Here is a 56,167-nt window from a genome sequence, read left to right on the forward strand (position 1 = left end):
GTCGACCGCGAAGCCATGTTCGTACTTGTCATCCAGCATCGTCTCGTACCGGTTCGCCATCTGCCAGCTGCCGGCGGCGCCCTGGCTGATCACCTCGACCACCGCGCGACCGTCCAGGCCGGCCTTGTCGGCGAAGTGCAGCGCCTCGGACAGGCCCTGCACAAGCCCCGCGATGGCGATCTGGTTGCACATCTTGGTGACCTGCCCCGCGCCCGGACCGCCGATGCGGCGGCACATCTTGGCGTAGGCGGCCATCACCGGTTCGGCCGCGTCGTATTGCGCTTCCTCCCCACCGCACATGATCGAGAGCGCGCCGTTTTCGGCCCCCGCCTGCCCGCCCGAGACCGGCGCGTCCACGAAGCCGATGCCGCTTTCGGCGGCCAGCGCGTGCATTTCGCGTGTAACCTTGGCCGAGACGGTGGTGTGATCGACGAAGATGCTGCCCGGCCCCATGCCGGCGAGTGCGCCGTCGTCCCCGGTGCAGACGCTGCGCAGGTCATCATCGTTGCCGACGCAGGCCATGACGAAATCGGCGCCGGCCGCGGCTTCGCGCGGGGTCGGCGCCGCGGCACCGCCATGTTCGGCCGCCCAGGCGTCTGCCTTGGCAGTGGTGCGGTTGTAGACAGTCACCGTGTGACCCGCCTTCACCAGGTGCCCTGCCATGGGGTAACCCATCACGCCAAGGCCCAGAAACGCCAGTTTCGCCATCGTCATTCTCCCGGATACGGTTTATCACTCGGGCCACTTCTAGCGGACGGATCGGACCGCTCCAAGCCCGACCGCCCGCCACCGTGACGACGAAGGGAGATCGCCATGCCCGCCCTCTTTCGCTGGCTTCTGCGCATAGCCACCGCACTTGTCGCGGTGGCACTCGTGGCGGTGTTCTTCGTATATTACTTCGCCTCCCGCTCGCTGCCCGACTACGACAAGGTGCTGGACGTGGCCGAGCTGACCGCGCCGGTCGAGATCGTGCGCGACAATGCCAACGTGCCCCATGTCTTTGCCGACGCCGACCGCGACGTGTTCTTCGGCCTGGGCTACGCCCACGCGCAGGACCGGCTGTGGCAGATGACGACGCTGCGCCGTGTATCGCAGGGCCGCATGTCCGAGGTCTTCGGCACCGCGACGCTGGACCTGGACAAGCTCCTGCGGCGGCTGGATCTGCATCGGCTGGCGCAGCAATCGGTCGCCGATCAGGACGCGCGCACGATGGAGGCGCTGGAGGGCTATGCCGCCGGCGTCAACGCACGGCTGGCCGAGATCAACAGCAGTGCCCTGGGCCGCGGCGCGCCGGAGATGTTCCTGTTCAACGCCCCGGTCGCCCCCTGGCGCCCGGCGGATTCGCTGGCGATCCTGAAGGTCATGGCACTGCAATTGTCCGGCCACCTGGAGGACGAGGTCCTGCGCGCGCGCACCGCGCTGGTGCTGGACGATCCCGCGCGGTTGCAGGATATCCTGCCCGATGCGCCGGGCCCCGGCACCGCGGCGCTTCCGGAATATTCGCAACTCTTCCAGCAGATGTTCCCCGATCTGCCCCGCTATGCCGAGGGCACCGACCTGTCGGACGGTCTTTACTCCCCGTTCCCGCGCCGGGGTCTCGCCGGGGCCTCGAACGCATGGTCTGCCGGGCCGTCGCGGTCGGCCACCGGGTCGACCCTGCTGGCCAACGACCCGCACCTGGGCTTTTCGGCGCCGACGATCTGGTACCTTGCCCGGCTGGAGCTTGAGGCCGGCGGCGTCATCGGCGGCACGATCCCGGGCATTCCGACCGTCCTTGCCGGCCGGTCGGCCAGGCTGGGCTGGGCAATCACGTCGTCCTACCTGGACGATCAGGACGTCTATATCGAAAAGCTGAACCCCGACGACCCGGAAGAATACCTGACCCCCGACGGCTACAAGCGGTTCCGCACCCGCGCGGAAACAGTGCGCATCAAGGGGGCCGAGCCGATCGAGATGACCCTGCGCTGGACCGATAACGGCCCGGTCCTGCCCGGCACGCATTACAAGCTGGGCACGATCACGCCATCGGGCCATGTGACGTCGGTCGCGTGGACGGCGCTGAGCCCCGACGACACGACGATGACCGCCGCCGTGGGCATCATGAAGGCCGCCACAGTGGCCGAGGCGCTGGACGCTGCCGAAGCCTTCGTTGCCCCCAGCCAGGTGCTGACTGTGGTGGACCGCGAGCATACCGGCATGAAGCTGATCGGCAGCGTTCCCCGCCGCGATCCCCGCCATCAAAGTCAGGGGCGCCTGCCGACCCCGGGCTGGCGGGCCGAGAACCGCTGGCAGGGCGAGATGCCGTTTGCATCGAACCCCGGCTTCGTCGATCCGGTCGGCGGTATCCTTGGCCACACCAACAACAAGATGGTCGAACGGCCGTTCCCCAACCATATCTCGTTCGTTTACGGCGACACCCAGCGCATCAACCGCTGGCGCCGCCTGATGCAGGCGCGCGAGGTGCATACCCGCGAAAGCTTCATCGAGGCGCAGCTGGACACCGTCAGCTACACCGCGCGGTCGCTGTTGCGGCTGGTCGCGGGCGACCTGTGGTACAATCAGGAGGCCGCGGCCGCGGGCACGCCCGAACGGCAGCGTCAGGATGCGCTGAAGATGCTGGCGGACTGGAACGGCGAGATGAACGAACATCTGCCCGAGCCGCTGATCTATGCCGCGTGGATGCGCGCGCTGCAGGAACGCCTGATCCGCGACGATCTGGGCGGGCTGGCGGACGACTACAAGCATGTCGATCCGGTGTTCATAGAACGCGTCTTCCGCGACATCGACGGCGCGGGCATCTGGTGCGACGTGGCGCAATCGACGGCGGTCGAAACCTGCCCGGACATGGCGCGCCTTGCGCTGGACGATGCGCTCTACTGGATCGGCGAGACCTATGGGCAGGCGCTCGAATCCCTGCGCTGGGGCGATGCGCACCAGGCCACCCACGATCACGAGGTGCTGGGCGATGTGCCCTTGCTCCGGAACTTCGTGAACATCCGGCAGTCGACGTCGGGCGGGGACAACACGCTGATGCGCGGCCGCACGTCGGGCGAAGGGCCGAACCCGTTCCTGAACGTCCACGGTGCAGGCTATCGCGGGGTCTACGATTTCGCCGATCCCGACAGCTCGGTCTTCATCACGGCGACCGGGCAGTCGGGGCACTTCCTGTCGCGCCATTACGACGATCTGGGGCAATTGTGGCGGCGCGGCGAATACATCCCGATGTCGCTGGACCAGGATCTTGCCCGCGCGGCGTCTGTCGGGGTGACGGTGCTGCAACCCGCGAAGTGACGGCGCCGTCAGCCGGCGTCAGACTTTTCCTCTAGCGCCAGCCATTCCTCTTCCGAGGCGGCCAGTTTTTCCTGCCGCTGCACCAGCGCTTCGGTCGCCTTCTTGAACTTCACCGGCTCGCGCGAGAACAGCTCCGGATCGCTCAGCAGCTCTTCCAGTTTCCCGATCTCCGCCTCCAGCCGCTCGATTTCGGCCGGGAGCGTATCCAGGCGGTGCTTTTCGGTGAAGGACAGGCCCGGTTTCGCGGCGGGCTTCGCAGGTGCCGCCTTGCCCTGTTTCTGCTTCGTGGCCTGCTGCTTCTCCATCGGCGCTTCCTCCTCGCGCCGCTGGGCCAGCATGTCGGTCCAGCCGCCGGCATAGACAACGGCCCGGCCGCGGCCTTCCAGGGCCACGGTCAGCGTCGCGATGCGGTCAAGGAAATCGCGGTCGTGGCTGACGAGCAGCACCGTGCCGTCGAAGCCGTCGATCAGTTCCTGCAACAGGTCCAGCGTCTCGACATCCAGATCGTTGGTCGGCTCGTCCAGCACCAGCAGGTTCGACGGCTGTGCCATCAGCCGCGCCAGCAACAGCCGCGCCTTTTCGCCGCCGGACAGCGACCGCACCGGCGCGCGCGCCTGCCGTTCGTCGAACAGGAAATCCCTCAGGTAGCTCACCACGTGGCGTGGCGTGCCGCGGACCATCACCTGGTCCGACTGGCCGGAAACCCGCATGCCCGGAATGTCGGTCAGCGAATCCCACAGCGTCGCGTCCGGGTCCAGCTGCGCGCGCGCCTGGTCGAACACCGCGATCTCGAGGTTGGTACCCAGCTTCACGGTTCCGGTATCGGGCGTTTCCTCGCCCAGCAGCAGCTTCAGCAGCGTCGTCTTGCCTGCGCCGTTGGGACCCACGAAGGCCACCCGGTCGCCACGTTCGATGTTGATCGAAAAATCCTGCACGATCGGGGTGTTACCGAAGCTCTTTGACAGATCCCGCGCCTCGATCACCTTCTTGCCGGACTTGGTGCCCGCATCCAGCGCCATCGCCGCCGTGCCCTGCCGCTTGATCTGCGATGCGCGTTCCTCGCGCAGGTCGCCAAGCGCCCGCACCCGGCCCATGTTGCGCTTGCGCCGGGCGGAAATGCCTTCCACGGCCCACCGCGCCTCGGCCTTGATCTTGCGGTCCAGCTTGTGGCGCTGCTGGTCCTCTTCATCCCAGATCCTGTCGCGCCACGCTTCGAAATCGGTAAACCCGCGCTCCTGCCGGCGCACCTGCCCGCGGTCGATCCACAGCGTCGCCCGCGTCAGCGCCCGCAGGAACGCCCGGTCGTGCGAGATCAGGACATAGGCCGCCCGGGTCGCCTTCAGCTCGCCCTCCAGCCAGGCAATGGCCTCGATATCCAGGTGGTTGGTGGGTTCGTCCAGCAACATCAGATCGGGCCCGTCGGCCAGCATTTTTGCCAGCGCCGCACGCCGCCGTTCGCCGCCGGATGCCGTTTCGACAGGGCGCGACAGGTCCAGCTTCAGCCCCTCGCCCGCGCGTTCGATCAGGTATTCCTCGCCCGGGCCCAGGCCGGCCGAGGCGAAATCGCCCAGCGTGGCAAAGCCCGACAGGTCGGGGTCCTGCTCCATGTAGCCGACGGACGTTCCCGCCGGCACGACGCGCCCGCCGCGGTCGGGTTCGACAAGGTTCGCCATGACCTTCATCAGGGTCGACTTGCCCGATCCGTTGCGCCCGACAAGCGCCACGCGGTCGCCCGCCTGCACCACGAGGTCCAGGTCATGAAAGACAGGGTCACCGCCGAAGGTCAGCGAAATGTCGGAAAGTTGCAGAAGGGGAATCTGAGCCATGCAAGCGCCGTATCCCCGGAAAATCCGGGCGTCAACGCCCCCTCTTCTTCTCTTTCCAAATACTCAGATACGGCCGGCCACCGCACGCAGCAAACGCTTCCGTGCCGGGGGAATCGCGCCGATTTCCAGCCCCGTGAACACGTGCAGCGTGTTCATCGCCCGGTCGACGACGGCGTGGTCGCTGACCCAGCCGCCCATGGCCAGGTACGTCTTCAGAAGCGGCGGCATGCGCAGCATGGCCTTCTTCGCGTCGGGCTTCTGCCGCAGACGCGCGGCAAAGCGGAACACGTCGGGGGCCTTGATCCGGGGCAGGAAGCGTTTCGGCGCCAGGTGGCGGTGTTTCAGCATCGCGAAGGCATCCAGGTAATCCTCCGTCTCGATCCCCGCGAAGGAGGAACAGCCGAACAGCATCTCGATCCCGTTTGCATCGACATAGCTCGTCATCGCGCCCCAGGCGACGCGCAGGATGTCGGGATCGGTCCAGTCGGGGTGCATGCAGAAGCGCCCCATCTCGACCATCGGGCCGGCATAGTCTTCCAGCCCCGACAGGTCGTAGTACTGCGCCGAATAGCTTTGCCCGATCTCGGCACCGCCCGACAATGTCAGGAGCCGGAAACAGCAGACAAGCGTGCCGGACCGCGTCTCGCGCACCAGCACATGGGCGCATTTCGTGTCGAACGCGTCGATGTCGGGGCGGTCGGTCCGAAAGGCAAGCCGGCGGAGCGCCTGGGCTTCGGCCAGGTCCTCCGGGCTTTCGGCCAGCGCCGCCCGGTACCGGCCGCGCGTCAGCGTGGGCATGGACTTCGACCCGATCAGCGGCATCCGGACCCTCACCAGAACGACAATTAATACTGGTTATCTAGGGAAGCCGGGGACGTCGGGCAAGCCCGGGGACCGACAGGCGCATGCATTTTGCCGGCGACCACCGAAGGCCGGCGCCGTGTCCCGGGCGGCCGACCCGGCATCCAGAGCGCCCTTAACGCGGCGGTTCAGGCGGATTTCTGGCGGGAGCGCGGCAGCGCGGGAGGCGCCTCCCCGTCTTCGAGAGCGTCCAGCAGCCAATCGACTTCGTCGCCGGAAATCGCGCCGTTGAAGAAGAATCCCTGACCGTACTCGCAGGCCATGCTGCTGACGAATTCAAGATCGCTTTCCGACTCGATGCCTTCGGCCGTGACGCCGATCTTCAGCCCGCGCGCGAGCGAAAGGATGCCTTCGACGATGCGCTGGTTGCTGGGATCGTCCGAAATGTTGGTGATGAAACTGCGATCGATCTTCAGGCGGTCGAACGGCAGGCGGCGCAGGTTCGACAGGCTGGAAAAGCCGGTGCCGAAATCATCCAGCGCAATCGTGACCCCCATGGCCTGCAGGTCCCGGATCGCACATTCGGCAAATTCCATGTCCGGGATCACGGCGCTTTCGGTGATCTCGAATTCCAGAAAGGCGGGGTTGAAGCCCACATCTTCCAGGATGTCCGCGGTTTTCTGAACCAGCGCCCCGTCCAGGAACTGCTTGGGCGATATGTTGACCGCCAGCTTCAGCCCCGCGGGCCAGCCCACGGCGCGACGGCAGGCCTGTCGCAGGATGCTCCAGCCCAGTTCGCTGATCAGGCCGATATCCTCGGCGATCTCGATGAAGATTTCGGGCGAGATATCGCCGCGTTTGACGTGTTTCCAGCGGGCCAGAACCTCGAACCCGGTCAGCTCGCCCGTGCCCAGCCCGAAGATCGGCTGGAAGTAGGGAAACACTTCCTCCCGCCGCAGGGCCAGTCGCAGGTCGGCTTCCAGCTCCGCGCGCTCACGCGAGCGTTGGCCCAGTTCGTCATCGTACCACGCAAGGCGCCCCCGCCCGGACCGCTTGGCGGAATAAAGCGCCTTGTCCGCGTGTTGCAGCCCTTCGGATGCCAGCGCATCGGGCGCGGTGCGGGCCAGGCCGATGCTGGTCCCGATCATGATCGACAGGCCCTGCACGTCGAACGGCGTCTCGATCGCGGTGATGATCCGGCGGGCGATGCGCTCGGCGTCGTCCGGTTTGACATCGCGGCTGAAGATGATGGCGAATTCGTCGCCGCCAAGGCGGGCCAGGGTGCTGTCTTCGTCCAGTTCGCCCTGCACCCGCTTGGCCACGTCCTTCAGCACCGCATCGCCCACGGCATGGCCGTGCAGGTCGTTGACGGGTTTGAATCGGTCCAGGTCGATGATGGCGACGACCCGGTTCTGCGCATCCCCGGCCGAGGCGATCGAATCCAGCTGAATCTGAAAGTAACGCCGGTTGGCGAGGCCAGTTAGCGGGTCGTACCAGGCATGACGTTCGGCCTGTCTCTGCGCCTCGTCCCGTTCCGTCAGCGCGCTGAGAAGCTGGTTCCAGCGAACGTAAAGCCCCCCGCCCATGACAAAGGCGCTGACAAGGATCAGCATCGCGATCTCGTCCAGTTGCCAATGTTCATGGTTCCGGCTGAACTCGTGAAACTGTTCGTAGGCATCGAAATGCGACAGGATCTGCCAGGCGATCACGACAAGCACGACCGTTATCGCCTGTTCCAGAACCAGTTTGCGTGTGTGCGGCGACCGCTTGGACATTCCAGGATTCCCGGGTTTCGGACGCCTCAGGAATATCCCCCGTGATCTTCACAGGCGGTTAATCGGAAACGCTTTTCCCGCGAACAGAACGTCACCCGGTCCCACAAGCGGCAGGCCCGCCCCGGATCAGTTACTAAGCGCCGAGCTGGGGTCGAAGTTGCCCAGGTTGCCAAGAAGCTGACGGATGAAGCCGTTGTCGGTCACGCCCGAGCTGGTCACGCGGCGCGACAGCGGCACGACGCGGCCGTCTTCCAGGCTGAACCGTTCGATATTGCTGACGACGCCCCGGCTGTCGAAGGAAATCGCCAGCACCTGCCGCGACACCAGCTTGGGTGCCAGCGCGCCGTAATAGCGGAACTGCGACTGGACGTAATAGAAGCTGCCATCGTCCAGCAGCCCCGTCGATACCGGCGGCCCGACGGCCTCGGTAACGCTGTCGCGGGTGTCGGCGCCGACCGTGATTTCGGCCAGATCCTCGTCCGTGGGCACGTAGCCGTGGTTCTGGTAGCGCGCGACGCAGCCCGCCGTTCCCAGACTTGCCGTGGCCACAAGCCCCAGCATGACCGCCCGCCGGCCCATCCGGGCCCCGCCCGAAAGCGCATTCTGCACGGCTGCGGCGCCTTTCGGCAGACGAGATCGCGTCGCTGTCATGACATGGTCCTGTAATTGCCTTTGGTTCGGCTTTGGGAGTCCTTACCGAATGCGCCGGACCGGTTCAAGAAACAAGCCGGGCCCGCGGTGAACTGCTGCCCCTTCTCTGTGCCCGGATTTGTCCCTAGATAGGGTAGGAATGCGAATACTCCGCCAAACCCTGCAGACAGGGATGCCAGACATGCCCCAGACAACCGCCCTCCGCGTCGCCGATCTTCCCCAGCGCAAGGCGACCTCGTTCGCGCTGAAGCCCGACGCGGCCGAATGCGCCGCGCTTGCGTCCGAGCTGGGCCTCGACGGCCTGTCCAAGCTGCGTTTCACGGGCCAGGTCGCACCCAACGGATCGCGCGACTGGCAGCTGGACGGCGAATTGGGCGCGACGGTGGTCCAGCCCTGCGTCGTCACGCTGGAACCCGTGACCACCCGCATCGATATCGAGGTGACCCGGCTGTACTCTGCCGACTTCGTCGAGCCTGACGCCGAAGAGGTGGAACTGACCGAGGACGAGACCCTGGAGCCGCTGCGCGAAGTGATCGACCCGGCCGTCGTCATGGCCGAGGCGCTGGCCCTTGCGCTGCCGCTCTATCCCCGAAAGGATGGTGCATCGCTGGGTGAAGCGGTCTTTGCCGCGCCCGGGGTGGACCCGTTGCGGGACACCGATCTGAAACCATTTGCCGGGCTGAAGGATCTGCGTGACAAGCTTTCTGGCGACGAATGACGGCCCCCGATCCGGCGGGTCAGCAGAATCGGGTTGCGAAGCCGGGAAATTTACGTATTTTTGCGCGCTCACGGAGTTTTGGGTTGGACATCTCCGCCGCTCCGGCCTAAAGGCTCGACAAATCTCCCGCGACGCCCGTCCGACCGACAGATGCCGACTGACCGACACTTGGCAGCAGGCTGGCCCGTCGGACGCGCAGGGAACAAGAGACATCGTGGCGGCCCTGGATGCCGCAATACAGACGCAAGACCAAGGATCAAGGGTTCAGACATGGCCGTCCATCAGAACAAAGTTTCGAAATCGCGCCGCAACAACCGTCGCGCGCATGACGCGCTGGTTGCGGCCAACCCCAACGAGTGCGGGAATTGTGGCGAACTGCGGCGCCCGCACCACGTGTGCCCGTCCTGCGGTCATTACGATGCCCGCGAAGTCGTGGCCATGGTCGACGAGATCGACCTGGACGAAGACGCCGCATAAGCCGAACCGCGCCTGCCGGTCCCGCCCCGTTCCGGAGCGGTCCGGACCGGCGCAACAGGGCCCGGACCGTTTCAGGTTCAGGGCAAGGGCGAGCGCATGACGGCCGCGGCTGATGACCGTTCGAAATCCATGACCAAGGACGCTCGACTGCAAATCGCGGACGAGACCCTGAAGCGCGTGGTTATTTCGATAGACGCGATGGGCGGTGACCAGGGCCCGGGGGCCGTGGTCGCGGGTATCGCCAAGGCCGCGAAGAAGCAGCCCGAAATGGGCTTCATCCTGCACGGCCCCGAGAATCAGCTGACCAAACTCGTCGCCGCCAAGCGGCGCTACCTCGATGGCCGGGTCGAAATCCGCGATGCCACCGATGTCGTGACGATGGAGGACAAGCCCTCCCACGTCATGCGCCATGGCAAGGGGACCTCGATGTGGTCGACGCTGGAAGCGGTCCGCAATGGCGAGGCGACGGTGGCCGTGTCCTGCGGGAACACCGGCGCGCTGATGGCGCTGTCGATGGTGCGGCTGAAGAAGCAGCCGGGTGTCGGCCGGCCGGCGATCGCCGTCTTGTGGCCGTCGCGCAATCCGCAGGGCTTCAACGTGATGCTCGACGTGGGCGCCGATATCCGCGCCGATGCAGACGACCTTCTGCGCTTTGCCGTGATGGGATCGTCCTATGCCCGCAACGGGCTGGACCTGAAGCGCCCCCGCGTGGGCCTGCTGAATGTCGGCACCGAGGAACACAAGGGCCGCCCCGAACTGCACCAGGCGCACGAACTGATCGAACGCTTCGCCGAAGACGGCGGCTATGATTACGTGGGGTATGTGGAAGGCGGCGACATTCCCGGCGACACGGCCGACGTGATCGTCACCGACGGGTTTTCCGGCAATGTCGCGCTGAAGACCGGCGAAGGCACCGCCCACCTGATCGGAGAGCTCCTGCGCGAGGCGTTCAAGTACTCTCCCCTCTCCCGCATCGCATCGGTTCTGGCTCTCACGTCGCTCCGCCGCCTGCAAAAGCGGATCGACCCGCGGCGGGTCAATGGCGGGGTGTTCCTGGGGCTGAACGGCACCGTCGTGAAAAGCCACGGCAGCGCCGATGCCACGGGCGTCGCCGCGGCCGTGCGGCTGGCGTTCCAGCTGGCGCAATCGGGCTTTACCGAAAGACTGGCCGCACGGGTTGCATCCGCCGCCACGCTTTCCCAAGATGGCGCGAATCCGGGCGCCGATGGTCCGGAGACGGACAGGAAACAGGCATGACTTTAAGCAAGGCGGTGGCACAGCCATGGTAACTCGTGCAGTGGTCACCGGTACTGGACACTATCTCCCGGAACGTGTCGTCGAGAATGCCGAATTCGAAAAATCGCTGGATACCACCGATGAATGGATTCGCGCGCGCTCCGGCATCGAACGCCGCCATTTCGCGGCCGAGGGCGAGACGACCTCGCAGATGGCCGCCAACGCCGCCCGTGCCGCGCTGGACGATGCCGGGCTGACGCCTGCGGACATCGACACGATCATCGTCGCCACCTCGACCGCCGATCTGACCTTCCCGTCCGCCGCCACCATGGTTCAGGCCGAACTGGGAATGCAGAACGGGTTTGCCTTCGACGTGCAGGCCGTCTGCGCGGGCTTCGCCTTTGCGCTGGCCAATGCCAATGCCCTTATCATCTCGGGCCAGGCGAACCGGGTGATGGTCATCGGGGCCGAGACGTTCTCGCGCATCATGGACTGGACCGACCGGTCCACCTGCGTGCTGTTCGGCGATGGCGCCGGCGCGCTGGTGCTGGAAGGCCAGGAGGGCGCGGGCACATCCGCGGATCGCGGCATCCTGTCGACCGATCTGAATTCCGACGGGCGCTACAAGGATCTGCTCTATGTCGATGGCGGCGTGTCGACCCAGTCGACCGGCCATCTGCGCATGCAGGGCAACAAGGTCTTCCGTCACGCGGTGGAAAAGCTGGCCAAGACGGCGCACACCGCGCTGGACAAGGCCGGGCTGACCGCCGACGACGTCGACTGGATCGTGCCGCACCAGGCGAATATCCGGATTATCCAGGGCACGGCGCAGAAGATGGGTCTGCCGATGGACAAGGTGGTCGTCACCGTGCAGGACCATGGCAACACCTCGGCCGCGTCGATCCCGCTGGCGCTGTCGGTCGGTCGCGCGCGCGGCCAGATCAAGGAAGGCGACGTGGTCGTGACCGAAGCCATCGGCGGCGGGCTGGCCTGGGGGGCGGTCGTGCTGCGCTGGTAGGCGCGATCCGGCACAACCAAACAAAAGATCACCCTTGCAGCACCTTTCGGGCCGATTCCCGCCCCGTGCTGCAATTCATTGATATTGACACTTAAATTCCCGCGCCCCTATGTTCGGTAAAACGGATGGGGGACGGTATGGGTGAAAAAACTGTAACGCGAATGGATCTTAGCGAGGCCGTGTTCCGCGAGGTCGGTCTTTCCCGCAACGAAAGCGCGCAGCTTGTCGAAAGCATGCTGGACCACATGTCCGACGCGCTTGTCCGGGGGGAACAGGTCAAGATATCCTCGTTCGGGACCTTCAGCGTGCGCGATAAGTCGGCCCGCATCGGCCGCAACCCCAAGACCGGCCAGGAAGTCCCGATCCAGCCGCGCCGGGTTCTGACCTTCCGGCCATCGCACCTGATGAAGGACCGCGTCGCCGCCGGCAACCGCAAGGGATAGGACGTACACATGGCCAAATCGCCGGATGCTTTCCGCACCATCAGTGAAGTGGCGGAATGGCTGGGCGTTCAGGCCCACGTGCTGCGATTCTGGGAAGGCAAGTTCCCGCAGATCCGCCCCGTGAAGCGCGCGGGCGGACGCCGCTACTACCGTCCGGCCGACATGGCGCTGCTGGGTGGCATCAAGGTCCTGCTGCACGACGACGGGCAGACCATCAAGGACGTCCAGAAGATGCTCCGCGAGGATGGCGTGGACGCGGTAACCGCCAAGTCACCGCCCGTCGACGCACCGGCGGCGACGACAAGCATCAAGACCGACGCGGACGAGACGCCCTCTAAGGCCACCGCTGCGCCGACGAAGGACGATCCGCAGATCTCCTTCGATCTGGGTCCGTCGGACATGGAGGTCCGGCCCCCGGACACCGAGGCGCCGAACAAGGACCTGCCCCCGCCCATCGCAAGCACCGAGCGGCCCGCAGGCGAACAGGACGACATGGAAGCCGAGGCCAAGGTGCCCGCAGCGCCTGCCCGCAAGGCCACCAAGGCAACGGACAAAGAGGCGGACACCCCTGCCCCGGAGGACCTGGCCGCTACGCCGGAGACCTCGGAGCCTGAACCGGCGGATATGCCTGAGCCAGAAGCCCAGCCGCTGGAAGCTGCCGAAACAGCGTCGGACGACGCGCCCCAGCCCGACCCGGACCTTCAGGACATGGCCGAGACGGAATCGCCGGAAACGGTGCCCGAACCTCTGGACACCGCCAAAGCGGCGATGCCGGATGCGGATGCCGCCCCCGCGGCCCGGGACGTGGACGAGCCCGAAACCCCGGATGCCGTGCCAGAACATCTGGACACGGCCTATGGCGGGATGCCGGATGCGGAGCCTTCGGCCGAACCCCGGGACACAGCCGAAGCGGACCCGTCGGAACCCGCAGATCGGGACTTGGACCCGTTGGAATCACCGGAATTCATGCCCGAACCCCTGGACACCGCCGACGCGGGGATGCCGGATATCGATGCGCCGGATCCAGCGGAACCGGTCGCACCGGAGGCGGACGACACCACAAAAGACGCAATGCCGGCGGAAGATCTGCCGACCGAGGATGCGACGGAACAGGACCTCGACGATGTGGAAGGTGGCGAACCGCCTGCCCCCGAGACTGACGAGGCCAAGCCCGAAGCGTCCGAAGACGCTACGGACGACGAGAACCCGGCGCCACTCCCCCTGGCCGCCCGCACCAGGGATCCCGTGGATCTTGACGCCATCGAGGCCCCGCCGGGTGACGCCGAACCGGAGGTGCCGGAAGAGCTTCTGAGCGACGAACCGGGCGAAGTGGACCTGGAAGAAGCCCTCTCCGCCGAACCAGCCGATGCGGCGCAGGATGACGAGGAGATCGACGTCCCCCCCAGTGACGCGGAGCCGGACATGCCCGAGGAGCTTCTGAGCGACGATCTGGGCGAGGTCGATCCGGAGGAGACCCTCTCCGCCGAACCAGCCGATACCGCGCAGGACGGCGAAGAGATCGACGTACCGCCCGGTGACGCCGAACCGGACGTGCCCGACGAGCTTCTGAGCGACGATCTGGGCGAAGTGGACCCGGCAGAGGCCCTTGCCGCCGACACGCTCGACCAGGCGCCCGCAGCCAGCACACCTGCCGCCCGCACGCCGGCGGGCCCGGACAGTGCAGACCTTCTTGCCGCTCTTCTGAACGAGCTCCAGCCCTCGCCCGGCGCAATTTCGAAACTGGCCGCAATCCGCGACCTGACCGCGCTGCCCGCCGATGAACTGGCCCCTCTGGTACAATCCCTGCGAGCATGGGTGGAACGCGCCCGCCCACCGGCCGGGTACTGAGACCGGGGCGGAAAATGGTGCGCGATTCCGCGGGGATTTCCCCTTGCCCCCGCTTTCAAAACGGGTATGTAGACCTCCACGTCGGGCTATGGCGCAGCCTGGTAGCGCGTCCGTCTGGGGGACGGAAGGTCGCAGGTTCGAGTCCTGCTAGCCCGACCATTCACGCTACCCTTCCCCGGCCGATCGAACCGCCACCAGATGGAGCGAATTGATCCGCCATGACCGGGGTCCTTGCCAACCAGCAAATCGAAACCATGATCGCGAACGGCCATATCTCGGCCACGCCCGCGATCACGGAACCGCAGATCCAGCCCGCAAGCCTCGATTTGCGGCTGGGCACGGTCGCCTATCGCATCCGCGCGTCCTTCCTTGCCGGCGCGGGCCACACGGTCGAAGGCCGGTTGGCCGAGTTCGAGATGCACCGCATCGACCTGTCCGACGGCGCCGTGCTGGAAAAGGGCTGCGTGTACCTCGTGCCCATCGCAGAACATTTGAACCTGCCCGAGACACTGTCGGCCGTGGCGAATGCCAAAAGCTCCACCGGGCGGCTGGACCTGCTGACGCGGGCCGTCACCGATCACGGTGTCGAATTCGACCGTATCCCCGCGGGCTATTCCGGGCCGCTCTATGCCGAGATCTGCCCGCGGTCGTTTTCCGTCCTTGTGCGCCCCGGCATGCGCCTGAACCAGATCCGCTTTCGCGAAGGTCAGGCCGTTCTCAGCGATGACGAGCTGACGACGCTCCATGCCCAGACGCCACTGGTCGCCAGCAACGGCGACACCAGCGCGCTGATCAAGGACGGTCTGGGCTTTTCCGTCGATCTGAAACCGCAGGCGGACGGGTTGGTGGGCTATCGCGCCAAGCCGCATACCGGGGTGATCGATCTGGACCGGATCGGCGCCTATCCCCCGCGGGATTTCTGGGAGGCGATCCGCACCGACCGGGAGCGTATCATCCTCGATCCCGGCGCGTTCTACATCCTTGTCAGCCGCGAGGCGGTGCATATCCCGCCGATGTATGCCGCCGAAATGGCGCCCTACCTGGCGATGGTGGGCGAATTCCGCGTGCACTACGCGGGCTTCTTCGATCCGGGCTTCGGCCATGACGCCGCCGGCGGATCAGGCGCGCGCGGCGTGCTGGAAGTCCGCTGCCACGAGGCGCCGTTCGTGCTGGAGCACGGCCAGATCGTGGGCCGGCTGGTCTACGAACACATGTCGGAATGCCCGAGCCGGCTCTACGGGACGGGCATCGCGTCGAACTACCAGGGCCAGGGCCTGAAACTCGCCAAGCATTTCGCGGCGCCCTAGGGGCAGATCAGCCGTTTGTGCCGTCCGTATCGCCGTTCTCCGCCGCGGTCTGGGCGGCCGCTTCGCGCGCGGCCTTGCGGGCACGGCGGGCCTTGCGGCGGGCGCGGATCTCTTCCCGGGTGGGTTGCACCTTTTCCCCTTCGGCCGCATCCGCCTGCCCGTCGCCGGCGTGCGCGGCTTCGGCGGCCTCCAGGGCCTTTGCCGCCCTCTTGGCCGCCCGCCGGGCGCGGCGGACACGGGCGGCTTCTGCCTCGGCCTCTGTATCCGTCGGAGCGTCCTCATCCAGCGCCGGTTCGGACACCAGCGCCGTCTCGGGCGTCGGCGACGGGTCCGCGGCCGGTGAACGCGGTTCCGGCGCTGCCGCAGGTGGGTCCGCGACAACAGGCCGTTCCGCAACGGCGGGACGTGGCGGCGCCGGCTGCGGCCGGGCAACCGGCGTCGGTTCGATGTATTTCGGGGCCCGCGTGCGGTCTTCCGCCTCGGACGTGTCCGCCTTGGTCTGCTTGGGGGTCTTCTTCGATCCGTTGAGCGCGCCCATACCGGCATCCACACCGATATTGACCGCTTTGCGCACGAAGGTGCGCATGATCATGTCCAGCATTCGGCTCATGACGTTACTCCCGGCCTGGTTGGCCCGTGGTTACCATAAAGACATAGAAAAATCAGGGGACGGGTCGGCGAAAACCTGCGTCATTCTTCGAAAAGTTCGCTTTGGCCCCGCCCGGTGACGCCATCTTCATCATCGGGGCCCGACTCTCCACCATCACCTGCACCGGGCGGCAGCCGGTTGTCCAGAAGCCCTGCGGCGCGAAGCTCCTTCAGCCCCGGCAGATCGCGGGCGGTTTCCAGCCCGAACTGATCGAGGAATTCCGGCGTCACCACGAAGGTGACCGGCCGGCCCGGGGCCATCTTGCGGCGCCCGAAGCGGATCCAGTCGAGCTCAAGCAGCTGGTCGATGGTCCCGCGCGACACGGACACGCCGCGAATCTCCTCGATCTCGGCGCGGGTGACGGGCTGGTGATAGGCGATGATGGCCAGCGTTTCGGTGGCGGCGCGGGACAGTTTCCGCATCTCCACCGTTTCCTTCTGCATCAGGAACGACAGGTCGGGCGCCGTGCGGATCGCCCAGGCCTCCCCCACGCGCTGAACGCGCACGCCCCGGCCCTCGTACCGCTTGCGGACATGCGCCACCGCTTCGGCCGGATCGCAGCCATGGGGCATGCGGCCCGCCATCTCGCGCAGCGTGATCGGCTCGGCCGAGGCAAAGAGCATGGCTTCGACCATGCGCTCCTGTTCGCCCATGGGCGGCGCCTCGAAGAGGCTGTCGGTCTCGCGGTCGTCCTCGTCTTTCACGTCTCGTCGCTCTTTCGGCGCAGTTCGATGGGGGCAAAGCTGTCGGACTGCCGGATTTCCATCTGGCCTTCCTTCACCATCTGCAGTGCCGCGGCAAAGGTCGCCGCGGTGGCCGACCGCCGCATGACGGGATCGGTCCGCCACGCCTCGGGCAGGAAGCCATGCAGATCCGTCCAGTTTCCCCGGAAGCGGATCAGGCCGCGCATCCGGTCCAGCGCCTGTTCCATCGTGTAAACCTTCTCCCGGTCCATCACGAAGGGCCGGAAGTCGTCTCGGGTCCGGATGCGGGCATAGGCCTGCATCAGGTCCAGAAGTGTGGCGGAATAGCGCACGGTGCGGGTCCGGGCAACCTCCTGCACCTCGCCCCGGGCAAATACATCCCGCCCCAGCCGGTTGCGGGCCATCAGCTGTGCCGCCGCATCGCGCATCGCCTGCAAACGTTCCAGCTGGAACGCCAGGTGAGCGGCCAGTTCCTCGCCCGATGGTCCGTCTTCCTGCGGGTCGGGCGGCAGCAGCAGGCGGGATTTCAGGTAGGCCAGCCACGCCGCCATCACAAGGTAATCGGCCGCCAGTTCGATCCTGAGCGCCTTGGCATGTTCCACGAAGGCCAGGTACTGCTTCGCCAGCGCGAGGATCGAGATCTTGCGCAGGTCCACCTTCTGCGTCCGCGACAGCGTCAGCAGCACATCCAGCGGGCCTTCAAACCCGTCCACATCGACGATCAACGCTTCGGCCGCGACCCTCTCGGCGACCGAGATGGGCTGCACGTCCTCTTCGAAATCGTCACCCGCCGTCACGGTGCCATCTCGTTGTCCAGGGCGGCCAGCTCCGCCTCGGCTTCGGCGATGTCGAAGGGGATGGGATCGTGGCGGGCCGCGATGGCCCGGTCGGCGCGCGCCTGTGCCTTGGCCGTCATCCGGCCCGCGGCCTGCGCGACGGTCATGCGGTCCTCAAGCGGCGCATTGCAGTAAAGCGCGATATCGCAGCCCGCCCTAAGCGAGCCTTCGGTGATCTCGGCCAGCGACCCCTGCAGCGCGTCCATGCCCAGATCGTCCGTCATGATCAGCCCGTCAAAGCCGATGTCGTGGCGGATCACCTCCATCACCGCGGGCGAAAGCGTGGCGGGGCTGTCGTCGAGCGCATCGAACACGACATGGGCCGTCATCCCCAGCGGCATGTCGTTCAGCGCGCGGAAGGGCGCGAAATCGATATCGCTCAACTCCTCCAGCGCGGTGCGGACGCGGGGCAGTTCCTTGTGGCTGTCGGCACGCGCCCGGCCATGGCCCGGCATGTGCTTGACCACCGGCAGAACGCCCCCGTCCAGATGCGCCTGCGCCATCGCGCGGCCAAGGGTGATCACGGCCTCGGGCGTTTCGCCGTAGCAGCGGTTGTACAGGAACGGGTGGGTGTCGGATTGCGCCACGTCGATCAGCGGCACGCAGTTGCTGTCGATCCCCAGCTCGCGCAGTTCATGGGCGATCATACGGCCGCGCAGGTAGAAGATCCGTTCCGCCCGGTCGCCCGCAAACACGGCCTGGTCCAGCGGCGGCGCCCATTCGCGCCCCAGCGGCGGGCGCAGCCGCTGCACGCGGCCGCCCTCCTGGTCGATGGTGATGACGGCATCGCGGCCCACGGCCTCGCGCATGTCGCCACACAACGCGCGGATCTGGTCCGCGCTGTCGATATTGCGGGCAAACAGGATAAAGCCCCAGGGGTCGGCCTCCCGGAAGATGGCCTTTTCGTCGGGGGTCAGCCGAAGCCCGTCGGCATCAAGGATCGTCGCACCATGTGTCATGCAGGGCTTATAGCCCTAACGCGCGGTCACGGGAATACAGGCCGCGCCTTCCGCGACCATGGCCGAACAGAAACGCCGCGCGGCGCTCAGATCGTCAAAGCCCATGGCGCGCAGGCGATAGAACGTGCGCCCACCGGATTCCGCCTTCTGGATCACCCGGCCCTTGCCTTCCAGGTAGTCGCCGTAGCGGGCATTCAGCCGGTCCCATTCGGCGCGCGCAACCTCGGGGCTTTCAAAGGCGCCCAGCTGCACAAGCCGCGTGCCCGGCGTGATGGCCGAGGCCGCCACGTCCACGGGCCCGGCCGATGCCAGCGCCGCGTCGATGGCCGTGGGCCCTGAGGTGGCCTCACCTGTCACCAGCGTCGCGGGACGCACGCGCGGGCGCACGCTGTTGGCGATGCCCGGCACAGCCGCCGGCACGACCTTGAAATCGGAGACGTCCGCGGCATCCGCAACCGCGTTCTCGGGTTCGGGCGGCGTGACGCCGGTCAGCTCGGCCACCACCATGTCGATGGCCTGTGCCTGGGTTATCTCGACCGGCTCCGGCTCGACAACCGGCGGCGGCGGTGCTGTCGCGGCGTCCACGGCGGCGGTCAGTTCGGCGGTCGGCAGGTCTTCGTCTGTCAGCGAGGTCGGCGGCGGCGCCAGAACCAGCCGGTCGGCGGTCGGGGCGGCGATCCCTTCGGCAGCGACCGAATTCACCGCCAGCCCCTGATGGTCCATCGGTTGGCCGCCCGGCTCTTCGGGCGCCTCGCGCATCGTCCCTTCCAGCGCGCGCACGACGGGGATGCCAGACACGTCGCGCGTCATCACGTTGTAGCCCCAGATGGCGACGGCACCGATCAAGCCCAGCGACAGCATGCCGCCCGCGATATTGGCCAGCCCGCCAAGGCTGGGCAGGCGCAGCGGCGCAACCTCGGGCTCTTCGCCATAGGTTTCGGCCTCGTCGTACCCGGTCTCGTCGTAGTCGGGCTCGGCGTATTGGGGCTCGGCATAGCTGGACTGGTAATGCGGCTGGCGGTATTGCGGCTGGCGATACCCCTGATCGGGCTCCGAATATGGCGGCGGCGCAGGTGGAACCGGCCGCGGCGCGTAAACCGGTTCGGGCAACTCGGCATAGCGCTGTTCGTGCGCATCAAAGCTCGAATCAGCCGGACGGGTCCTGTAGGACCGCGCGCCCGGCGATGATTGTGGTCTGAAATCGGGATGATGAACCTTGCCCGAATCGGGCCGCAGGAATCTATCTGAAAGTCGCGGTCCCTCCGGGGCCGCGCTGTGATGTACCGCCATGTCCGCCTCATCGCCCAACGCGCCGCCCGGGGGCGTTGCATCGGATCGTTTTTCGTTTCGGTTGTTACTGCCCGGATGACCGGAGGTCGTCTTCCGACGTCACATTTCCTGCGCCGGTTCGACTCCAAGAATAGCAAGACCCGAGGAAATCACAACGGAAACGGCACGAGCGAGCGCCAATTTCGCTTGACTTGTGGCCATATCGCCCTCCTGCACGAATCGAAGGCTATGGACATCGTTGCCGAGGTTCCACAGACCGTGGAAATCCCCTGCCAATTCATACAGGTAGAAGGCAATGCGGTGCGGCTCGTGGGTGCGTGCGGCGATCTCGACCAACCGTGGCCATTCGGCCAGTTTTCCGATCAAGGCAAGCTCGGCCTCGTGGTCCAGCTTCGACAGATCGGCGCCGGCCAGAACGCTGTCCTGCGTGTCGACCCCGGCCTCCCCCGCCTTCCGCAGAACGCTCGCGACCCGGGCCGAGGCATATTGCACGTAGAACACCGGGTTCTCGCGGCTCTGCTCCGTCACCTTGTCGAAGTCGAAATCCAGGTGCGCATCGTTCCGGCGGGTCAGCATGACAAAGCGCGTCACGTCGGCGCCCACCTGTTCGATCACGTCATGCAGCGTGATGAACGTGCCCGCCCGCTTCGACATCTTGAACGGCTCGCCGTTCTTGAACAGCTTCACCAGCTGGGTGAGCTTGATGTCGAATTCGACCGCGTCGCCGCCCAGGGCCGCGACGATGGCCTTCATCCGCTTGACGTAACCGCCATGATCGGCGCCGAAGACGTCGATGATCAGGTCATAACCGCGTTTGACCTTGTCATAGTGATAGGCCAGGTCCGGCGCGAAATAGGTCCACCCGCCATCGGATTTCTGCACCGGGCGGTCGACATCGTCGCCGTAATCGGTGGACCGGAACAGAAGCTGCTCGCGCGGTTCCCAATCCTCGTCCGGGGCCTTGCCCTTCGGCGGCGGCAGCGTGCCGGTGTAAAGCAGCTCCTTGCCCTTCAGCTCTTCCAGCGTCTTCTCGATCTTGCCGCTGTCGTAATAGCTCTTTTCCGAGGTGAAGACGTCCATCTTCACGCCCAGCAGCGCCAGGTCGGCCCGGATCCCGTCCATCATCAGGTCGGAGACGATATCCCGGATCGGGACCAGCCACTCGGCTTCCGGCTTGTCCATCAGGCTGTCGCCGAACCGGTCCTTCAGCGCCTGCCCCACGGGGATCAGGTAATCGCCCGGATACAGCCCGGCCTCGATCCGGGGTTCCTGGCCATTGGCCTCGCGGTAGCGCTCATAGGCGGACCGCGCCAGCACATCGACCTGCGCGCCGCCATCGTTGACCCAGTACTCACGGGTGACATCGTAGCCCACGAAATCCAGCAAGCCCGCCAGCGCATCCCCGAACACGGCGCCGCGGCAATGGCCCACATGCAGCGGGCCGGTCGGGTTGGCCGACACGAATTCCACGTTAGCCGTCTTGCCCTTGCCCAGCTCGGACCGCCCATAGACGGTCCCGGCCTCAAGGATCTGGCCCACCAACGTCTGGAACACCCCCGGCGCCAGCCGCAGGTTGACGAACCCCGGGCCCGCCACTTCGGCGGCGGCGATACGATCGTCCTCGACCAGTTTTGCCACCAGCGTCTCGGCAATATCGCGCGGCTTCATCTTCGCGGGCTTGGCCAGCACCATCGCGGCATTGGTGGCCATGTCGCCATGGGCCGGATCGCGCGGCGCCTCGACGGTGACATTTGCGAACCCCACGCCCTCGCGCGGCAGATCGCCGGCCTCCTGCATGGCGGCCAGAGTGGCGATCACAAGCTCGCGAATGTCGGTAAACAGGTTCATGTCAGGGGCCCTTTGTAACCGGCGCGGGTTTAGCATCTGCCCGCGAGACGTCAATGCACAGCGTTTTCTTGCGGCACCGTGGTACGGGGGGCGCTGCCCCCCCGCCCGCCCCTGCGGCGCGGACTCCCCCCGAGGTATTTCCGGACCGAAGAAGTCAGGGCGCGTCCTCTTTCTTCTTTCCCCAAATACTCCCGCCGGAGGCATCCGCCGCAAGACACGTTCGACCGGCCCAAGGGTATTCCCGTAGGGTGCGTGGTCCCCACGCACCGCCCCGCCTACCCCGCGCAGCGACGGGACAGGATCAGGCGGTCGTGTTCCAGCAGCGCGAACCGGTCCGTCATGCCGGCGATGTAATCCGACACGATGCGCGCCAGCGCCGTCTCGTCCCCCGCTGCCGCGACATCGTTGTGCCAACGTTCGGGCAGTTCGCCCGGATGGACCAGGAAGAACGGGAACAGGTCGCGGACGACGTCCGTCACCTCGGCCCGCTTTTCCATCACCGGGGGCGCGCGGTACATGTGTTCGAACAGGAACGCGCGGATCTCCTGCAGATCGCGCCAGAGCCGGTCCGAGAATCGGATCACCGGGTGGTCCAGCGCGCGAATGTCCTCCACGCGGGCGGGCGCGGCCTTGGCCAGCAGGTGTTCGGACGTGGCGATCACGTCGCTGACCATGGCGCCGAAGACACGGCGCATCGCCTCGTGCCGGCGGCGGTTCCAGTGGAGACCGGGGTAGCGCGCGTCGACCTCGGCATAGGAATCGCGGACGATGGGCAAGTGGGCGATGTCGGCATCGGTGAAGAGCCCGGCGCGCAGGCCGTCATGCAGATCGTGGTTGTTGTAGGCGATGTCGTCCGACAGCGCCGCGACCTGTGCCTCTGGCCCGGCATGGGTCCCCAGTTCCAGGTCGTATTCCCCGTTGGCCTCCGCCAGCGCCCAGGGCAAGGGGGCCACGACGGGGCCGTTGTGCTTGGCGATGGCTTCCAGCGTTTCCCAGGTCAGGTTCAGACCGTCGAAGTCGGCGTAATGGCGTTCCAGCCGTGTGACGATGCGGATGGCCTGCGCGTTGTGATCGAAACCGCCGAAGGGCGCCATCAGCGCATGCAGCGCGTCTTCGCCCGTGTGGCCGAAGGGCGTGTGGCCCAGATCGTGGGCCAGTGCCACGGCTTCCGTCAGTTCCACGTTCAGCTTCAGCGCGCCCGCGATAGTGCGGGCCACCTGCGCGACCTCGATCGAATGGGTCAGGCGCGTCCGGTAATTGTCGCCTTCATGTTCGACAAAGACCTGCGTCTTGTGCTTCAACCGCCGGAAGGCGGAGGCATGGATGATCCTGTCCCGGTCCCGCTGGAAGCAGGAGCGGAAGGTGCTTTCCTCTTCCGGAACCAGCCTTCCCCGGCTGGCCTCCGGATCCGAGGCATAGGGCGCTCGCATGGCCTGCCTCCTGCCCTCGTGACGCGGATTGTCCCGATCCGGCCCGGGGCGATCCCTTGTCGCCTGAACTTGGACTTTCTATATTTGACACACGCCCGGTTGGAAACCGCCCGGGCCGAAATGGAGAGCGATATGCAATTGCCGCCGAAAGTGACCGAACGCGCCTTCGCCCGCCTGGCCGAAATCGGTGCAAGCGCGCAAGGACAGGCCCTGCGCGTGGCCGTCGAAGGCGGCGGGTGCTCGGGCTTCCAGTACGAGATCGAGCTCGATCAGCCCAAGGACGATGACCTGGTGCTCGAGGGGTCGGGGGAAAAGGTGGTGGTCGATTCGATCTCGCTGCCGTTCCTTAGCGATGCCGTCATCGACTTTTCCGAGGAACTGATCGGCGCGCGCTTCGTGATCGAGAACCCGAACGCAACGTCGTCCTGCGGCTGCGGCACGTCCTTTTCGATGTGACCGCGTTCGGGCCCTGCCCCGGTTTCGGGGCAAGGCCGCGTTCTTCTATTCCGCCGGTTTCAGCCGAACCGCGGCCTGGCCTGACGGCGTCGCCTGGTCCCAAAGCAGGTAGAGCCCCGATCCGATCACGATGGCCACGCCCAGATAGGTGCCTGCGGCCGGGATCTCTCCAAAGCCGAACCAGCCGATCAGTACCATCCACACGAATTGCAGGTTCAGAAGCGGCGTGACCGCAAAGGCCGCGAGCATCCGCAGGGCGATCACCAGCAGCCAGCGCGCCACGAACAGCAGCCCGGCATAGGCCGCGATCAGTCCAAGGTCGGCCAGACCGATGGGCTTCCAGACGAAGGGCAAGGCCACCGCCATCACCAGCGCCAGCGTCAGGTTCGGGTAGAAGACCTGCGCGAGCGCATTGCTTTCGTACCGCCCGATCAGCCGCGCCATCACCATGGAAAACGTGCCCGCCACCGCGGCAGCACCGGCATAGAAGTGGCCCGCGGTCAGGCTGTGCAACCCGCCGGGGAACAGACACATGACGCCCACAGCTCCGGCTGCAAGGGCCACCCAGGCCGCGCGGCGGACGGGTTCACCCAGGATCGGGCCCGACATCAGCCCGGCGAGGATCGGCATGATGCCGACGAACACGAACACATCGGCGAAAGGCAGCAGCCGGAACGAGTTGAAGAAGCAGAAGGACGCAACCACCGTCGCAGCACAGCGCAGCGCCATCGGCACGGGTTGGGTCGTCCTCAGCCCCAGTTTCTGCCTCGGATGCCGGTCGGCCAGGACCGACAGGCCCGCCACCAGAAGGCCCGAGATCACGAACATCTGCGGCGCCGCATAGCCGCCCGCGACCAGCTTGGTGATCCCGTCGGCGGACGAGATCAGCGCCGTGTAGATGATGACCAGCACCGCCCCCAGCAGCGCCATCCGCGCGGCCGGGGAAAGCCCGATTTCGGGTTTGGTTACATGGGCTTCCGACAGGCTCATAGCGGCGCTCCGGTGCGGGAGAAGCCGGCGAAGAAGGCACCGAACTTGTCGCTGCTTTCCTCGGCCTCCGACAGGATGTCGTGGCCGGTTTCCGACAGCGTGCGTTCCACCACCGGGCGCATCCGGTGCCAGTCGTCACTGCGGCCCTCGTCCAGTTCCAGCAGGCAGCGCGACATCTCGCGCAATGGCCCGGCTTCGGGGGCGGCGCGGTGGAAGGACATCGGCTCCGGCCCCGTGGGTTGCTGGAACGGCGCGCCGCCCGTCAGGACGCGATGCCAGTTGCAGACAAGGTATTCGTGGTAGTCGTCCTGCGCCTCCGCCTCGCGCCCGTGGGCTACTGCGAAACCCGAGGTTTCGCGGGCCAGAAGCCCTTCCCAGATCGGCGAAGGCTCGGCGCCCGCAAAGCGCAGCGCCACACAGACTTCGGCCAGAAGATCGATGTTCTGTTCAAGGAAGGCCAGAAGCCCCACATATTCCAGGCTGGTGACGACGGCATCGTCCAACCCCGGATCCTTCCGCCCGTATTCGGAAAGGTAGAAGACGATATGCGTCAGCTCATACGCCGCCTTCTTGTTGGGCAGCGTGAACCCGTCGGAGCGTGCCGCGAAGCCGCGCAGGCGGTCTTCAAGGCCGGGATCGTCGGGCAGCGGGTCGATGCCGCGACGGCCCATCAGGCGGCGGGCTTCCATCCGCTGCAGGTCCGACAGTTCGGCCGACGCCGCCCCTGTCTTGGCGGCCCACGCAACCAGCGATTCCATGCGGTTGCCGGGCAGGCCCAGGTCTTCCAGATCCAGCCCGATGGCCAGCAGGAACCGGTAGTATTGCGGGAAGAACGACAGGCGCTTGCCCAGGCCTTCATAGATTTCTTCCATCGGTGCCAGCACCATGCGCATCGCGCGCTGGTCGAGCCCGGCGGCCATGCCGCCGGTTTCGATCACGTTCAGAAGCTCGGCATTTTCCTTCAGCCAGTAGACGTCCTCCCGCGCGCGGCGGGCGTCGGCGAAGGCGGCGACGAGGTCGCCAAGGCGATCCTCGTGCCGGTAGCTGCGGGACGGGACATTCAGTTGAACGACATTCGACATCGGTCAGTATCCTCCGGTGTTTTATTGGCGCTCGTCGAACGCCCCGATCGCGGTCGTGAAATCAGCGACCGGTTCAGCCGCTGGTGGTGAAGAGAGCGACGGCGTCGCCATCCGCTGCCATCGATGCCCGCAGCGGCGCGCCCGAGGTGGTGAACATCTCCACCGCTTCGCCTTTGGCGGCCGACGAACCGGTCGGGCTGCAGGCGGTCATGAAGAGGCCAACCGCATCGCTGGTCGACGCGTCCGAGGCATGAACGGGGCTGCCCGAAGTCGTGAACAGATCCACCGCTTCACCGCCGGTTGCCGACGAACCCGTGGGGGCACAGGCGGTCATGTAGAGGCCGACCGCATCGCCGTTGGTGGCGTCCGATGCGTGCGCCGGGCTGCCCGACGTGGTGAACAGGTCAACCGCCTCACCGCTGGTCGCCGACGATCCGGTGGGGGCACAGGCAGTCATGTAGAGGCCGACCGCGTCGCCGTTCGTCGCGTCCGAGGCATGCACAGGGCTTCCCGACGTGGTGAACAGGTCAACCGCCTCACCGCTGGCGGCGTCAGACGCACGCACCGGACCACCCGAAGTTGTGAAGAGACCAGTGGCCGCTCCGTCGAGCAGGCTCGCTGCACGCACAGGGCTGCCGGAGGTGGTGAAAAGCCCGGTGGCATCGCCCGAGATCGCGTCGGACATCGACGGCGCACCAGAGGTCGTGAACAGCCCGGCGGCATCGCCCGACAGCATGTCCGCAGCCGGTGACGACGGATTTTCGATAGCAAAGTCAATGATTTGTTTCAGAGCAGTCATCGGAGGTCATCCCTTTCACAGGTCCAAGAGTGCCTTCACGATCTCAATTCAGACACGAACCGCAAGAGATTTGTTCTACCAAGGGCTGTCGGATACAACTTATCCACATAAGGAAAATCCGACAGAATATTGACGCTCTTGAGAAACAGTTTTGACCGGAATACGGGAAATTTTTTTATCCACAGCGCGTCAATGGACGCTTTTTCGGCCCAGATCCGCATCAACTTTAACGGTTCTACCGCGAATCGGCATTCCCGTTGCCGCGATTCAGCGCCAATTTCGCGACCTTCGAGTCGGATTCGCCCGGGTTCGCCGCCGGCCAAAGCCGATCCGCCGGCCCTTGCCGCCCCCCGCCGATTGCGAAATGATCCCCCCGAAGCACGGGAGCAGCACGATGAAACTGGCGACATTCAACATCAACGGCATCAAGGCGCGGATCGCCGCCCTGCCCGCGTGGCTCGACGAGGCGCAGCCCGACATCGTGCTGCTGCAGGAGATCAAGTCGGTCGATGAAAACTTCCCGACGGAATTGTTCGAGGACCGCGGCTACCAGGTGGCGACCCATGGTCAAAAGGGCTTCAACGGGGTGGCGATCCTGTCGAAATACCCGCTGGAAGACGTCGACCGTGGCCTGCCGGGCGATCCGGAGGACGTTCAGGCCCGCTGGATCGAGGCGACGGTGGTGGTGGGCGACACCGCGCTCAGGATCTGCGGGCTGTACCTGCCCAACGGCAACCCGGCGCCGGGGCCGAAATTCGACTACAAGCTCGCGTGGATGGACCGTCTGGAAGCCCGCGCCCGCGCGCTGCTGGCAGACGAGACCTGCGCGCTGCTGGCCGGCGATTTCAACATCATACCCCAGGCCGAAGACGCCGCCCGCCCCGATGCCTGGCGCGACGATGCGCTGTTCCGCCCCGAAAGCCGCGCGGCGTTCCAGCGGATCCAGTACCTTGGCTACACCGACGCCATCCGCGCCCGCAGTCAGGCGCCGGGGCTCTATTCCTTCTGGGATTACCAGGCCGGTGCATGGAACCGGAACGACGGCATCCGCATCGACCACGTGATGATGACCCCGCAATGCGCCGACCGGATGGTCGATTGCGGCATCGACAAGCAGATCCGCGGCTACGAGAAGCCGTCCGACCACGTGCCTGTCTGGGTGGAGCTAGATCTCTGACGCGTCCGTCGCCGGTACCGGGTCGTCCCCGGCATCACCGTCGGCATCCGTTTGCGGCGCTCTCGCCCCCCAGAACTCGGTCTTGACCCATTCGCGACGTTCGGCAAACCCCGGCAGGTGCCGGATCGCTTCGATCCGGGCCTCGTGGGCGTCGCAGCAGGCGTCGTGCCGGGCGCACAGCTCAGGATCGGTCATCAGGTCGTCGTAGACAGCCCGCGCCGCCGGATCGAGCCGTTCGAAGGTCGATGTGCGGAAATCGTTGTGATCCCGCAGACGCCAGTAGCGCCGCGCCATTTCTCGTTTCTTGGCCACCACATCGCCGCGATCCATCTTCACGACATAGGAATCCAGCGACCGCAGGGCGAAATGGTCCAGCGAGACCAGATCGTACCGGCCACTGGCACCGACCCCGTTGATCTTGTGATCTTCCATGAAGTCTTTGATGCGCTGACCGGACCCATCCAGCCAGATCACCTCGCCCAGGGCAGACTGCAGATCCGGGCGATGGTTGCGCACCGCCCTGACCCGGCTGGACATGCGGGTGATGCACTTCACCCCGCGATGCGCCTTGCGCACTTTCGGCGCTTCGGTCTGATGCGCCGGAAACAGGTCCCGAAGGAACCCGCGTTGATAGCTCTCCTGGAAATTCGAGCCGTGGTTCAGCTCGCTCATCGCCAGCACGTCGAAATCGCCCACCGCCTCGAACAGCGCGGCCAGCGTTCCATCGCCCACGCGCACGTTGATGAATTCGTCCACGTCCATCGAGATCACGAAATCGGCTTCGTGGAACTCCTTCAGGAAGTGCATGTAGCGGTGCGCATTGGGCTGGAAGTGGTTCGGCTGTTGCATGATCGCCGAAGGGTTCGGCAGATGCCGCACCAGGCCCAGATCGTCGAGCCGGTCCAGCAGCCTGTCGGTCCCGTCGCTGCAATCATTGGTCATCACCACGATATCGGTGACGCCCGCGGCCCGGTGCCAGGCGACCCATTCCAGGATGAAGGGGCCTTCGTTCTTCATGCAGGTGACAATCGCGATCTTTGGATCCGGCACCGGCCAGCGCCTGAAGGAACGCACCGGCATGATCGTACCGCCCGGGCGTGGCGTGTCTGTCTCAATCCGCTCGAACGCCTTGACGGTGCTTTCGGGGCGGCTCCCCGGGACAAAGCGGAACCCTTTCGAGGCCAGAACATCCACGATCGACCGGACACCGCCCTGCCCGTACACCTTCGGGTGCAGCTCGATCACGATATGGCGCAAGCTCGACAGGTCGGCATCGTCGAAAAGGCCCAGTTCCCCCCCTTCAACGTCACAGGACAGCACTGTCGGGCGTGTTTCCTCCAGCAGCCGGGCGAAGGATATCGACTGGATCTGCAGCTCGGTTTCGTAGGGCCGGCTGTCGGGTTCCATCGAAGAAGCCCAGAAGTCGCCGCGGATGTAGAACGGATGGCTGCCCGCCTCGTCCGTTGTCACGACGCCGTTGCGGACATCGACGTTCCTGGCTTCGTTCAGGCGCAGGGTTTCGTGGATCATGGGGATCAGCGCGGGGTTGGCCTCGATCGCCGTGACCTGTTCCACCCCTTCGACCGCCGCGGCCGAGGCCGCCAGAAGGCCCACGCCAGCCCCCAGTTCCAGAACCCTGTCCCCGGGTTTCAGCACGGCCCGCAAGTTGCGCAGTTCGCCGCCTTCATAGCGGTGCTTGCGTAGCGGGCCTTCGATCGGCGGCGTAATGATCTCGGGCACAAAGGGCACCTTGATGCCATTGGTTTCGATCACTTCGGAATATTCGGGAAGTGGGGCGATGCCGCCCGGCGCAGAATGCATGGAAATGGTCCGCCTCGTTACCCGGCGCTGAGCGATTGCCGGGTTTCCAGTCAGTCTACCCTGCCGCAGTGGCAAGCGCAAAGCCTGCGTCGTGGGCCGATCGGGTTCCCCGGCGCTGGCACGCTGTGTAAGGATTTCATGACAGATCGCCCCCGCAGGAACGGAAAACGGAGACACGAGACAGATGGCCAAGCCCCGACACAGCCCCCCGCGCCTGGCGGATGCCGATTTCTCCCGCAAGATCGGCAAGGACACGTACGCCAAGCGGCTGAAGCGGTTGCAGTTGAAACTGGTGAAGATCCAGCAATCCTACCTGTTTTCCTCCCGCAAGGCGGTGATCGTCTTCGAAGGCTGGGATGCCGCGGGCAAGGGCGGCACGATCCGCCGCCTGTCGATGCCGCTGGACCCGCGCAGCTTCAAGGTCTGGCCCATCGGCGCGCCGCGGGACTACTACCTCGACCGTCACTACCTGCTGCGCTTCATGGAACGCCTGCCGCCTGCCGGCGCGATCTCGGTCTTCGACCGCAGCTGGTACGGACGGGTGCTGGTGGAGCGTGTTGAAGGCTTGGCGCCCAAGGATCGCTGGCAAGCCGCCTACCGCGAGATCCGCGACTTCGAAAGGATGCTGCTGGACGACAACACCCGGCTGGTGAAGCTTTTCTTCCACATCACGCCGGAAGAGCAGTTGCGACGCTTCCAGGAACGCCTCCACGATCCGCTGAAGCGCTGGAAACTGACCTACGAGGATTTCCGCAACCGCGAGAAATGGGGCGATTATGCGGACGCCATCGACGACATGTTCCACCACACCTCGCGGCCCGAAGCGCCCTGGCACCTGATACCGTCGGTCCACAAGAAGACGGCCCGCATCGCCGCGCTGACCCTGATCACGGACGAGCTCTCCCGCGGTATCGACCTGGACCCGCCCCTGCCCGACGGCAAGGTGCTGAAGGCGGCGGACAAGGTGATGGACATCGACCCCGACCTGATCGACAGCCTGCAGGGCCGCACGGATTAGGGTTCCGGGGGTGAGGGGCGCGGGTTGCGGTGCGTGGGAACCACGCACCCTACGCCCATGGCGCGGGGTCGTCTGACAGAACCTGGCCGAAGACATTTTCGCGATGCCAGCTCAGGTTCGCCGGGTGCGGGGCATCCCGCGGATCCTCCGGCTGCAATAGCTTGCCGTTCGGTGCCAGCAACCGGCCGACCACGTCCCCCGGCACCTTGTTGTGCGAGACAAGGATCGTCTCGCAATCCTCGGCGACCGAGATCAGGCCGCGGTCGAACATCCAGTGTAGCGTGCCCGACAAGGCCAGGCCATTCCGCACGGAATCGCTGCCCTGCTGGTCCACCGGCCGGATATGCGCCGCCTGCACCTCCGGCCGCCCGCCCCCGTTGCGGAGCCTCAGACCGGACATGGCACAGCGATAGCCATAGGCCTCCCGCACCTTCCGGCGAAACGCGACATCCCGATACGGCCTGCGGGTCAGCCGCTCCAGGACAGGCCGTTCGAACGGTTCCGCCCCTTCGGCAAATTCGGCTGGCCGGGCGGCATAACGGGTCTCCTCGATCCGCTCCAGATCCTGCGGCAGGCCCAGGTTGACGATCCGGGCAAAATCGGCCTCCGGCAACCGTCGGACGGCCAGCTGAACCGCACCGCCCTTCTTCGGAGACCCGTCCGGCTCGGTCAGCGCCGCCTCCAGCGGTCTGCCCTCGATCAACCGCGGTACCTCCCTGTCGAATGGCAGATAGCTTGCGGGCGCGATCAGGGCCAGGAAACGCCCCTCCACGCCGGGCTTGGGAATGACCGTCGAGATCTGCGCAACCGCAAAGTATCCGCGCGGCCCGGCCTTCACCGGTTCGTAGTAGACGATCCAATCGCCCACGGCCTCCCGAACGGCCTTCAGATACGACCGCGGGAAATCGTAGACGACATCGGGTTCGTCTTCGTAGATCGAATCCGCCTTGTGCAGAAGAACAAGCTTCACCATGCACGCCAGGAAATCCGGCACGTGCAGGAAGGCAAGCGTTTTCTCGTCTAAAGGGATCCGCGCCACCGCACCGCCAGGAAGCGACGGTCAGGACCCAAACCGCCGCCCCCACTTCTTTGGTCTTCAAATACCTCGGGGGAGCGCGCCCGGAACGGGCGGGCGAGGGCAGAGCCCCTTCACCGCGCCACGCGATGGACAGGACCCGTAGGGTGCGTGGTCCCCACGCACCGCACCGCTTACTTGGTCAGTTCCTTCATGCCCTTCTCAAGGCCGGCCAGCGTCATCGGGACCATGTTGTCCTCGAAGATGTCGCGGACCATCTTGATCGACTGGGTATAATCCCAGTACTTCTCGGGCACCGGGTTGATCCACAGGTTCGACCGCCACTGCTCCCGCGTGCGCTGCAGCCACACCTGCCCCGCTTCCGCGTTCCAGTGTTCGTTGGCGCCGCCGGGGTAGGCGATCTCGTAGGGCGACATCGACGCATCGCCCACGAAGATGCACTTGTAGTCGGGGCCGTAGGTGCGCATCACCTCTTCCGTCGGTGTCTGTTCCGACCAGCGCCGCTTGTTGTCCTTCCATACGCCTTCGTAGAGGCAATTGTGGAAGTAGTAGTGCTCCAGGTGCTTGAACTCGGTCCGGGCCGCGGAAAACAGTTCCTCCACCACCTTCACATGGGCGTCCATCGAACCGCCCACATCCAGGAACAGCACCACCTTCACGGCATTGCGCCGCTCGGGGCGGACCTTCACGTCCAGATAGCCGTTTTCGGCCGTCGACCGGATCGTGCCGTCCAGATCCAGCTCCTCGGCCGCGCCTTCGCGCGCCCAGCGGCGCAGGCGTTTCAGCGCGACCTTGATGTTGCGCGTGCCCAACTCGACCGAGTCGTCGAAATTCCGGAACTCGCGCTTGTCCCAGACCTTCACGGCGCGGCCGTGGCGGCCTTCCTTCTGGCCGATGCGCACGCCTTCGGGGTTGTAGCCATAGGCGCCGAAGGGCGAGGTGCCGGCCGTGCCGATCCACTTGTTGCCGCCCTGGTGGCGTTTTTCCTGCTCCTCCAGACGCTTCTTCAGCGTCTCCATCAGCTTCTCGAACCCGCCCGCGGCCTCGATCTCCTTGCGCTCTTCTTCCGACAGGTGCTTCTCGGCCATCTTCTCCAGCCAGTCGGCGGGCAGATCCACGGCGTCGATCACGTTCTGGATCGAGATCTCTTCCAGCCCCTGGAACGTCGCGGCGAAGGCCTGGTCGAACTTGTCGATGTTGCGTTCGTCCTTCACCATCGACGCGCGGGCCAGGTAGTAGAAGCCTTCCACGTCGTAGGTGACCAGCCCCGCCTTCATCGCTTCGAGAAAGGTCAGGTATTCCCGAAGCGATACGGGAATGGCCGCTTTCCGCAGGTTTTCGAAGAAGGGCTGGAACATGTTTTCATACCATGGTGCGGGTTATGATGATCGTGGCTAGCACCCCGACAAGGGAAAACGCAATGCCGTAGGCCGCTGCGTAATGGGCCACGTCCCAGCCCTTGCCGCCCTTCCGGCGGGCCGCGAAGGCCCCGTAGGCGGCCCCGATCAATGCTGCAATGAAGACAATCATGCCGTCCCCTTCCGTTCTGGGCTGCCCCCCGGCGCGGGCGCGGATGCGCGCCCTATCGTGGCGAAACAGCCGTTCGGGGATGCACATAGGCCAGCCGGGCGGGATTGGAAACAACGCGTGTGACCGCAGGCGCCGTTGCGCCGCCAAGGTCCGGCATCGCAAGGCTCGCCATCACCTGGTTGCGATCCCGGATCTGCTGGCGCCGCACCGGGTTCAGCGCCGCGATCTCGACCAACTTGGCGCGTACCTCCGCGTCCGAGCCGAACCCGTACCGCGCCCAGCCAAGGCTGTCATGGCGGGTCTGGCGGGCCTTGTCGGTCTGGCCCTGCAGATCGTAGGCCTCGGCCTCGAGCAGCATCAGCGTTGCCAGGAGCGCCGCGTTCTGCCCCTTCTCGGCCACGGCAAGCTGCGGGCGGATCAGGCGCAGCGCCCCGGCCCCGTCGCCGCGGGCCACGGCATAGGCGGCCATCTGGGTCGTGATGAAGGCGCGGTGCAGCCCGGTGTCGGGCGTGCCGTCCAGGTACCCCAGCGCCGCGCGGTAATGGCGTTGCGCCAGGTCCGGATCGCGCAGCTGGGTCATCCGGCCCAGCATGTAGTAGGTGAAGGCCCGGCGGTGATCGGTCCAGCCCAGCTCCTGCGCCAGCCGCGCGGCCCGTTGCGCGGCGGCCTCGCGCTCGGCCGGGCTTGCATCGGGGCCCAGCGTGACCTGCACGTCGTCGACCCATTCCGGCGGCGTGGGCTGCACGCCCCGCGCCCGGCGCCGGTCGCCCGCGGGATTCAGGCGCGACAGGATCCCGGGCAGGCGCGCGGCGACCTCGTCCTGGGTCATCCCGTTCCACAATTCGGGCGCGTAGGTGGCCTGCAGGATCAGCATGTCGAAGCCGGTCAGCACTGTGTGGACGTTGTCGTCGTTGAAGATCGAATCCGGCAGGCGGTAGAGATCGTTCAGCGGCCCCAGCGCCTGGGCCAGTTCCTCGTGCAGGCAATCGCGGACTTCCTGTGGCGGGGCGTCGTTCGGCACGAAGACCCCGATCCGTTCGCGCACCTTCAGCCCCGACCACGTGATCCGGTTGCTGTTCCGCAGGCGGCGGTAATCGGCAAGGCTGGTGACATTGGGCACCACGAAACAGGCCGCCCCCGGCAGCGTGCGCGTGATGTCGTCACGGCTGAGCGCGATGACCGTGATGTTGGCCGGGCCGTGATCGATCTCGGATATGTCGATCCCCGCCTCGACCCGCAGCCGCGCCAGCAGGCGGGCCAGGTCCGGTTCCAGCTGCGGCGGGATCTCTCCCGTCACCTTGACCGTGATCGGCTCGCGGAAGCGGGTGAAGGTGTCGAGCGTCTTGCCGCTCTCCAGCCGGAAATGCAGGTCCAGGAAATCCTGTGCGATATCGGCATTCGACCGCGTCGGCGCCTGCGCGTTCGCCCCGGAAAAGACCTTCATCGGCGGCAGGGCGCTTTCGGCCGGTTGAGCCCGCGTCGCGGTTTCCGCGGGCGCCGCGCCGAAGGGCGACGCACCGCAGGCGGCCAACAGGCAGACAAGACCCAGCGCCGCGCCCCGGATCGCGTGCCGGCCGCCGGGGGTCACGGGCGGGCGTACTTGATGAACGGGGTCAGCACGCCGATGCGGTCGTAAAGCTTGCGGGCGGTTTCGTTGAAATCCTGCGTCAGCCAGTAGACCGACGGCGCGCCCTTTTCGTCGGCGGCCTTGTAGACCGCCTCGATCAGCGCGCGGCCCACGCCCAGGCCGCGGACCTCGGGGCGGGCGTAAAGATCCTGCAGGTAGCACACGTTCTCGATCTTCCAGCCGTGGCGGTGGAACAGGTAATGGACCAGCCCCACGAGGCGCCCGCCCTGCTCGGCCACGAGGCACGAGAAATCCTGCGGATCGTCCCCCAGCATCCGCGCGAAGGTGCTGTCATAGACCTCCTCCGCGACGGAGGTTTCGTAGAATTCGAGGTAGGCCATCCAAAGCTCGGCCCACTCCGCGCGGTCGGACGGTTCAAGCGGGCGGATGGTGAGGGAACGGGCGTCCGTGGACGGGGCTGTATCTGTCATGACGGCAGGTTGGCAGAGGCCGCGACAACGGACAAGTGGTCTTCGCGCGACATCAGCAGGGCCGTGCCACATCGCGCCGACGGTCGGGACATTTCCGGCCACGCGCGAAGGCCCTGCCCGCGGTCAGTGCATCGGTGAAGCGACCCACCCCTTCTTCCCGCCAAGCCTTCTCCCGGTCGCCTGTCGACGCCCAACGCCGCAGTCCTTTGTATTTCGTGGTGCAAATGAGCGCTATGGGCACGGAGCGCTATGTCGGCTTCGAGCCCAAACTGCAAGTTCGTCGGGGTACAGCTAACCTCTGCATTCTGGCGTTTATCCGTTTTCAAGATGCGCCGGTGTGCTAAGGTATGAAGCACATAGATGGGGGGTGAGCCGGATTGAGAAAAGAACCTATTCATCAATCAATCAAGAAGCGTCTCGGATTCCCCGAGGACGAAACGGACAATGAAGTTTATAGAGACTGGAAAGCTCGTCTTAAACGAGTTTGCAAGCCATGTTGGGAGCTTAAGTATTGTCCGTATGGGCCATTTATTGAGCAATCACCGATTTTACCCGGCGAAAGGGCGGGTCAGACTGAACACGTCGAATATCTAAAGTCATGTATCGAGACTGGAACTGTCGGAGAGATTGTGGCGCTCGATGTCCAGTTGCGTCAAGACTATGAGGACTGGCTGAACGACGATCAAATACTCATCGAACAAGTTTTGTATGAATGGATGCAGTTTGAACACTACGACACAATTAGTAGTATCAAAAATGATGAAGAGCGTCTCGCTGCCCTACTAGGGAAAAACCTTCCACCGATACATGAGTATCGGATCGAGTTTGATGAGGGCGCTCCCAGAACTTACTCTAAAGAAGATTTCACACCTGAATTCTGGGAAAAGCTTCAGGTAGGGGTTGCCGAGAGAAAGCGGAAATTAAGAAGTGCACTAAACGATTGGAAAATTGATCAGCGTAGGCCCATTGAGCCAGCGCGCCGGGAGATGTTTCAGGAGATGATTGCGGATTTTGATCCGGACAACCATCCCGAAAGTATTCCCAGCATTTTTAGGGACGGTGAATGCTCAATCTTTGGTCACATATGCCCAGTGTTCTTTACCGCAGAAATCGCTACAGAGTCCGAAATGGAACGCCGCCTAGGTCGCAGGCAACTCAGGTTTGAAACGATGATGCGGATTGTCCGACGCGACGACTACCGCTGCCAACACTGCAAGAAGAAGCTTCGCGACGACGAGGTCGAATTCGACCACATTATTCCAGTCTCAAAAGGAGGCAGCTCTGAAGAACACAACATGAGGTTGACATGTTTCGACTGTAATCGTGACAAATCAGACGATTATACACCTTGACGATTTTCTGGAGCACTCGTTGTTTGTTGCGCATTAAACTTTTTACTATAAGAGCATTGAGCTAGACCAACGCATCCAGTGCTCGATGCAGCAACCCTATCGGAAAATTTCGCGCATTCAATGCGATGGCGCTATGTTAGGGCAACTTCCGAGATTCGGCTCTCGCTCAACGGCAGCTTTGTCCGCAAAGCCTACCCCTGGCACGGAAGTCTCCCGAAGATTCCCTCGGGAGACTTTATTGGAAATAGCTTCTTTCCCGCAGGGATCTTGGCCACAAGTTGCGCCCCGACATGCAAAGGGCTGGGGCCAAGGCCCGGATTTTCGAATTCCTGGCCTCTATCGAGGCAGGGGAAAAGCGTAGGCTACTAGCGCTGCGTGCCGCGGACCATGAAGGCCAGGCGTTCGAACAGGTGCACGTCCTGTTCGTTCTTCAGAAGCGCGCCGTGCAGTTTCGGCAGGGCGTTCGCGCCGTCGCGTTTCAGGTCCTCGGCGGTCAGATCCTCGGCCAGGAGCAGCTTCAGCCAGTCCAGCACTTCCGAGGTCGATGGTTTCTTCTTCAACCCCGGCGTTTCGCGCACTTCGTAGAACTGCGTCAGCGCCGTGGTCAGCAGCTGTTCCTTCACGCCCGGATGGTGCACGTCGACGATCTTGCGCATCGTGGCTTCGTCCGGGAAGCGGATGTAATGGAAGAAACAGCGGCGCAGGAAGGCGTCGGGCAGCTCCTTTTCGTTGTTCGAGGTGATGATCACGATCGGGCGGTGCTTGGCCTTGATCGTCTCGCCCGTCTCGTAGACGAAGAACTCCATCTTGTCGATTTCCTGAAGCAGGTCGTTCGGGAATTCGACGTCGGCCTTGTCGATCTCGTCGATCAGCAGCACGACGCGTTCGTCCGCCGCGAAGGCGTCCCAGAGCTTGCCGCGCTTGATGTAGTTCGACACGTCGCGCACGCGTTCGTCGCCCAGCTGGCTGTCGCGCAGGCGGCTCACGGCGTCGTATTCGTACAGGCCCTGCTGCGCGCGGGTGGTGGACTTGATGTTCCACTCGATCATCGGCACGCCAAGCGACGTTGCCACCTGCCGGGCCAGTTCCGTTTTGCCGGTTCCGGGCTCGCCCTTCACCAGCAGCGGCCGTTCCAGCGTGATCGCCGCGTTGACGGCGACCGTCAGGTCGTCGGTGGAAACATAGTCTTCGGTGCCGTCGAAGCGCGCGGTCATCAGGTGCAACCCTCTCAAATTTCAACCTGTCGGGTGGTAAACGGGCAGGTCCGGCTTTTCAAGCCTGACGACCGTCCGGGACGCGCCGTTATTCGATCACGTGGGTCGAATTGCCCGCCGGCACCTCGACCATGGGGCCGTGGCAGGCGCCCAGGGCATCAACGGCGTAGAACAGGTGCGATGCCCGCGACTGGACGAACACGGATTCGCCGGGCTGCAGGAACGCCATTTCCTTGCCCGCGCCCGTCTGGTCGACCCAGTAGAGCGTCACGGGGATCTTTGCGCGGTTCTCGAACGTGATGTCGCCCGGCTCCTGCGCATTGGGCGATCCCATCCCCTTCTGCGGCAGGCACGAGGTGAGCGCGGCGGTCCCCGACGCTACGGCGCCCACCGGCCCCCCTTTCGACGGGAGCGCGACGGGCAGCACCTTGTTCGTCCCGGGATCGGGCTTGATCAGATCGTACCAGCAGGCCTCGAGCGTCTGGAGCGCGGCGGTCGACCCGGCAAGCGGCTGGAACAGCCGCCTGGAGTTGTCGATGCTGACGAACATGTTGTTGCCCGCCGCCATCGCCTCGCGCAGCGGCGTGTCGAAGGGGCCGTGGGCATTGCCCTCGAACACGAAGAACGTGTCCTCGAAGATCCGGCCGTCGATCTGGATGACGACGTGCACGTCGGCCTCGTCCGGCTTGTCGGTGGGCAGGACCAGTTCGAAATTGGCCGCCGGAACAAGGCTCATGATCACCAGCAGGTCGGCCCCCCGGGGCGACAGCGCCTTGCAGCCGTAGAGATCGGACTGGTGAACTTCCCAGCCGCTTGCGGACTGATAGTGCTGGCCGATGTCGAACGCTGTCGCGCCTGTCGCGACCAGCGTGATTGCGGCAGCCGACAGGACCCTACCGAAAAACCGACCCATGCGATTCCCCTGTTACCGAAATGCCTCCCGGGTGCCGTGCTCCGCTGGCCTGTCCCCAGCGGTACCGGCGATCGGGCCCGAACCGACGTTACGCCCCCCCCTGCGCCATGCAAGCGAAATAGGGGATTTGGCCGCCTTGCCCTACGGTCACTTCCCCGCATCGGAGGCACGGGCATCGCGCTCGTTCGGGGGAATCCGCGGCCCAAAGGCGGCGCCGCCAGGTTTGGACGCGTGATGGAATCGGCAACGCCCGTCCGGCGGGCTCTCGCCGCGCCGGGCCGCCGTCAACGCCGGGACACAATCTTTCGCCGCGCCGGCCTGCCGTTTCCTGATCTTGTCGAAAACACCGGGACCCGCGGAATCAAACGCGACTCCGGTTAGCCCTGTTCGCCGCGCCCCCGCACCGGCAGGCCAGAAAACCCCGGTCATTCCAAGCGCTTGGCCGGGAACGCCCAAAGGTTCAGCAGGTGCAGGTTCTTAACGCAATTGGGCTAGGAATGTGTAGTGACAATCCCGGGGACCTCGGATAAACGCACGGCAGAAGGGGGCCGAATGTCTGGAAATTCTCAAGAGATGGACGTTAGGGGCCAAACTGAGGGGACCACCATGAAGCAGGAAGTTTTTCTTCCGGAGGACTATCGTCCTGCCGAAGACGAACCCTTTATGAATGACCGTCAGACGGAATACTTCCGTCGCAAGCTTCTCGCCTGGAAGCAGGACCTTCTTGCCGACAGCCGCGACACGATCGAAGGGTTGCAGGACGGCACCCGCAACATTCCCGATGTCGCCGACCGCGCGAGCGAGGAAACCGACCGCGCGCTGGAACTGCGCACCCGTGATCGCCAGCGCAAGCTGGTCGCCAAGATCGACAGTGCGCTTCGCCGCATCGACGAAGGCGAATACGGCTACTGCGAAGTGACGGGCGACCCGATCTCGCTGAAACGGCTGGATGCGCGTCCCATCGCCACGATGAGCCTCGAGGCGCAGGAGCGCCACGAACGCCGCGAACGCGTCCACCGCGACGACTGACGATACCGGACAGGCCCGCTCCTGTCCGACACGCCGATCCGGCCGCGCAATGCGGTCAGGGGCGATGCCGTCCCCCCGGCACGCCCAACCCGGAATTTTGCCGCCGGAGCCTCAGGGTCCGGCGGTTCGCGTTTCCCCCGCCAAGGATCCGACCTGGTGACCTCTCCCCCGCTTTCCGGCCTGTCCTGCGTCATCGTCGGCGCCGGAATCGGCGGTCTGACCGCCGCACTTGCGCTGAAGGCCCGTGGCGCGGACGTGATGGTCTGCGAACAGGCGCCCGAAATCGCTGAAGTGGGCGCGGGCCTTCAGGTCAGCCCCAATGGCGGCGCGGTGCTGCGGGCGCTTGGGCTGGCTCCCGCGCTGGAACAGGCCGCCGTCAGGGCCTCCGCCGTGATTCTGCGCGATTACCGCCGGTTGGGCGACGTGCTGCGGATGGATCTGCCCACGGGGGACGACGGCCACGTCTACGGGCTCGTCCACCGCGCCGACCTGATCGCACTGCTGGCCGATGCGGCCCGCGCGCGCGACATCCCCATCCAGCTGGGCCGCAAGGTCTCCCACGCCCGGCCCGGCGACCGGCCCCAGCTGCACTTCGACGACGGGGACCGCCTGCACCCCGATCTCGTCATCGGGGCCGATGGCGTCCACGCAGCGACACGCGCGGCGCTGAACGGCCCGGCGGAACCGCGCTTCACCGGCCATATCGCGTGGCGCGCCACTGTGCCCTGCAACGCGCCGGATGACAGCACGGTCGCGCTCTACATGGGTCCGGGCCGCCACCTTGTCCGCTACCCGCTGCGCGGCGGCCGGCTGATGAACATCGTCGCCGTTGAAGAACGCCGCACGTGGACCGCCGAAGGCTGGCATCACGGCGACGACCCCGAAAACCTGCGCCGCGCCTTCGCCCGCTTCCGGGGCGAGGTGCCCGCGCTGCTGGACCGCGTCGAAAACGTCAATCTCTGGGGGCTCTTCCGCCATCCCGTGGCGGACAGCTGGACAGGGCCCGGCATGGCGATCCTTGGCGATGCCGCCCATCCCACCCTGCCGTTCCTGGCCCAGGGCGCCAACCTTGCCATGGAAGACGCCTGGGTCCTGGCCCGCGCGCTGGCCGAGGCGCCGGGCGCCATGGAACACCGCCTGTCAGCCTACCAGCAGGCCCGCCGCCCGCGGGCGGAAAAGGTCATCACGGCCTCCACCCGCAATGCCTGGAAGTACCATGTCCGCTTCCCGCCCGCCCGCCTGATCGGGCACACGGGCCTTAAGGTTCTGGGCCGCATCGCCCCCGACAGAATGTCGCGCCAGTACGACTGGATCCACGCCCACGACGTGACCGCCTAGGCGCAATCCGCGCGCATCCCGTCCAATTCAACGGAACTTGACTGCCCGGCGCGCCAACCCTCCCTTGAGCCGGACCGCCATGGCCCCTATGTTGACACCGTTGAAGGAGACCAATCATGTTCGGCATTCCCGGCAAAAACGCCGTGACCCTCACGCCCCGCGCCGTGGCGCAGATCACCAAGCTGATGGACAAGAGCGGCCATCAGGGCCTGCGTGTCGGCGTCAAGAAGGGCGGCTGTGCGGGCATGGAATACACGATGGATTACGTCACGCGGGACGATACGCTTGATCCCAATGACGAAGTCGTGGAGCAGGACGGCGCCAAGGTGATGATCGCGCCCATGGCGCAGATGTTCCTGTTCGGCACCGAAATCGACTACCAGATCGGCCTTCTGGATTCCGGCTTCCGCTTCAACAACCCCAACGTGACCGAAGAATGCGGCTGCGGGGAATCGATCAAGTTCGGCTCGGTCGAGGAAATGGCCGGCGCCTTCAAGCTGCCCGCCCAGAGCTGACGCACTCGGCGCGGCCCGTCCCATACCATTCGACGCATCCCCGCGGCAGCGCTTGCCGCGCCGGTCCGCATTGCCTATCCCAACAAGGGGACACTTGCGAGAAAAGGGGAGCGTGATGCGGCAGAAACTGGCGGCAGGAAACTGGAAGATGAACGGGCTCGTGTCCGATCTCGGCATGATCGACACGCTGACCAGCGCCCATCCAAAGCCCTCCAGCGAGGTGCTGTTGTGCCTGCCCGCAACGCTGATCGCGCCAGCCGTCCAGCGCTTCGCCAAAGCGCCCGTTTCCTTCGGCGGACAGGATTGCCACGCCGAAACCTCGGGCGCCTTCACCGGCGATGTCTCGGCCGCGATGCTGAAGGACGCGGGCGCAACCCACGTGATCCTTGGTCATTCGGAACGCCGCACCGCCTATGACGAACAGGACGATGCCGTCCGCGCCAAGGCGCAAGCGGTGACGGCCGCCGGGCTCACCGCCATCATCTGCGTCGGCGAAAGCCTCGAAGACCGCGAAGCCGCGAAAACGCTCGACCTGATCGGCGGGCAGATGTCGGGCTCGATCCCCGACGAGGCGACGGGCGGGAACTTCGTGCTGGCCTATGAACCGATCTGGGCCATCGGCACCGGGCTCACCCCCACCATGGACCAGATCGCCGAGGTGCACGATTTCATGCGCGCGCAGCTTGAAGACCGTTTCGGCGAAGGCATCGGCCAGTCCGTGCGGCTTCTCTACGGCGGCTCCGTCAAACCCGCCAACGCCGACGAGATCTTCGCCGTCCCGAACGTCGACGGCGCGCTGGTGGGTGGCGCCAGCCTGAAGGCCGAAGATTTCGGCGGCATCGTCAAGGCGCTCGACGCCGCCGAAGGCTGACAGGTGCTGCCCAAGGTCAGCCAAAGCCCGGTCGACCCCGGCTTCGTGCAGAACCCCTACCCGTTCTACGACCGCGCCCGCGCCACCGGCCAGCTGGTCCACTGGTCCGACTACAAGATGCCCGCGGCAACCACCCACGCCGCGGTGCAGGCGATCCTGCGCGACCGCCGCTTCGGACGCGAAGTCCCGGCGGAACTGGCCACTGCGCCGCCCCCGCACCTCGCCCCGTTCTACGCGGTCGAGGATCATTCGATGCTCGATGCCGAACCGCCCCGGCACACCCGCCTGCGCGGTCTGGTCAACCGCGCCTTCACCTCGCGCCGGATCGCGTCGCTGTCACCGTGGATCGAGGTGCTCTGCCACGACCTGATCGACGGTTTCCCGGCGGAGCCGTTCGACCTGATCCCGGCCTGTTGCGCCCGCGTCCCCGTCCTGACCATCGCCCGCCTGCTGGGCGTGCCCGCGGACATGGCGCCCCAACTGCTTCGCTGGTCCCACGACATGGTGGCGATGTACCAGTCCACCCGCACCCGCGCGGTCGAGGACCGCGCAGCCGAAGCCGCGACCGATTTCGCCACCTACATCGCAAGCTACGCCGACACCCGCCGCACCGCCCCGGCGGACGACCTGATCACGGATCTCCTGAAGGCCGAGGCCGAAGGCGACCGCCTGTCCACCCCGGAACTCGTGACCACCTGCATCCTGCTGCTGAACGCGGGCCACGAGGCGACGGTCCACGCGCTCGGCAATGGCATCAAGGCGCTGATCGAGACCGGCACCGGCACGGCCTGCACAACGCCCGAAGGCGCGGAACAGGCGGCCGAAGAAATCCTCCGCCACGACCCACCGCTGCATGTCTTCACCCGCTACGCCTACGAGGAGATCGACCTCCACGGCCACCGCTTCCAGCGCGGCGACCAGGTGGCCCTCCTGCTGGGCGCCGCCGGACGCGATCCGGACGTCTGGGAGCAACCTCACGACTTCGATCCGACCCGACCGCCGAAACCCCACGCGGCCTTCGGCGCCGGGCTGCATTTCTGCCTCGGCGCCCCGCTGGCGCGTCTGGAGATGCGGCTGGCCCTGCAGGTCCTGTTCACGAGATGTCCCAACCTGCGCCTGGCCGAACCGCCGGTCTATGGCGACACCTACCATTTCCACGGGCTCACCCGGCTACAAGTCACGGCCTGAGCGCCGGCGTCGCAAGGGAGCTCTGCCCCCGCCACGCCTGCGGCGCGACTCCCCCGAGGAACTTGAAGACCAAAGAAGCCAGGGTCCCGGTCTTCTTCTCTTTCCAAATACTCCCGCCGGAGGCATCCGCCGCACGCTACGTTCGACCGGCCCAAGGGTATCCCGTAGGGTGCGTGCTCTGCACGCACCACCCCCGGCCGCGGCGGCAGGACAGCGTCACTCGCTATCGAGCGGCAGCGCCGTGGTGGATTTGATCTCTTCCATCGATAGCAACGCGGTCACATTATGGATCCGCACGTCCTTGATCAGCGCCTGGTAGAACGCGTCGTAGGCGCGGGCGTTCTTCACGCGGACCTTCAGGATATAGTCGATATCGCCCGCCAAACGGTGCGCTTCCTGCACCTCCGGACGCGCGCGGACGGTGGCCAAAAACTTGTCGAGCCATTCCGACGCGTGCTCCGACGTGCGGACCAGAACGAAGAAACAGGCCTCGAACCCCAGCGCCTCGGCGTCCAGCACGACGGTCTGGGGGCCCACCACCCCGGCGTCCCGCATCTTGCGGATCCGGTTCCACACCGGCGTCTTGGAGGAGCCCACGCGACTCGCGATTTCATCCAGCGACTGGCCCGCGTCGCGCTGCAGTTCGGAAAGGATTTTCCGGTCCAGCTCGTCGATCCGCACGTTCATCCCAAACACTCCCCGTTTCGGGGACCCGCGTTCCGACGCATTGCAGCATTGGAACGCATGTCCTTATTCTCCCGACCATATGGCGTCAGGCAGGAATAATTTCCTATATTCCACTCAAGAGCAGGGCAACAGCCCGAAAACCGTGGAGCAAACGCAAAGTGCAGCATTTTCCGATCTTCCTGGCCACCACCGGTGCCCGCGTCGTGCTTTCAGGTGGCGGACCGGCGGCGCTCGCCAAGCTGCGTCTGCTGATGAAGACCGAGGCGCGGATCGATGTCTATGCCCCGGATCCCGCCCCCGAGATCGAGGGCTGGGCCGAGGATGGCGCCCTGCACCTGCACCGCCGCGCGCTGGCCGAAGCTGACATCGCCGGCGCCACGCTTGTCTATGCCGCCGACGAGGACGAGGCCATCGACGCCGACACCGCCCGCTGGGCGAAAGCGGCCGGTATCCTGTGCAACGTCGTCGACAACCTCGCCGCCAGCGCCTTCATCACGCCCGCCATGGTCGACCGCGATCCGGTCTGCGTGGCCATCGGCACCGAAGGCGCGGCCCCGGTCCTAGCACGCCGGATCAAGGCCGATCTTGAATCGCGCCTGCCCGCCACGCTGGGCCGCCTTGCCCGCGCGGGCAAGAAGTTCCGCGGCAAGGCGGACGAACTGCCCCATGGCCGCATCCGCCGCGCGTTCTGGGACAGGTTCTACAGCACCGACGGCCCCCGCGCCTTCGACCGCGCAGGCGATGACGGGCTGGAACCGGCGCTGCAGGATCTTTTTGCCGAATATTCCTACAAGGCCGCAACGCCCCAGGCCCCCAAACCCGGTCACGTGACCTTCGTCGGCGCAGGGCCCGGCGATCCGGAACTCCTGACGCTGAAGGCCCGCCGTGCGCTGCACGAGGCCGACGTCGTGATCCACGACCGGCTCGTCACGCCCGCGATCCTGGAACTGGCGCGCCGCGAGGCGACGATCCTCGACATGGGGAAGGAAGCCTTCGGCCCCTCGACCCCGCAGGCCGAAATCGACATGGCCATCGCCGCCCACGCCAGAACGGGCGCCCATGTGGTGCGCCTGAAATCCGGCGATGCGACCATCTTCGGGCGCCTCGATGAGGAGATCGCGGCGTGCGAGGCCGCGGGCGTCGACTGGTCCATCGTGCCGGGCATCACCTCGGCCTCGGCCGCCGTTGCGACCATTGGCCAAAGCCTGACGCAGCGCGGGCGGAACGGGTCGGTCACCTTCCTGACCGGCCATGACGTCAAGGGCTTCGCCGATCAGGACTGGGCCAAGCTGGCCGCGCCCGGATCGGTCGCCGCGATCTACATGGGCAAGGCTGCCGCGCGTTTCCTGCAGGGGCGGTTGATGATGCACGGCGCAGCGGGTACCACCCCCGTGACCGTGGTCGAGAACGCCTCCCGCCCGGAGGAAAAGATCCTCGGCACCACCCTTGGCGCCCTGCCCCAAACCCTTTCCGACGCGGGCCTTGATGGCCCTGCGCTCATCCTCTTCGGCCTTGCCCCGCGTCGCGCGGCGGCCGCCCTGACAGACCTTGAAAAGGAGCTTGCCTGACATGGCCCGCGCCCCCCGTCCCTTCACGCCCAAAGTCGTTACCGCCAATGATCTGCTGGAAGGCGATGTCGTCTACCTGACCGAAGACGACCAGTGGACCCGCCGCCTGTCGGAAGCCGAGATCATCACCGACGAGGCGCATGCGCAGCTTCGCCTGCTGCACGGCGAACGGCAGCCCGAAGTGGTCGTGGGCGTGTACCTTGCCGATGTCAGCCAAGGCGACAACGGCCCCGAACCCACCCATTTCCGCGAGGATTTCCGCCGGACCGGACCCTCGAACTACCCACACGGCAAGCAGGAAGTATCGGCACATGTATAAGTATTCCGAATTCGACGACGCTTTCCTGGCGCAGCGCAACGCGCAGTTCCGCGCCCAGGTCGAACGCCGTATCTCCGGCGCGCTGACCGAGGACGAATTCAAGCCGCTCCGCCTGATGAACGGTCTGTACCTGCAATTGCACGCCTACATGCTGCGGGTCGCGATCCCCTATGGCACGCTCAGCTCCGCCCAGATGCGCCAACTGGCCCTGCTGGCCGAGAAGTGGGACAAGGGCTATGGCCATTTCACCACGCGCCAGAACATCCAGTACAACTGGCCCAAGCTGCGCGATGTGCCCGACATGCTGGATGCGCTGGCCGAGGTCGGCATGCATGCGATCCAGACCTCGGGCAACACGATCCGGAACGTGACCGCCGACCATTTCGCCGGTGCGGCCCAGGACGAGATCGCAGATCCGCGCCCCTATGCCGAGCTCATCCGCCAGTGGTCGACCGACCACCCGGAATTCCAGTTCCTTGGCCGCAAGTTCAAGATCGCCGTCACCGGCGCGCCGCATGACCGTGCGGTGATCAAGGCCCATGATATCGGGCTTCAGGTCGTGGAACAGGACGGCGAACGTGGCTTCCGCGTGCTGGTCGGTGGCGGCCTTGGCCGGACGCCGATGATCGGCAAGGTGATCCGTGATTTCCTGCCGGAAAACGACATCCTGCCCTACCTGGAAGCAATCCTGCACGTCTACAATCTGCTGGGCCGTCGCGACAACAAGTACAAGGCGCGGATCAAGATCCTTGTCCACGAAACCGGCATCGACGAGATCCGCGACAGGGTCGAGGCGAAGTTTGTCGAGATCCGCCCGGAATTCTCGGGCTCGGACATGGATGTTCTGGCCGAGATCCAGGACTACTTCGCGCCGCCCGCCTTCACCGACAAGCCGCTGGACGCCTATCAGGAGGCCTACGATAGCGACCCGGTGTTCCGCGCCTGGGTCGATACCAATATCGCGCCGCACAAGGCGGAAGGCTATGGGATCGTCACGATCTCGATCAAGGCGCACGGTGAAACGCCGGGCGATGCGACAGCCGACCAGATGCGCCTGATGGCGGATCTGGCCGAGGCCTATGGCCACGATGAACTGCGCATCAGCCACGAACAGAACGTGATCCTGCCCCATGTCCACAAGGCGGACCTGCCGGCGATCCACGCCGCGCTGAAGGAGGCACGGCTTGCCACGGCGAACCTTGGCCTGATCTCCGACATCATCGCCTGCCCCGGCATGGATTACTGCGCGCTGGCGACGGCACGGTCGATCCCGATCGCGCAGGAGATCGCCACCCGCTTCGACGAGCTGAAACTGGAACATGAAATCGGCGAGCTGAAGCTGAAGATCTCGGGCTGCATCAATGCCTGCGGGCACCACCATGTGGGCCATATCGGGATCCTTGGGCTCGACCGCGCGGGCGTGGAAAACTACCAGATCACGCTGGGCGGCGACGCCACCGAGGACGCGGCCGTGGGCACGCGGACCGGCCCCGGCTTTTCCGCCGAAGACATCGTGCCCGCCATCGAACGGCTGGTGCGCGCGTATCTCGAGGTCCGGGACAGCCCGGGGGAAACCTTCCTGCAAACCTACAAGCGGCTGGGCATGGACCCGTTCAAGACTGCGCTCTACGAAGAAGAGGCTAAAGCCGATGCGGCCTGAACCCCTGTTCGACGCGGACGGCGGGGCCGGAGGCTCGGAAGATCCCGAGCTTGTGGCCCGCGTTGCGGCGCTGAACGACAGCTACCGTCACCACAGCGCCACCGCCGTCATGCGCGGCGCGCTCAAGGAGGCCGAGAACCTCGCGCTCGTCTCCAGCTTCGGCGCGGAATCGGTGGTGCTGCTGCACCTTGCCGCCGTGCACGATCGCAAGGTGCCGGTGCTGTTCATCGACACGCAGATGCTGTTCCAGGAAACGCTCGACTACCAGACCGAGGTGGCCGAACGCCTGAACCTGCAGAACGTCCACGTGATCCGCGCCGACGAACAGGAACGCGCCTACGAGGATCCCGACAACACGCTGCACCAGTTCGACACCGATGCCTGCTGCGACCTGCGCAAGACGCGGCCGCTGGAACGCGCGCTGTCGCATTACGATGGCTGGATCACCGGCCGGAAACGCTTCCAGTCGGGCAAGCGCGCGACGCTCGATTTCTTCGAGGTCGAGCCGGGCTCGGGCCGGATCAAGGTGAACCCCCTCGCGCACTGGGCGCCGGACGATGTGAAGGCCTACATGGACGAAAACCGCCTGCCCCGGCACCCGCTGGTGGCGCAAGGCTACCCGTCCATCGGCTGCGCGCCCTGCACCACCCCCGTGGCGCCGGGCGAAGACCCGCGCGCCGGGCGCTGGCGGGGATCGAACAAGGACGAATGCGGGATCCATTTCGTCAATGGCAAGATGGTCCGGATAGGAGCAGATCAATGAGCGTACTCGTCACCGACACGGGCTTTTCCACTGACGACTGGCAGGCCGGCTACACCCCTTTGGAAGAGGGCACCGCGCGCGCGCTGGACGTGCCGTCGGACGCCGATCCCGACAGCATCCCGCTGTCGGCCGAGGTCGAGATGATCCGCGTGGCCTTCCCGTCCTTCGCCGATGGCCGCGGCTTCACCATCGCCCGCCAGTTGCGCCGCCGCGGCTTCGCCGGGCGCCTGCGGGCCGCGGGCCACGTGATTTCCGACCAGTATGCGATGGCCCGTCGCGCGGGCTTTGACGAGGTCGAGATCGATGAGGATCTGGCCAAGCGCCAGCCCGAGGAAGACTGGCGCTTCCGCGCCGACTGGACCGACCACGATTACCGCGCCCGCCTGCGCGGCTGACCGAATTTTCACCATCAGGGATGGCCGCCAGCCCCCGTGACCCCGTGTCACCCCGCCCGCGCGGCTTCCCCTGACCTGAAACACAGTATAACCGGAGGTGCCGGCAACAGCCCGGCAATGATCTGAATGACCGACATGCGCCCCGTGGATGCCAACATGACCGAAACCTCCTCGAAGGTTGCCACCAAGACCCTGCCCGACGCGCAGACCGTGACCTCGGTGGAACACTTCACCGACCGTCTGTTTTCCTTCCGCGTCAGCCGCCCGCAAAGCTTGCGGTTCCGGTCGGGCGAATTCGTGATGATCGGCCTGATGGGCGATCCCGATCCCAAGACCGGCAAGCAGAAGCCGCTGCTGCGCGCCTATTCCATCGCCTCCCCCGCCTGGGACGAGGAGCTGGAGTTCTACTCGATCAAGGTGCCCGACGGCCCGCTGACGTCCAAGCTTCAGCACATCCAGCCGGGGGACGAGATCATCCTGCGCCCCAAGCCCGTGGGCACGCTCGTCCATGATGCGCTCCTGCCTGGCAAGCGGCTGTGGTTCTTCTCGACGGGCACCGGGTTCGCGCCCTTCGCCTCGCTCCTGCGCGAACCCGACACCTACGAGAAATACGACGAGGTCGTGATCACCCACACCTGCCGCGATGTGGCCGAGCTGGAATATGGCCGCCGCCTGATTGAAGACCTGAAGACGGACGAATTGCTGAACGAACTGATGGGCGACGGGTTCTGGAAGAAGATCCGCTATTATCCCACCACCACGCGGGAGCAGAGCCCCAAGATGGGCCGGATCACCACCCTCCTGCAGGACGGTACCGTCTTCAAGGATCTGGGCATCGACGGCATCACGCCGGAGAACGATCGCGGCATGGTCTGCGGCTCGCTCGACTTCAACAAGGACATGAAGGACGTGCTGGAAGGCTTCGGCCTGCACGAAGGCTCGAACTCCGAGCCCAGCGAATACGTCGTCGAAAAGGCCTTCGTGGGCTGACGACCGCCTGTTCATTTCCGAACACACCCTGACGCCGATCTGCTGACAAGCAGGTCGGCGTTTGTCTTGCGGAGGCTCCCGCCGGCACCTAGGTTCCCCGGTGCAGGCTGTCGGCAGATGTGCTGCTGCAGCCCGGAAAAGGACATTGTCCCATGGACCGTTTCGACCACAGCCCGGAAACCGCACTGACCTGGCACCGCGATGGCAAGGGCGCGGCACTGGCCACCGTGATCGAGACGTGGGGCAGCGCCCCGCGCCGCGCCGGTTCGCAGCTGGCCGTCAGCGGCGACGGACAGATCGAAGGCTCGGTCTCGGGCGGGTGCGTCGAAGGGGCCGTGATCTTTGAGGCCGCGGATGCCATCGCCGACGGCAAGCACCGGGTGCTGGAATTCGGCGTGTCCGACGATGATGCCTTCGCCGTGGGTCTTGCCTGCGGCGGCACGATCCGGGTGCTGGTCGAACCCGTGGGCGGCACCCTGTCCGAAGACACGCTCGCCGCCTTGGTCGATGCGCGCGCAAAACGCGCGGCGTTGGCCTATGCCGTCGACCTGGAAACCGGGCAAGGCGCCCTGACAAGCGACGGCGACGAACTGGCCAGCCGGATGCGCATGGACCGCTCGGGCGTGGCCGAGGACGGCCGCACCTTCTATGCCGTCCACAACCCGCCCCTGCGCCTGATCCTTGTCGGCGCCGTCCACATCGCGCAGGCGCTCGTACCGATGGCGCGCATCGCGGGCTATGATCCCGTCCTGATCGACCCCCGCGCGGCCTTCGGATCGGAAGAACGGTTCCCCGGTGAACGGATCCTGTCCGACTGGCCCGATGACGGCATCGCGGCCCTCGGCCTCGACCCGCGCACGGCGCTGGTCCTGCTGACCCACGACCCCAAGATCGACGATCCCGCTTTGGAGGCCGCCCTGAAGGCCGACCCGGGCACCGCTCCTTTCTACATCGGCGCACTGGGCTCCACCCGAACCCACGCCAAGCGGATCACCCGCCTGACGGAACAGGGGCTGACCGAAGAGCAGCTCTCCCGCATCCATGCGCCCATCGGGCTGGATATCGGCGCGGCGGACCCGTCGGAAATCGCCGTCTCGATCCTGGCGGAGATGACCGCCGTCCTGCGGGGCAAGGCGGCATGAAATTCGGGCCCCTGCCCGTCACGCAGGCCACGGGCGCGATCCTGGCCCATTCCATCACCTTGGGCGACGGGCGCCTCCGCAAGGGCGCGATGCTGGGCGAGGACGAGATCGCCCGCCTTTTGAACGATGGCGTGACCCAGATCATCGCCGCGCGCCCCGATGCGGACGACGTCCTTGAAAACGACGCCGCCGCCGATTTGGCCCGCGCGCTGGTCCCTGCCCCCGACGCCGCTGGCCTGCGGATCACCAACGCCTTCACCGGCCGTGTGAACCTGATCGCCGAGGCGCCGGGCGTGGCCGTTATCGATGCCGCGGCGATCCGGCGGTTCAACAGTGTCAACCCGATGATCACCGTTGCGACCGTCCCCGAATACCAGCAGCTGGCCCGGGGCAACATGGTGGCGACGGTCAAGATCATCTCCTACGCCGTGCCGCGCGCCGATGTCGAAACTGCGGCCAACGCCGCCCGCAGTGCGATCCGGCTGGCGACGGCGGCCTACACATCCGCCAGCCTCGTCGTCACCACGATCCCCGGCGGGCCGGACGATGCCAAGGGCATCCGCGCCATCGGCGACCGGCTGACCGCGCTGGGGCTGGATCTGGCAGAGGTCATCACCGTCCCCCACAAGGGCGCGGACCTGACGCGGGCCGTGACCGATGCACCGGGCGACATGATCCTGATTCTCACCGGCTCGGCCACGTCCGACCCCAACGATATCGCGCCGGGCGCCGTGCGCGCTGCCGGGGGCACCGTCACCCGCTTCGGCATGCCCGTCGATCCCGGCAACCTGCTGTTTCTGGGCCAGATCGGTGCCCGTCCCGTCATCGGCCTACCCGGCTGCGCCCGCGCGCCCGCGCTGAACGGCGCCGATTGGGTCCTGTCGCGCGTGGCCTGCGGGATCGACGTGAGCCCGGACGATATCGCCGGCATGGGCGTGGGCGGCCTCCTGAAGGAAATCCCCACCCGACCCCAGCCCCGTTCGGGGCGCAAAAGCTGACCTTTTTCAGGCATTTGCACCCGCGAACGCGGTGTCAACCGGACCCGCGCGAAGATTTCGGTTCTCATTCCCCGGGACGCGTGATTTAACTCGGGCCAGCAAATGGTTCTGACGGATACGGGAGGGTCTCATGGCACAAGTCGCGATGACCGTGAACGGAGCGTCTGTTTCCGGCGATGTCGAAGGGCGCACCCTGCTGGTGCAGTTCCTGCGGGAATCGCTGAAACTGACAGGCACCCATGTCGGGTGCGATACCAGCCAATGCGGCGCCTGCCTGGTGCATGTGAACGGCGAAGCGGTGAAAGCCTGCACGATGCTGGCGCTGGAAGCCGATGGCACCGAAGTCGCCACCATCGAAGGCCAGGCCGGCGATGACGGCACGCTCAGCGTCGTCCAGCAGGCATTCCAGGATCATCACGGTCTGCAATGCGGGTTCTGCACCCCGGGCATGGTGATGTCGGCGGCGGCGCTGCTTAAGGACAATCCGAAGCCGACCGAGACCGAGATCCGCGAGTATCTCGACGGCAATATCTGCCGCTGCACCGGCTATCATAACATCGTCAAGGCGGTCCTCGCGGCCTCGGGGCAAGAGGTTCCGGCCATAGCGGCCGAGTGACCGCTTGCGTCCCGGCCCCGAATGGCCAGCCCGAACGCCCAGCCTTGAATGCCAGGAGAATGAGAAATGTATAATTTCGATTTCGTGAAAGCCGGCAGCGTGGCCGATGCCATCGCCGCGCTGAAAGAGGAAGACGCCCAGCCGCTGGCCGGGGGGCAGACGCTGATCCCGACGCTGAAACAGCGTCTTGCGATGCCGTCGACGTTGGTGTCGCTCGCCGCGATCCCGGAACTGCACGGCATCACGCAGGACGGCGACACGCTGACCATCGGCGCCGCCACGACCCACAGCACGGTGGCCCGTGAGGTGGCGCAGAGCTACCCCGCGCTGGCCTCGCTCGCCGCGCGGATCGGCGATCCGGCGGTCCGCAACCGCGGGACCATCGGCGGCTCGATCGCGAACAACGATCCGTCGGCCTGCTATCCGGCGGGAGCGCTCGGCTCTGGCGCCACCATCGTCACCAACGACCGCGAGATCGCGGCGGACGATTTCTTCCAGGGCATGTTCACGACCGCGCTGGAAGAGGGCGAGATCGTCACGGCGGTCCGTTTCCCGATCCCGCAGGCCGCGACCTACCAGAAGTTCATCCAGCCTGCCTCGCGCTTCCCGCTTGTGGCCGTTTATCTTGCGAAATACGCCGATGGCGTGCGCGTTGCCGTCACCGGCGCGTCGGAAGAAGGCGTGTTCCGCTGGAGCGAGGCCGAAGCAGCGCTCGACGCCGATTTCGGCGCAGGCGCGGTGAAGGGCTTGTCGGTCGAGCCCGGCGGCATGATCGGCGACATCCACGGCTCCAAGGACTATCGCGCGCACCTGGTGCAGGTGATGACCAAGCGGGCCGTCGAAGCCCTGCTGTAAGTCGCACCCCTGCACGTCGCAGTGCGGCCGCCCCTGAGGACGGCCGCTTGCACACACCAGCCCTACTGCCCCTTGATCTGGACGGAGAACGTCCGCTGCGCACCAGCGGGCGGCGGCGGGAACGGCGCCGCGCGACGGATCTGCTGGACCGCCACCTGGTCCAGCTGGCTCGACCCGCTGCTGCGTGACAGGCTCACGCTCTGCAGCGCGCCGTTGGACGCGATCCGGAACGATACCCTCGCCGCACCCCGGGCATTCAACCGGCCGCGTTTCGCGCGCATGATCTTGCGCATCACCTGCCCCGGATAGTTCGCCGCCGCTGCATTGCCGGTGGACCCGGCCTTCGCCTGCGCCGTTGCCCCCTGTGCCCCGGTATCCGTCTTCCGGTCGCTGCTGGAGCCCTTGCTCGCGTTCTTCGTGCTGTTGCCCTGCGGCGCTGCCTTGGGCTTCGGCGCGGCTTTGGGCTGGGCCACCTGTTCCGGTTTGGGCTCGGGCCGCGCCTGCGGCCGCAGCGTGGGCTTGTCGGTCGGCCCCATCTCGCGCAGTTCGGGCACGGGCTGAACAACCTCTTCCGGCGGCACGGCGGCCATCACGGTGGGCTTCACCGGCTCGGGCGTCACCGTTTCGGGTTTCATCGCCTCGGGCTTCGCGGCCTCCACCTTCTCCGCCGGTTCGGCGGCGCCCGCGGACACGGCGGCGGTCTCGGCATCCGGCTCGGCCGTCTGCTGCAACACCGCCGTGCCGCCTTCGGCCATCGTCGCTTCCTCGGCCGGGGCAGCCGTCACGGTATCGGCCGCGACCTTCTCGGCCGGTTCAGCCTCCGCTTTCTCTGTCTCGACAGGCTCTGCCGTCTCGGGACTGTCTTCGGCCTCGGGCGTCTCCGCCGTCTCGGCCTCGGGCTTTTCCATCGTCTCGGGCTCGGCCTGCTCGACAGGGTCTGCCTCCGGCTTCTCCGGCGCCTCGGTCACGTCGAGAGCGGTCAGCGTTTCGGCCTTCTCGGGGGTCTGCGTGCCTTGTGTCAGGTCCTCGAAGGCGCTGCCCAGATCGGCCGTCGCGACGGTCCCGCCTTCGGTCTGCGCAGGCTCGGGCACAAGGCCCGCCGTCACGCCGCCCAAATGCAGGCCAAGGGCCGCGACACCGGCCACGCCGGCCACAAGGAAGGAACGCGGGATCATTGGCCCACCTCCTTTTCGGACACGATCAGCACGCGTTTCGCGCCGGCGGCCTGCAGGGCGCGGCCCACGGCCACCAGATCGGCCGCCGGAAGCGCGCGGTCGGGCACAAGGCGGACGATCTCGCGATCCTCGCCTTCGCGGCTTTCAAGGAACGCCGCCGCGTCGGTCACGGTCTCGCCCCGGTAGTTCATCGTCCCGTCGGCGCGGATCACCAGCGCATCGGGCGGCGGCCTGTTTTCCAGATCGGCGGTGTTCACAAGCGTGACGTCCGGGTCGAGTGGCGGCGACAGCGTTCCGGCGATCATGAAGAAGACGAGCATCAGGAAGACCACGTTGATCAACGCGATGGTCGGCTCTCCTCCGGAGCGTTTGCGTGGCTGGACTTGCATCTTACCCCAATACGGTAATCGACAGGCCCTGACGGCCCGCCAGCGGTTTCAGGACCGCCAGCAGATCGACAAGGCGTTGGGCATCGGTGACCTTCCCCGGGCTGATCAGCACGCGGGTGGTGCCGTCGGTCGCCAGCGCCTGGATCGCCGCGTCGAGCGCGTCCAGTTCGGTGGGCGTGCCGTTGACCAGCAGCTGGTCGGGCGACAGCGACAGGAAGACGGTCGTGACCTCCCCGGCCGTGGCCGCGGCCCCGCCGCCGGTGGCGGAAAGCTCCAGTTCGGAAAAGCGCGAAAAGGTCGACGTCAGCATGAAGAACAAGAGCAGCAGGAAGATCACGTCGATGAGCGATGTCACCGACACGCGCCCCCGCCGACGCCGTCCGGTCTCAGCCAACATGGCGCAGCTCCGCCTCGACCGGCCGGGAGGTCACGGGCGCGAAGACGGTGCGCAACAGGCGGTTCGCCAGAACCCGGTCGCGGCGCAGACGGGCATCGAGCCACGTGAGCAGCAGCGATGTGGGCATGGCCACCAGCAGGCCTGCGGCAGTGGTCAGAAGCGCCACCCAGATCCCGCCGGCAAGCTGCGACGGATCGACGGAGTTGCCCGCACTTTGCAGCGCGCGGAAGGCGTCGATCATGCCCAGAACGGTGCCGAAAAGGCCGAGAAGCGGCGCCAGTTGCGCGACGATATCCAGAAGGCCAAGGCCGCCTTCCAGCTTGGAAAACCGCGCCTCGGCCTCGGCATCGGCACGGTCGGATGCGGTGGCCCCGCCCCGCGCCTGCCCCATCGCCTGTTCGACGACCGGGCCAAGATACCCGCGCGAAGCCTCGGCCAGCGACTGGGCGCGCGGATAATCGCCCGCATCCCATGCCTCGACCGCGGCTTTCAGGTGCACGTGACGGCCCACGCCCGCGGCGCGGAACTGCCACAGTTTGTACAGCACCACCGCCAGCGTCAGGATCGACACGACGAACAGCACCATGACGACCGGACCGCCCAGATCATAGAGGCCCGTCAACGCGTTGGTTACGATCGATACGGGGTTCATCCGATCAGCTCCGTCGTTTCAACGCGGCTTTTCAGGTCCAGCGTATCGGTGCAGGCGCCGTCGCCCA

56 protein-coding genes and 1 tRNA gene (2 of these 57 only partly in view) are annotated in these 56,167 nt (G+C 65.9%); 28 read left to right on the forward strand and 29 right to left on the reverse strand.

Annotation, left to right across the window (positions count from 1 at the left end):
- Positions 1–708: the 5' portion of an NAD(P)-dependent oxidoreductase gene (locus D4754_RS11430; protein ID WP_121063635.1), read on the reverse strand. 165 nt of this gene lie to the left of the window's left edge; the window shows 708 of its 873 coding nt (coding positions 1–708); the start codon lies at positions 706–708; its stop codon lies off the left edge, out of view.
- A 105-nt stretch (positions 709–813) separates the two neighbouring features.
- Here D4754_RS11430 and D4754_RS11435 point away from each other — a divergent pair, with 105 nt between their 5' ends.
- Positions 814–3,291 (forward strand): penicillin acylase family protein, encoded by a 2,478-nt coding sequence (locus D4754_RS11435; protein WP_121063637.1) that lies wholly within the window; start codon positions 814–816, stop codon positions 3,289–3,291.
- A gap of 8 nt (positions 3,292–3,299) precedes the next feature.
- On the opposite strand, the gene D4754_RS11440 is transcribed toward D4754_RS11435, so the two are convergent.
- From D4754_RS11440 to D4754_RS11455, 4 genes are all read right to left on the reverse strand, one after another.
- Positions 3,300–5,117 (reverse strand): ABC-F family ATP-binding cassette domain-containing protein, encoded by a 1,818-nt coding sequence (locus tag D4754_RS11440; protein WP_121063638.1) that lies wholly within the window; start codon positions 5,115–5,117, stop codon positions 3,300–3,302.
- A gap of 63 nt (positions 5,118–5,180) precedes the next feature.
- Complete coding sequence (locus D4754_RS11445; protein WP_240453851.1) at positions 5,181–5,939, reverse strand: GNAT family N-acetyltransferase; 759 nt, start codon at positions 5,937–5,939, stop codon at positions 5,181–5,183.
- 167 nt (positions 5,940–6,106) lie between these two features.
- Positions 6,107–7,693: a putative bifunctional diguanylate cyclase/phosphodiesterase gene (locus D4754_RS11450; protein WP_121063640.1), complete on the reverse strand. Its 1,587-nt coding sequence runs from the start codon at positions 7,691–7,693 to the stop codon at positions 6,107–6,109.
- A 126-nt stretch (positions 7,694–7,819) separates the two neighbouring features.
- A complete protein-coding gene (locus D4754_RS11455; protein ID WP_338031145.1) occupies positions 7,820–8,344 on the reverse strand; it encodes an outer membrane protein assembly factor BamE in 525 nt (174 codons plus the stop codon).
- Between the two features lie 181 nt (positions 8,345–8,525).
- Between D4754_RS11455 and D4754_RS11460 the strand changes: the two genes are divergently transcribed.
- The 8 genes from D4754_RS11460 (at position 8,526) to D4754_RS11495 (ending at position 15,391) form a co-directional block, all read left to right on the forward strand.
- Entirely contained in the window at positions 8,526–9,062 is a 537-nt protein-coding gene (locus D4754_RS11460) for a YceD family protein (protein ID WP_121063642.1), read from the forward strand.
- A 270-nt stretch (positions 9,063–9,332) separates the two neighbouring features.
- The gene (gene rpmF, locus D4754_RS11465) at positions 9,333–9,539 is read left to right on the forward strand and encodes a 50S ribosomal protein L32 (protein WP_121063644.1); all 207 of its coding nucleotides are present in this window, start codon (positions 9,333–9,335) and stop codon (positions 9,537–9,539) included.
- A 129-nt stretch (positions 9,540–9,668) separates the two neighbouring features.
- On the forward strand, positions 9,669–10,796 hold the full coding sequence (plsX, locus tag D4754_RS11470) for a phosphate acyltransferase PlsX (RefSeq protein ID WP_121064070.1): 1,128 nt from the start codon (positions 9,669–9,671) through the stop codon (positions 10,794–10,796).
- Between the two features lie 25 nt (positions 10,797–10,821).
- On the forward strand, positions 10,822–11,793 hold the full coding sequence (locus D4754_RS11475; protein ID WP_121063646.1) for a beta-ketoacyl-ACP synthase III: 972 nt from the start codon (positions 10,822–10,824) through the stop codon (positions 11,791–11,793).
- Between the two features lie 137 nt (positions 11,794–11,930).
- Positions 11,931–12,236 carry an integration host factor subunit alpha gene (gene ihfA, locus D4754_RS11480; protein WP_121063648.1) on the forward strand — a complete coding sequence of 102 codons (306 nt, stop codon included), beginning with the start codon at positions 11,931–11,933 and terminating at the stop codon, positions 12,234–12,236.
- 9 nt (positions 12,237–12,245) lie between these two features.
- A complete protein-coding gene (locus D4754_RS11485) occupies positions 12,246–14,084 on the forward strand; it encodes a MerR family transcriptional regulator (protein ID WP_121063650.1) in 1,839 nt (612 codons plus the stop codon).
- Positions 14,085–14,166: 82 nt separating this feature from the next.
- Positions 14,167–14,243 (forward strand) — tRNA-Pro (locus D4754_RS11490).
- 59 nt (positions 14,244–14,302) lie between these two features.
- Positions 14,303–15,391 (forward strand): 2'-deoxycytidine 5'-triphosphate deaminase, encoded by a 1,089-nt coding sequence (locus tag D4754_RS11495; RefSeq protein WP_121063652.1) that lies wholly within the window; start codon positions 14,303–14,305, stop codon positions 15,389–15,391.
- Between the two features lie 7 nt (positions 15,392–15,398).
- Here the strand turns inward: D4754_RS11495 and D4754_RS11500 are convergent, their stop codons facing one another.
- The 7 genes from D4754_RS11500 to D4754_RS11530 form a co-directional block, all read right to left on the reverse strand.
- The gene (locus D4754_RS11500; protein ID WP_163025889.1) at positions 15,399–16,001 is read right to left on the reverse strand and encodes a hypothetical protein; all 603 of its coding nucleotides are present in this window, start codon (positions 15,999–16,001) and stop codon (positions 15,399–15,401) included.
- 80 nt (positions 16,002–16,081) lie between these two features.
- On the reverse strand, positions 16,082–16,693 hold the full coding sequence (gene scpB, locus D4754_RS11505) for an SMC-Scp complex subunit ScpB (protein WP_121064072.1): 612 nt from the start codon (positions 16,691–16,693) through the stop codon (positions 16,082–16,084).
- Between the two features lie 47 nt (positions 16,694–16,740).
- A complete protein-coding gene (locus D4754_RS11510; protein ID WP_121063656.1) occupies positions 16,741–17,541 on the reverse strand; it encodes a segregation and condensation protein A in 801 nt (266 codons plus the stop codon).
- Positions 17,538–18,539, reverse strand: coding sequence for a beta-N-acetylhexosaminidase (nagZ, locus tag D4754_RS11515; protein WP_121063658.1), 1,002 nt, complete (start codon positions 18,537–18,539; stop codon positions 17,538–17,540). The genes D4754_RS11510 and nagZ overlap by 4 nt, the downstream gene beginning before the upstream one ends.
- A 15-nt stretch (positions 18,540–18,554) precedes the next feature.
- A complete protein-coding gene (locus D4754_RS11520; RefSeq protein ID WP_240453852.1) occupies positions 18,555–19,649 on the reverse strand; it encodes an SPOR domain-containing protein in 1,095 nt (364 codons plus the stop codon).
- A 279-nt stretch (positions 19,650–19,928) separates the two neighbouring features.
- Positions 19,929–21,677: an arginine--tRNA ligase gene (gene argS, locus D4754_RS11525; protein WP_121063660.1), complete on the reverse strand. Its 1,749-nt coding sequence runs from the start codon at positions 21,675–21,677 to the stop codon at positions 19,929–19,931.
- Positions 21,678–21,952: 275 nt separating this feature from the next.
- Positions 21,953–23,107 carry a deoxyguanosinetriphosphate triphosphohydrolase gene (locus tag D4754_RS11530; RefSeq protein ID WP_121063662.1) on the reverse strand — a complete coding sequence of 385 codons (1,155 nt, stop codon included), beginning with the start codon at positions 23,105–23,107 and terminating at the stop codon, positions 21,953–21,955.
- A gap of 132 nt (positions 23,108–23,239) precedes the next feature.
- Here D4754_RS11530 and D4754_RS11535 point away from each other — a divergent pair, with 132 nt between their 5' ends.
- The gene (locus D4754_RS11535) at positions 23,240–23,563 is read left to right on the forward strand and encodes a HesB/IscA family protein (RefSeq protein ID WP_121063664.1); all 324 of its coding nucleotides are present in this window, start codon (positions 23,240–23,242) and stop codon (positions 23,561–23,563) included.
- Positions 23,564–23,608: 45 nt separating this feature from the next.
- Here the strand turns inward: D4754_RS11535 and D4754_RS11540 are convergent, their stop codons facing one another.
- The 3 genes from D4754_RS11540 to D4754_RS11550 all read right to left on the reverse strand — a co-directional run bounded on the left by D4754_RS11540 (position 23,609) and on the right by D4754_RS11550 (position 26,434).
- Entirely contained in the window at positions 23,609–24,553 is a 945-nt protein-coding gene (locus tag D4754_RS11540; protein ID WP_240453853.1) for a DMT family transporter, read from the reverse strand.
- Positions 24,550–25,635: a DUF6902 family protein gene (locus D4754_RS11545; RefSeq protein ID WP_121063666.1), complete on the reverse strand. Its 1,086-nt coding sequence runs from the start codon at positions 25,633–25,635 to the stop codon at positions 24,550–24,552. Before D4754_RS11545 ends, D4754_RS11540 begins: the two co-directional genes overlap by 4 nt.
- A 73-nt stretch (positions 25,636–25,708) precedes the next feature.
- Complete coding sequence (locus D4754_RS11550; protein ID WP_121063668.1) at positions 25,709–26,434, reverse strand: DUF6749 family protein; 726 nt, start codon at positions 26,432–26,434, stop codon at positions 25,709–25,711.
- A gap of 394 nt (positions 26,435–26,828) precedes the next feature.
- Here D4754_RS11550 and xth point away from each other — a divergent pair, with 394 nt between their 5' ends.
- Complete coding sequence (xth, locus tag D4754_RS11555) at positions 26,829–27,611, forward strand: exodeoxyribonuclease III (RefSeq protein ID WP_121063670.1); 783 nt, start codon at positions 26,829–26,831, stop codon at positions 27,609–27,611.
- On the opposite strand, the gene D4754_RS11560 is transcribed toward xth, so the two are convergent.
- On the reverse strand, positions 27,600–29,432 hold the full coding sequence (locus D4754_RS11560; protein ID WP_121063672.1) for an FkbM family methyltransferase: 1,833 nt from the start codon (positions 29,430–29,432) through the stop codon (positions 27,600–27,602). The genes xth and D4754_RS11560 overlap by 12 nt on opposite strands.
- Before the next feature lie 184 nt (positions 29,433–29,616).
- On the opposite strand from D4754_RS11560, the gene D4754_RS11565 reads away from it, so the two are divergent.
- A complete protein-coding gene (locus tag D4754_RS11565) occupies positions 29,617–30,450 on the forward strand; it encodes a polyphosphate kinase 2 family protein (RefSeq protein WP_121063674.1) in 834 nt (277 codons plus the stop codon).
- 49 nt (positions 30,451–30,499) lie between these two features.
- Here the strand turns inward: D4754_RS11565 and D4754_RS11570 are convergent, their stop codons facing one another.
- The 5 genes from D4754_RS11570 to D4754_RS11590 form a co-directional block, all read right to left on the reverse strand.
- Entirely contained in the window at positions 30,500–31,423 is a 924-nt protein-coding gene (locus tag D4754_RS11570) for an HNH endonuclease (protein ID WP_121063676.1), read from the reverse strand.
- A 236-nt stretch (positions 31,424–31,659) separates the two neighbouring features.
- Entirely contained in the window at positions 31,660–32,844 is a 1,185-nt protein-coding gene (locus D4754_RS11575; RefSeq protein ID WP_121063678.1) for a vWA domain-containing protein, read from the reverse strand.
- 4 nt (positions 32,845–32,848) lie between these two features.
- On the reverse strand, positions 32,849–33,016 hold the full coding sequence (locus D4754_RS11580) for an apolipoprotein acyltransferase (protein WP_121063680.1): 168 nt from the start codon (positions 33,014–33,016) through the stop codon (positions 32,849–32,851).
- A 52-nt stretch (positions 33,017–33,068) separates the two neighbouring features.
- Positions 33,069–34,604 (reverse strand): DUF2927 domain-containing protein, encoded by a 1,536-nt coding sequence (locus D4754_RS11585; RefSeq protein WP_338031146.1) that lies wholly within the window; start codon positions 34,602–34,604, stop codon positions 33,069–33,071.
- Positions 34,601–35,074, reverse strand: a complete 474-nt coding sequence (locus D4754_RS11590) for a GNAT family N-acetyltransferase (RefSeq protein ID WP_121063682.1) — start codon at positions 35,072–35,074, stop codon at positions 34,601–34,603. The genes D4754_RS11585 and D4754_RS11590 overlap by 4 nt, the downstream gene beginning before the upstream one ends.
- A gap of 377 nt (positions 35,075–35,451) precedes the next feature.
- Between D4754_RS11590 and D4754_RS11595 the strand changes: the two genes are divergently transcribed.
- On the forward strand, positions 35,452–36,426 hold the full coding sequence (locus tag D4754_RS11595) for an HNH endonuclease (protein WP_163025890.1): 975 nt from the start codon (positions 35,452–35,454) through the stop codon (positions 36,424–36,426).
- 365 nt (positions 36,427–36,791) lie between these two features.
- Here the strand turns inward: D4754_RS11595 and D4754_RS11600 are convergent, their stop codons facing one another.
- Both D4754_RS11600 and D4754_RS11605 read right to left on the reverse strand, forming a co-directional pair.
- A complete protein-coding gene (locus D4754_RS11600) occupies positions 36,792–37,640 on the reverse strand; it encodes an AAA family ATPase (RefSeq protein WP_121063686.1) in 849 nt (282 codons plus the stop codon).
- A gap of 88 nt (positions 37,641–37,728) precedes the next feature.
- Positions 37,729–38,553, reverse strand: coding sequence for a hypothetical protein (locus tag D4754_RS11605; protein WP_121063688.1), 825 nt, complete (start codon positions 38,551–38,553; stop codon positions 37,729–37,731).
- Between the two features lie 606 nt (positions 38,554–39,159).
- On the opposite strand from D4754_RS11605, the gene dksA reads away from it, so the two are divergent.
- From dksA to D4754_RS11630, 5 genes are all read left to right on the forward strand, one after another.
- The gene (gene dksA, locus D4754_RS11610) at positions 39,160–39,582 is read left to right on the forward strand and encodes an RNA polymerase-binding protein DksA (protein WP_121063689.1); all 423 of its coding nucleotides are present in this window, start codon (positions 39,160–39,162) and stop codon (positions 39,580–39,582) included.
- A 156-nt stretch (positions 39,583–39,738) separates the two neighbouring features.
- Positions 39,739–40,920, forward strand: a complete 1,182-nt coding sequence (locus D4754_RS11615; protein ID WP_121063691.1) for an FAD-dependent monooxygenase — start codon at positions 39,739–39,741, stop codon at positions 40,918–40,920.
- 116 nt (positions 40,921–41,036) lie between these two features.
- Positions 41,037–41,435, forward strand: coding sequence for a HesB/IscA family protein (locus D4754_RS11620; protein WP_121063693.1), 399 nt, complete (start codon positions 41,037–41,039; stop codon positions 41,433–41,435).
- Positions 41,436–41,550: 115 nt separating this feature from the next.
- Positions 41,551–42,306, forward strand: coding sequence for a triose-phosphate isomerase (tpiA, locus tag D4754_RS11625; RefSeq protein WP_121063695.1), 756 nt, complete (start codon positions 41,551–41,553; stop codon positions 42,304–42,306).
- A 6-nt stretch (positions 42,307–42,312) separates the two neighbouring features.
- The gene (locus D4754_RS11630) at positions 42,313–43,494 is read left to right on the forward strand and encodes a cytochrome P450 (RefSeq protein ID WP_121064079.1); all 1,182 of its coding nucleotides are present in this window, start codon (positions 42,313–42,315) and stop codon (positions 43,492–43,494) included.
- Between the two features lie 216 nt (positions 43,495–43,710).
- Here D4754_RS11630 and D4754_RS11635 read toward each other — a convergent pair whose 3' ends face one another.
- Positions 43,711–44,181 carry an Lrp/AsnC family transcriptional regulator gene (locus tag D4754_RS11635; RefSeq protein ID WP_121063697.1) on the reverse strand — a complete coding sequence of 157 codons (471 nt, stop codon included), beginning with the start codon at positions 44,179–44,181 and terminating at the stop codon, positions 43,711–43,713.
- Positions 44,182–44,339: 158 nt separating this feature from the next.
- On the opposite strand from D4754_RS11635, the gene cysG reads away from it, so the two are divergent.
- The 10 genes from cysG to D4754_RS11685 all read left to right on the forward strand — a co-directional run bounded on the left by cysG (position 44,340) and on the right by D4754_RS11685 (position 53,487).
- Positions 44,340–45,749, forward strand: coding sequence for a siroheme synthase CysG (gene cysG, locus D4754_RS11640; RefSeq protein WP_121063699.1), 1,410 nt, complete (start codon positions 44,340–44,342; stop codon positions 45,747–45,749).
- Position 45,750: 1 nt separating this feature from the next.
- The gene (locus D4754_RS11645) at positions 45,751–46,068 is read left to right on the forward strand and encodes a DUF2849 domain-containing protein (RefSeq protein ID WP_121063701.1); all 318 of its coding nucleotides are present in this window, start codon (positions 45,751–45,753) and stop codon (positions 46,066–46,068) included.
- Positions 46,061–47,728 (forward strand): nitrite/sulfite reductase, encoded by a 1,668-nt coding sequence (locus tag D4754_RS11650; protein ID WP_121063704.1) that lies wholly within the window; start codon positions 46,061–46,063, stop codon positions 47,726–47,728. Before D4754_RS11645 ends, D4754_RS11650 begins: the two co-directional genes overlap by 8 nt.
- Positions 47,718–48,491 (forward strand): phosphoadenylyl-sulfate reductase, encoded by a 774-nt coding sequence (locus tag D4754_RS11655; protein ID WP_121063706.1) that lies wholly within the window; start codon positions 47,718–47,720, stop codon positions 48,489–48,491. Before D4754_RS11650 ends, D4754_RS11655 begins: the two co-directional genes overlap by 11 nt.
- Positions 48,488–48,886, forward strand: a complete 399-nt coding sequence (locus D4754_RS11660) for a DUF934 domain-containing protein (RefSeq protein ID WP_121063708.1) — start codon at positions 48,488–48,490, stop codon at positions 48,884–48,886. The genes D4754_RS11655 and D4754_RS11660 overlap by 4 nt, the downstream gene beginning before the upstream one ends.
- 126 nt (positions 48,887–49,012) lie before the next feature.
- The gene (locus D4754_RS11665; RefSeq protein ID WP_121063710.1) at positions 49,013–49,876 is read left to right on the forward strand and encodes a ferredoxin--NADP reductase; all 864 of its coding nucleotides are present in this window, start codon (positions 49,013–49,015) and stop codon (positions 49,874–49,876) included.
- 152 nt (positions 49,877–50,028) lie between these two features.
- Positions 50,029–51,018 carry an XdhC family protein gene (locus D4754_RS11670; protein ID WP_121063712.1) on the forward strand — a complete coding sequence of 330 codons (990 nt, stop codon included), beginning with the start codon at positions 50,029–50,031 and terminating at the stop codon, positions 51,016–51,018.
- Complete coding sequence (locus D4754_RS11675; RefSeq protein ID WP_121063714.1) at positions 51,015–52,016, forward strand: molybdopterin-binding protein; 1,002 nt, start codon at positions 51,015–51,017, stop codon at positions 52,014–52,016. Before D4754_RS11670 ends, D4754_RS11675 begins: the two co-directional genes overlap by 4 nt.
- A 130-nt stretch (positions 52,017–52,146) precedes the next feature.
- Positions 52,147–52,632: a (2Fe-2S)-binding protein gene (locus tag D4754_RS11680; protein WP_121063716.1), complete on the forward strand. Its 486-nt coding sequence runs from the start codon at positions 52,147–52,149 to the stop codon at positions 52,630–52,632.
- Between the two features lie 66 nt (positions 52,633–52,698).
- Positions 52,699–53,487 (forward strand): FAD binding domain-containing protein, encoded by a 789-nt coding sequence (locus tag D4754_RS11685; protein ID WP_121063718.1) that lies wholly within the window; start codon positions 52,699–52,701, stop codon positions 53,485–53,487.
- 62 nt (positions 53,488–53,549) lie between these two features.
- Here D4754_RS11685 and D4754_RS11690 read toward each other — a convergent pair whose 3' ends face one another.
- The 5 genes in view from D4754_RS11690 to D4754_RS11710 are tightly spaced (at most 1 nt apart) and all read right to left on the reverse strand, a layout consistent with a single transcriptional unit that may run on beyond the window.
- Positions 53,550–54,662 carry a TonB family protein gene (locus D4754_RS11690; RefSeq protein WP_121063720.1) on the reverse strand — a complete coding sequence of 371 codons (1,113 nt, stop codon included), beginning with the start codon at positions 54,660–54,662 and terminating at the stop codon, positions 53,550–53,552.
- Complete coding sequence (locus D4754_RS11695) at positions 54,659–55,051, reverse strand: ExbD/TolR family protein (RefSeq protein ID WP_121063722.1); 393 nt, start codon at positions 55,049–55,051, stop codon at positions 54,659–54,661. The genes D4754_RS11690 and D4754_RS11695 overlap by 4 nt, the downstream gene beginning before the upstream one ends.
- A 1-nt stretch (position 55,052) precedes the next feature.
- A complete protein-coding gene (locus tag D4754_RS11700; protein ID WP_121063723.1) occupies positions 55,053–55,448 on the reverse strand; it encodes an ExbD/TolR family protein in 396 nt (131 codons plus the stop codon).
- On the reverse strand, positions 55,438–56,100 hold the full coding sequence (locus D4754_RS11705) for a MotA/TolQ/ExbB proton channel family protein (protein WP_121063725.1): 663 nt from the start codon (positions 56,098–56,100) through the stop codon (positions 55,438–55,440). The genes D4754_RS11700 and D4754_RS11705 overlap by 11 nt, the downstream gene beginning before the upstream one ends.
- On the reverse strand, positions 56,097–56,167 hold the 3' end of the coding sequence (locus D4754_RS11710) for a hypothetical protein (RefSeq protein WP_240453854.1). 388 nt of this gene lie beyond the right edge of the window; the window shows 71 of its 459 coding nt (coding positions 389–459); the start codon falls outside the window, past its right edge — the gene reads right to left on this strand; it ends in the stop codon at positions 56,097–56,099. Before D4754_RS11710 ends, D4754_RS11705 begins: the two co-directional genes overlap by 4 nt.

The organism is Chachezhania antarctica (assembly GCF_003646465.1).
In the GTDB taxonomy this organism is placed as follows: Bacteria; Pseudomonadota; Alphaproteobacteria; order Rhodobacterales; family Rhodobacteraceae; genus Chachezhania; species Chachezhania antarctica.

Bases quoted from the DNA above. Each gene is read 5' to 3' on its own strand.
- D4754_RS11435 (WP_121063637.1), top strand. From the start codon at position 814: ATGCCCGCCCTCTTTCGCTGGCTTCTGCGCATAGCCACCGCACTTGTC.
- D4754_RS11440 (WP_121063638.1), bottom strand. From the start codon at position 5,117: ATGGCTCAGATTCCCCTTCTGCAACTTTCCGACATTTCGCTGACCTTC.
- D4754_RS11445 (WP_240453851.1), bottom strand. From the start codon at position 5,939: ATGCCGCTGATCGGGTCGAAGTCCATGCCCACGCTGACGCGCGGCCGG.
- D4754_RS11450 (WP_121063640.1), bottom strand. From the start codon at position 7,693: ATGTCCAAGCGGTCGCCGCACACACGCAAACTGGTTCTGGAACAGGCG.
- D4754_RS11455 (WP_338031145.1), bottom strand. From the start codon at position 8,344: ATGACAGCGACGCGATCTCGTCTGCCGAAAGGCGCCGCAGCCGTGCAG.
- D4754_RS11460 (WP_121063642.1), top strand. From the start codon at position 8,526: ATGCCCCAGACAACCGCCCTCCGCGTCGCCGATCTTCCCCAGCGCAAG.
- rpmF (WP_121063644.1), top strand. From the start codon at position 9,333: ATGGCCGTCCATCAGAACAAAGTTTCGAAATCGCGCCGCAACAACCGT.
- plsX (WP_121064070.1), top strand. From the start codon at position 9,669: ATGACCAAGGACGCTCGACTGCAAATCGCGGACGAGACCCTGAAGCGC.
- D4754_RS11475 (WP_121063646.1), top strand. From the start codon at position 10,822: ATGGTAACTCGTGCAGTGGTCACCGGTACTGGACACTATCTCCCGGAA.
- ihfA (WP_121063648.1), top strand. From the start codon at position 11,931: ATGGGTGAAAAAACTGTAACGCGAATGGATCTTAGCGAGGCCGTGTTC.
- D4754_RS11485 (WP_121063650.1), top strand. From the start codon at position 12,246: ATGGCCAAATCGCCGGATGCTTTCCGCACCATCAGTGAAGTGGCGGAA.
- D4754_RS11495 (WP_121063652.1), top strand. From the start codon at position 14,303: ATGACCGGGGTCCTTGCCAACCAGCAAATCGAAACCATGATCGCGAAC.
- D4754_RS11500 (WP_163025889.1), bottom strand. From the start codon at position 16,001: ATGAGCCGAATGCTGGACATGATCATGCGCACCTTCGTGCGCAAAGCG.
- scpB (WP_121064072.1), bottom strand. From the start codon at position 16,693: ATGGGCGAACAGGAGCGCATGGTCGAAGCCATGCTCTTTGCCTCGGCC.
- nagZ (WP_121063658.1), bottom strand. From the start codon at position 18,539: ATGACACATGGTGCGACGATCCTTGATGCCGACGGGCTTCGGCTGACC.
- argS (WP_121063660.1), bottom strand. From the start codon at position 21,677: ATGAACCTGTTTACCGACATTCGCGAGCTTGTGATCGCCACTCTGGCC.
- D4754_RS11530 (WP_121063662.1), bottom strand. From the start codon at position 23,107: ATGCGAGCGCCCTATGCCTCGGATCCGGAGGCCAGCCGGGGAAGGCTG.
- D4754_RS11535 (WP_121063664.1), top strand. From the start codon at position 23,240: ATGCAATTGCCGCCGAAAGTGACCGAACGCGCCTTCGCCCGCCTGGCC.
- D4754_RS11540 (WP_240453853.1), bottom strand. From the start codon at position 24,553: ATGAGCCTGTCGGAAGCCCATGTAACCAAACCCGAAATCGGGCTTTCC.
- D4754_RS11545 (WP_121063666.1), bottom strand. From the start codon at position 25,635: ATGTCGAATGTCGTTCAACTGAATGTCCCGTCCCGCAGCTACCGGCAC.
- D4754_RS11550 (WP_121063668.1), bottom strand. From the start codon at position 26,434: ATGACTGCTCTGAAACAAATCATTGACTTTGCTATCGAAAATCCGTCG.
- xth (WP_121063670.1), top strand. From the start codon at position 26,829: ATGAAACTGGCGACATTCAACATCAACGGCATCAAGGCGCGGATCGCC.
- D4754_RS11560 (WP_121063672.1), bottom strand. From the start codon at position 29,432: ATGCATTCTGCGCCGGGCGGCATCGCCCCACTTCCCGAATATTCCGAA.
- D4754_RS11565 (WP_121063674.1), top strand. From the start codon at position 29,617: ATGGCCAAGCCCCGACACAGCCCCCCGCGCCTGGCGGATGCCGATTTC.
- D4754_RS11570 (WP_121063676.1), bottom strand. From the start codon at position 31,423: ATGGTGAAGCTTGTTCTTCTGCACAAGGCGGATTCGATCTACGAAGAC.
- D4754_RS11575 (WP_121063678.1), bottom strand. From the start codon at position 32,844: ATGTTCCAGCCCTTCTTCGAAAACCTGCGGAAAGCGGCCATTCCCGTA.
- D4754_RS11580 (WP_121063680.1), bottom strand. From the start codon at position 33,016: ATGATTGTCTTCATTGCAGCATTGATCGGGGCCGCCTACGGGGCCTTC.
- D4754_RS11590 (WP_121063682.1), bottom strand. From the start codon at position 35,074: ATGACAGATACAGCCCCGTCCACGGACGCCCGTTCCCTCACCATCCGC.
- D4754_RS11600 (WP_121063686.1), bottom strand. From the start codon at position 37,640: ATGACCGCGCGCTTCGACGGCACCGAAGACTATGTTTCCACCGACGAC.
- D4754_RS11605 (WP_121063688.1), bottom strand. From the start codon at position 38,553: ATGGGTCGGTTTTTCGGTAGGGTCCTGTCGGCTGCCGCAATCACGCTG.
- dksA (WP_121063689.1), top strand. From the start codon at position 39,160: ATGAAGCAGGAAGTTTTTCTTCCGGAGGACTATCGTCCTGCCGAAGAC.
- D4754_RS11620 (WP_121063693.1), top strand. From the start codon at position 41,037: ATGTTCGGCATTCCCGGCAAAAACGCCGTGACCCTCACGCCCCGCGCC.
- tpiA (WP_121063695.1), top strand. From the start codon at position 41,551: ATGCGGCAGAAACTGGCGGCAGGAAACTGGAAGATGAACGGGCTCGTG.
- D4754_RS11635 (WP_121063697.1), bottom strand. From the start codon at position 44,181: ATGAACGTGCGGATCGACGAGCTGGACCGGAAAATCCTTTCCGAACTG.
- D4754_RS11645 (WP_121063701.1), top strand. From the start codon at position 45,751: ATGGCCCGCGCCCCCCGTCCCTTCACGCCCAAAGTCGTTACCGCCAAT.
- D4754_RS11650 (WP_121063704.1), top strand. From the start codon at position 46,061: ATGTATAAGTATTCCGAATTCGACGACGCTTTCCTGGCGCAGCGCAAC.
- D4754_RS11655 (WP_121063706.1), top strand. From the start codon at position 47,718: ATGCGGCCTGAACCCCTGTTCGACGCGGACGGCGGGGCCGGAGGCTCG.
- D4754_RS11660 (WP_121063708.1), top strand. From the start codon at position 48,488: ATGAGCGTACTCGTCACCGACACGGGCTTTTCCACTGACGACTGGCAG.
- D4754_RS11665 (WP_121063710.1), top strand. From the start codon at position 49,013: ATGACCGACATGCGCCCCGTGGATGCCAACATGACCGAAACCTCCTCG.
- D4754_RS11670 (WP_121063712.1), top strand. From the start codon at position 50,029: ATGGACCGTTTCGACCACAGCCCGGAAACCGCACTGACCTGGCACCGC.
- D4754_RS11675 (WP_121063714.1), top strand. From the start codon at position 51,015: ATGAAATTCGGGCCCCTGCCCGTCACGCAGGCCACGGGCGCGATCCTG.
- D4754_RS11680 (WP_121063716.1), top strand. From the start codon at position 52,147: ATGGCACAAGTCGCGATGACCGTGAACGGAGCGTCTGTTTCCGGCGAT.
- D4754_RS11685 (WP_121063718.1), top strand. From the start codon at position 52,699: ATGTATAATTTCGATTTCGTGAAAGCCGGCAGCGTGGCCGATGCCATC.
- D4754_RS11690 (WP_121063720.1), bottom strand. From the start codon at position 54,662: ATGATCCCGCGTTCCTTCCTTGTGGCCGGCGTGGCCGGTGTCGCGGCC.
- D4754_RS11695 (WP_121063722.1), bottom strand. From the start codon at position 55,051: ATGCAAGTCCAGCCACGCAAACGCTCCGGAGGAGAGCCGACCATCGCG.
- D4754_RS11700 (WP_121063723.1), bottom strand. From the start codon at position 55,448: ATGTTGGCTGAGACCGGACGGCGTCGGCGGGGGCGCGTGTCGGTGACA.
- D4754_RS11705 (WP_121063725.1), bottom strand. From the start codon at position 56,100: ATGAACCCCGTATCGATCGTAACCAACGCGTTGACGGGCCTCTATGAT.